General features: G+C 45.2%; 53 protein-coding genes and 2 pseudogenes (1 of these 55 cut by a window edge). 17 read left to right on the top strand and 38 right to left on the bottom strand.

Going from position 1 to position 57,671, the window contains the following annotated elements:
• Together ACJJIP_RS10085 and ACJJIP_RS10080 are read right to left on the bottom strand one after the other, a co-directional pair.
• Positions 1-497 carry the start of an efflux RND transporter periplasmic adaptor subunit gene (locus ACJJIP_RS10085; RefSeq protein ID WP_444946825.1) on the bottom strand. 1,039 nt of this gene lie to the left of the window's left edge, so the window shows 497 of its 1,536 coding nt (coding positions 1-497); its start codon is at positions 495-497; the stop codon falls past the left edge of the window.
• Positions 498-681: 184 nt separating this feature from the next.
• The gene (locus ACJJIP_RS10080; protein WP_020415432.1) at positions 682-1,083 is read right to left on the bottom strand and encodes a hypothetical protein; all 402 of its coding nucleotides are present in this window, start codon (positions 1,081-1,083) and stop codon (positions 682-684) included.
• A 401-nt stretch (positions 1,084-1,484) separates the two neighbouring features.
• On the opposite strand from ACJJIP_RS10080, the gene ACJJIP_RS10075 reads away from it, so the two are divergent.
• Complete coding sequence (locus tag ACJJIP_RS10075) at positions 1,485-2,075, top strand: hypothetical protein (RefSeq protein ID WP_353375436.1); 591 nt, start codon at positions 1,485-1,487, stop codon at positions 2,073-2,075.
• A gap of 83 nt (positions 2,076-2,158) precedes the next feature.
• Here the strand turns inward: ACJJIP_RS10075 and ACJJIP_RS10070 are convergent, their stop codons facing one another.
• The 6 genes from ACJJIP_RS10070 to ACJJIP_RS10045 form a co-directional block, all read right to left on the bottom strand.
• Complete coding sequence (locus tag ACJJIP_RS10070) at positions 2,159-3,148, bottom strand: alpha/beta hydrolase (protein WP_444946824.1); 990 nt, start codon at positions 3,146-3,148, stop codon at positions 2,159-2,161.
• Positions 3,149-3,276: 128 nt separating this feature from the next.
• Complete coding sequence (locus ACJJIP_RS10065) at positions 3,277-3,843, bottom strand: DUF1993 domain-containing protein (protein ID WP_020415435.1); 567 nt, start codon at positions 3,841-3,843, stop codon at positions 3,277-3,279.
• A gap of 89 nt (positions 3,844-3,932) precedes the next feature.
• Positions 3,933-5,099, bottom strand: coding sequence for an AMP-binding protein (locus ACJJIP_RS10060; protein WP_444946823.1), 1,167 nt, complete (start codon positions 5,097-5,099; stop codon positions 3,933-3,935).
• 23 nt (positions 5,100-5,122) lie between these two features.
• Positions 5,123-6,145 (bottom strand): methyltransferase, encoded by a 1,023-nt coding sequence (locus tag ACJJIP_RS10055; protein ID WP_444946822.1) that lies wholly within the window; start codon positions 6,143-6,145, stop codon positions 5,123-5,125.
• Between the two features lie 234 nt (positions 6,146-6,379).
• Positions 6,380-6,793 carry a GNAT family N-acetyltransferase gene (locus ACJJIP_RS10050; RefSeq protein ID WP_444946821.1) on the bottom strand — a complete coding sequence of 138 codons (414 nt, stop codon included), beginning with the start codon at positions 6,791-6,793 and terminating at the stop codon, positions 6,380-6,382.
• A gap of 252 nt (positions 6,794-7,045) precedes the next feature.
• Positions 7,046-8,260: a CaiB/BaiF CoA transferase family protein gene (locus tag ACJJIP_RS10045; RefSeq protein WP_444946820.1), complete on the bottom strand. Its 1,215-nt coding sequence runs from the start codon at positions 8,258-8,260 to the stop codon at positions 7,046-7,048.
• Positions 8,261-8,983: 723 nt separating this feature from the next.
• Here ACJJIP_RS10045 and ACJJIP_RS10040 point away from each other — a divergent pair.
• The 3 genes from ACJJIP_RS10040 (at position 8,984) to ACJJIP_RS10030 (ending at position 11,746) form a co-directional block, all read left to right on the top strand.
• A complete protein-coding gene (locus tag ACJJIP_RS10040; RefSeq protein WP_444946819.1) occupies positions 8,984-9,814 on the top strand; it encodes a TauD/TfdA dioxygenase family protein in 831 nt (276 codons plus the stop codon).
• Between the two features lie 318 nt (positions 9,815-10,132).
• Positions 10,133-10,801 carry a pyroglutamyl-peptidase I gene (pcp, locus tag ACJJIP_RS10035; RefSeq protein WP_444946818.1) on the top strand — a complete coding sequence of 223 codons (669 nt, stop codon included), beginning with the start codon at positions 10,133-10,135 and terminating at the stop codon, positions 10,799-10,801.
• 33 nt (positions 10,802-10,834) lie between these two features.
• Entirely contained in the window at positions 10,835-11,746 is a 912-nt protein-coding gene (locus ACJJIP_RS10030; RefSeq protein WP_020415444.1) for an SMP-30/gluconolactonase/LRE family protein, read from the top strand.
• 94 nt (positions 11,747-11,840) lie between these two features.
• On the opposite strand, the gene ACJJIP_RS10025 is transcribed toward ACJJIP_RS10030, so the two are convergent.
• The 3 genes from ACJJIP_RS10025 to ACJJIP_RS10015 all read right to left on the bottom strand — a co-directional run bounded on the left by ACJJIP_RS10025 (position 11,841) and on the right by ACJJIP_RS10015 (position 17,642).
• Entirely contained in the window at positions 11,841-15,326 is a 3,486-nt protein-coding gene (locus ACJJIP_RS10025; RefSeq protein ID WP_444946817.1) for a fascin domain-containing protein, read from the bottom strand.
• Between the two features lie 698 nt (positions 15,327-16,024).
• Positions 16,025-16,378, bottom strand: coding sequence for a single-stranded DNA-binding protein (gene ssb, locus ACJJIP_RS10020; RefSeq protein ID WP_444946816.1), 354 nt, complete (start codon positions 16,376-16,378; stop codon positions 16,025-16,027).
• A 679-nt stretch (positions 16,379-17,057) separates the two neighbouring features.
• Positions 17,058-17,642: a DUF6940 family protein gene (locus ACJJIP_RS10015; RefSeq protein ID WP_444946815.1), complete on the bottom strand. Its 585-nt coding sequence runs from the start codon at positions 17,640-17,642 to the stop codon at positions 17,058-17,060.
• A gap of 710 nt (positions 17,643-18,352) precedes the next feature.
• On the opposite strand from ACJJIP_RS10015, the gene ACJJIP_RS10010 reads away from it, so the two are divergent.
• Positions 18,353-18,973, top strand: coding sequence for a hypothetical protein (locus tag ACJJIP_RS10010; RefSeq protein WP_353375448.1), 621 nt, complete (start codon positions 18,353-18,355; stop codon positions 18,971-18,973).
• 1,679 nt (positions 18,974-20,652) lie between these two features.
• On the top strand, positions 20,653-22,038 hold the full coding sequence (locus ACJJIP_RS10005; RefSeq protein ID WP_444946814.1) for a S8 family peptidase: 1,386 nt from the start codon (positions 20,653-20,655) through the stop codon (positions 22,036-22,038).
• 100 nt (positions 22,039-22,138) lie between these two features.
• Here ACJJIP_RS10005 and ACJJIP_RS10000 read toward each other — a convergent pair whose 3' ends face one another.
• The 4 genes from ACJJIP_RS10000 to ACJJIP_RS09985 form a co-directional block, all read right to left on the bottom strand.
• Positions 22,139-22,612 (bottom strand): GTP-binding protein, encoded by a 474-nt coding sequence (locus ACJJIP_RS10000; RefSeq protein ID WP_444946813.1) that lies wholly within the window; start codon positions 22,610-22,612, stop codon positions 22,139-22,141.
• Positions 22,602-23,438: a GTP-binding protein gene (locus tag ACJJIP_RS09995; RefSeq protein WP_444946812.1), complete on the bottom strand. Its 837-nt coding sequence runs from the start codon at positions 23,436-23,438 to the stop codon at positions 22,602-22,604. Before ACJJIP_RS09995 ends, ACJJIP_RS10000 begins: the two co-directional genes overlap by 11 nt.
• A gap of 97 nt (positions 23,439-23,535) precedes the next feature.
• Complete coding sequence (locus tag ACJJIP_RS09990; protein WP_444946811.1) at positions 23,536-23,919, bottom strand: hypothetical protein; 384 nt, start codon at positions 23,917-23,919, stop codon at positions 23,536-23,538.
• Positions 23,920-24,354, bottom strand: a complete 435-nt coding sequence (locus tag ACJJIP_RS09985; RefSeq protein ID WP_444946810.1) for a site-specific integrase — start codon at positions 24,352-24,354, stop codon at positions 23,920-23,922.
• 52 nt (positions 24,355-24,406) lie between these two features.
• Here ACJJIP_RS09985 and ACJJIP_RS09980 point away from each other — a divergent pair, with 52 nt between their 5' ends.
• The 4 genes from ACJJIP_RS09980 (at position 24,407) to ACJJIP_RS09965 (ending at position 28,772) form a co-directional block, all read left to right on the top strand.
• Positions 24,407-24,625 (top strand): hypothetical protein, encoded by a 219-nt coding sequence (locus tag ACJJIP_RS09980; RefSeq protein ID WP_444946809.1) that lies wholly within the window; start codon positions 24,407-24,409, stop codon positions 24,623-24,625.
• A 132-nt stretch (positions 24,626-24,757) separates the two neighbouring features.
• On the top strand, positions 24,758-26,044 hold the full coding sequence (locus ACJJIP_RS09975; protein WP_444946808.1) for a tyrosine-type recombinase/integrase: 1,287 nt from the start codon (positions 24,758-24,760) through the stop codon (positions 26,042-26,044).
• A gap of 842 nt (positions 26,045-26,886) precedes the next feature.
• Entirely contained in the window at positions 26,887-27,900 is a 1,014-nt protein-coding gene (locus ACJJIP_RS09970) for a cytochrome-c peroxidase (protein WP_444946807.1), read from the top strand.
• 653 nt (positions 27,901-28,553) lie between these two features.
• The gene (locus ACJJIP_RS09965; RefSeq protein ID WP_444946806.1) at positions 28,554-28,772 is read left to right on the top strand and encodes a hypothetical protein; all 219 of its coding nucleotides are present in this window, start codon (positions 28,554-28,556) and stop codon (positions 28,770-28,772) included.
• Positions 28,773-29,063: 291 nt separating this feature from the next.
• On the opposite strand, the gene ACJJIP_RS09960 is transcribed toward ACJJIP_RS09965, so the two are convergent.
• The 5 genes from ACJJIP_RS09960 to ACJJIP_RS09940 form a co-directional block, all read right to left on the bottom strand.
• The gene (locus ACJJIP_RS09960) at positions 29,064-30,071 is read right to left on the bottom strand and encodes a hypothetical protein (protein ID WP_444946805.1); all 1,008 of its coding nucleotides are present in this window, start codon (positions 30,069-30,071) and stop codon (positions 29,064-29,066) included.
• Positions 30,072-30,252: 181 nt separating this feature from the next.
• Complete coding sequence (locus ACJJIP_RS09955) at positions 30,253-30,546, bottom strand: PAAR domain-containing contractile injection system baseplate protein (protein WP_444946804.1); 294 nt, start codon at positions 30,544-30,546, stop codon at positions 30,253-30,255.
• Positions 30,547-30,548: 2 nt separating this feature from the next.
• Positions 30,549-31,127: a DUF6931 family protein gene (locus ACJJIP_RS09950; RefSeq protein ID WP_020413591.1), complete on the bottom strand. Its 579-nt coding sequence runs from the start codon at positions 31,125-31,127 to the stop codon at positions 30,549-30,551.
• 16 nt (positions 31,128-31,143) lie between these two features.
• Positions 31,144-33,051: a type VI secretion system Vgr family protein gene (locus ACJJIP_RS09945; RefSeq protein WP_444946803.1), complete on the bottom strand. Its 1,908-nt coding sequence runs from the start codon at positions 33,049-33,051 to the stop codon at positions 31,144-31,146.
• Positions 33,052-33,214: 163 nt separating this feature from the next.
• Positions 33,215-33,703 carry an Hcp family type VI secretion system effector gene (locus ACJJIP_RS09940; protein ID WP_282953525.1) on the bottom strand — a complete coding sequence of 163 codons (489 nt, stop codon included), beginning with the start codon at positions 33,701-33,703 and terminating at the stop codon, positions 33,215-33,217.
• Positions 33,704-34,053: 350 nt separating this feature from the next.
• Between ACJJIP_RS09940 and ACJJIP_RS09935 the strand changes: the two genes are divergently transcribed.
• Positions 34,054-34,218 (top strand): hypothetical protein, encoded by a 165-nt coding sequence (locus ACJJIP_RS09935; protein ID WP_444946802.1) that lies wholly within the window; start codon positions 34,054-34,056, stop codon positions 34,216-34,218.
• A 421-nt stretch (positions 34,219-34,639) separates the two neighbouring features.
• Here the strand turns inward: ACJJIP_RS09935 and ACJJIP_RS09930 are convergent, their stop codons facing one another.
• Both ACJJIP_RS09930 and ACJJIP_RS09925 read right to left on the bottom strand, forming a co-directional pair.
• Entirely contained in the window at positions 34,640-35,584 is a 945-nt protein-coding gene (locus ACJJIP_RS09930; RefSeq protein WP_444946801.1) for an urea transporter, read from the bottom strand.
• A gap of 490 nt (positions 35,585-36,074) precedes the next feature.
• Positions 36,075-38,120, bottom strand: coding sequence for a S8 family peptidase (locus ACJJIP_RS09925; RefSeq protein ID WP_444946800.1), 2,046 nt, complete (start codon positions 38,118-38,120; stop codon positions 36,075-36,077).
• Positions 38,121-38,991: 871 nt separating this feature from the next.
• Between ACJJIP_RS09925 and ACJJIP_RS09920 the strand changes: the two genes are divergently transcribed.
• From ACJJIP_RS09920 to ACJJIP_RS09900, 5 genes are all read left to right on the top strand, one after another.
• On the top strand, positions 38,992-39,381 hold the full coding sequence (locus ACJJIP_RS09920) for a hypothetical protein (RefSeq protein WP_444946799.1): 390 nt from the start codon (positions 38,992-38,994) through the stop codon (positions 39,379-39,381).
• A gap of 393 nt (positions 39,382-39,774) precedes the next feature.
• The gene (locus ACJJIP_RS09915; protein ID WP_444946798.1) at positions 39,775-40,473 is read left to right on the top strand and encodes a response regulator transcription factor; all 699 of its coding nucleotides are present in this window, start codon (positions 39,775-39,777) and stop codon (positions 40,471-40,473) included.
• A complete protein-coding gene (locus ACJJIP_RS09910) occupies positions 40,470-41,837 on the top strand; it encodes a sensor histidine kinase (RefSeq protein ID WP_444946797.1) in 1,368 nt (455 codons plus the stop codon). Before ACJJIP_RS09915 ends, ACJJIP_RS09910 begins: the two co-directional genes overlap by 4 nt.
• Positions 41,838-41,958: 121 nt before the next feature.
• Positions 41,959-43,950: a TonB-dependent receptor gene (locus ACJJIP_RS09905; RefSeq protein WP_444946796.1), complete on the top strand. Its 1,992-nt coding sequence runs from the start codon at positions 41,959-41,961 to the stop codon at positions 43,948-43,950.
• A gap of 64 nt (positions 43,951-44,014) precedes the next feature.
• Positions 44,015-44,581 (top strand): PepSY-associated TM helix domain-containing protein, encoded by a 567-nt coding sequence (locus tag ACJJIP_RS09900; RefSeq protein ID WP_157533436.1) that lies wholly within the window; start codon positions 44,015-44,017, stop codon positions 44,579-44,581.
• Between the two features lie 182 nt (positions 44,582-44,763).
• Here ACJJIP_RS09900 and ACJJIP_RS09895 read toward each other — a convergent pair whose 3' ends face one another.
• Both ACJJIP_RS09895 and ACJJIP_RS09890 read right to left on the bottom strand, forming a co-directional pair.
• The gene (locus tag ACJJIP_RS09895) at positions 44,764-45,330 is read right to left on the bottom strand and encodes a carboxymuconolactone decarboxylase family protein (RefSeq protein ID WP_026305015.1); all 567 of its coding nucleotides are present in this window, start codon (positions 45,328-45,330) and stop codon (positions 44,764-44,766) included.
• Positions 45,331-45,591: 261 nt separating this feature from the next.
• Positions 45,592-46,131 carry a peroxiredoxin-like family protein gene (locus ACJJIP_RS09890; RefSeq protein ID WP_444946795.1) on the bottom strand — a complete coding sequence of 180 codons (540 nt, stop codon included), beginning with the start codon at positions 46,129-46,131 and terminating at the stop codon, positions 45,592-45,594.
• Between the two features lie 201 nt (positions 46,132-46,332).
• On the opposite strand from ACJJIP_RS09890, the gene ACJJIP_RS09885 reads away from it, so the two are divergent.
• A complete protein-coding gene (locus ACJJIP_RS09885; protein ID WP_020412755.1) occupies positions 46,333-47,226 on the top strand; it encodes a LysR family transcriptional regulator in 894 nt (297 codons plus the stop codon).
• Positions 47,227-47,399: 173 nt separating this feature from the next.
• Here the strand turns inward: ACJJIP_RS09885 and ACJJIP_RS09880 are convergent, their stop codons facing one another.
• The 14 genes and pseudogenes from ACJJIP_RS09880 to ACJJIP_RS09815 form a co-directional block, all read right to left on the bottom strand.
• On the bottom strand, positions 47,400-48,149 hold the full coding sequence (locus ACJJIP_RS09880) for an alpha/beta hydrolase family protein (RefSeq protein ID WP_444946794.1): 750 nt from the start codon (positions 48,147-48,149) through the stop codon (positions 47,400-47,402).
• Between the two features lie 316 nt (positions 48,150-48,465).
• Positions 48,466-49,362, bottom strand: a complete 897-nt coding sequence (locus ACJJIP_RS09875; RefSeq protein WP_020412757.1) for a peroxiredoxin family protein — start codon at positions 49,360-49,362, stop codon at positions 48,466-48,468.
• Between the two features lie 746 nt (positions 49,363-50,108).
• A complete protein-coding gene (locus ACJJIP_RS09870; RefSeq protein ID WP_444946793.1) occupies positions 50,109-50,678 on the bottom strand; it encodes a dihydrofolate reductase family protein in 570 nt (189 codons plus the stop codon).
• A gap of 224 nt (positions 50,679-50,902) precedes the next feature.
• Positions 50,903-51,592, bottom strand: coding sequence for a DUF899 domain-containing protein (locus ACJJIP_RS09865; protein WP_444946792.1), 690 nt, complete (start codon positions 51,590-51,592; stop codon positions 50,903-50,905).
• A 50-nt stretch (positions 51,593-51,642) separates the two neighbouring features.
• Positions 51,643-52,125, bottom strand: coding sequence for a VOC family protein (locus ACJJIP_RS09860; RefSeq protein ID WP_444946791.1), 483 nt, complete (start codon positions 52,123-52,125; stop codon positions 51,643-51,645).
• Positions 52,126-52,190: 65 nt separating this feature from the next.
• The gene (locus ACJJIP_RS09855) at positions 52,191-52,607 is read right to left on the bottom strand and encodes a cupin domain-containing protein (protein WP_444946790.1); all 417 of its coding nucleotides are present in this window, start codon (positions 52,605-52,607) and stop codon (positions 52,191-52,193) included.
• A gap of 151 nt (positions 52,608-52,758) precedes the next feature.
• Positions 52,759-53,385: a YdeI/OmpD-associated family protein gene (locus ACJJIP_RS09850; RefSeq protein ID WP_282953513.1), complete on the bottom strand. Its 627-nt coding sequence runs from the start codon at positions 53,383-53,385 to the stop codon at positions 52,759-52,761.
• A gap of 36 nt (positions 53,386-53,421) precedes the next feature.
• On the bottom strand, positions 53,422-53,889 hold the full coding sequence (locus ACJJIP_RS09845) for a VOC family protein (protein WP_444946789.1): 468 nt from the start codon (positions 53,887-53,889) through the stop codon (positions 53,422-53,424).
• Positions 53,890-53,908: 19 nt separating this feature from the next.
• Entirely contained in the window at positions 53,909-54,301 is a 393-nt protein-coding gene (locus ACJJIP_RS09840) for a YciI family protein (protein WP_444946788.1), read from the bottom strand.
• A 47-nt stretch (positions 54,302-54,348) separates the two neighbouring features.
• Entirely contained in the window at positions 54,349-54,999 is a 651-nt protein-coding gene (locus ACJJIP_RS09835) for a dihydrofolate reductase family protein (RefSeq protein WP_444946787.1), read from the bottom strand.
• 108 nt (positions 55,000-55,107) lie between these two features.
• Complete coding sequence (locus tag ACJJIP_RS09830) at positions 55,108-55,581, bottom strand: SRPBCC family protein (RefSeq protein WP_020412766.1); 474 nt, start codon at positions 55,579-55,581, stop codon at positions 55,108-55,110.
• A gap of 313 nt (positions 55,582-55,894) precedes the next feature.
• Positions 55,895-56,239 (bottom strand): ArsR/SmtB family transcription factor, encoded by a 345-nt coding sequence (locus ACJJIP_RS09825; RefSeq protein ID WP_020412768.1) that lies wholly within the window; start codon positions 56,237-56,239, stop codon positions 55,895-55,897.
• A gap of 260 nt (positions 56,240-56,499) precedes the next feature.
• Positions 56,500-56,880, bottom strand: a pseudogene (arr, locus tag ACJJIP_RS09820) (NAD(+)--rifampin ADP-ribosyltransferase); the annotation flags it as partial.
• A gap of 15 nt (positions 56,881-56,895) precedes the next feature.
• Positions 56,896-57,192 (bottom strand): annotated as a pseudogene (locus ACJJIP_RS09815) (NAD(+)--rifampin ADP-ribosyltransferase); the annotation flags it as partial.
• Positions 57,193-57,671: the final 479 nt, after the last annotated feature.

The raw sequence follows: 57,671 nt of genomic DNA, 5'->3' as shown, positions 1-57,671 counted from the left end.
TGCATGGCACATGTGTAGTAAGCAGTATCGGAGGCTTCCGGTGCTGACTTTAAGCGCAAGCCTTTGCGATTGGTGCTCATGTCAAAGGCCAGGTCTACATGGCGATCGTGGCCAGTTGCCACATCAACCACCATGGGCCAAGAGCCTACCATGGCTAGCTCTATCTCCCCTGAGAATACTCCGGCGCTGGTTTCATAGACTTCGGCTTGAGCACGCATTGCCGGCATGGCTCCCATGGCAGGCATCTCAGCCACTGCGCGGACTTCAGCGCCTGTAACTGGCCGGTTTTCCATATCTCTCACTTCAATACGAATCTGGTTCTTGCCAGCGCGAGGCTGAAGTGGGTCCACGGATACCGCAATCCGGAAAGGGCCAGCAGGAATAAACTCCACACTGTCGGATACAACCAATCCGGCTGTTTTCTTCCAATAGAAAGCGGTACCGACCGCCAGAAATACAGCGAAAGCAACTAAGCCCAGCATTTTTGAGCGGCTCATAACACACCTCCAGAAAAGGAAGTGATGAGTATTTGGGCGCCAAAGGCACCGACCATTTCTTTGCTACTGGGGGTAGCAATGGCTTGTTGGGAAATCAAAGGGTTCACTCCTGGAACAATCTTTCTGAAGCCCGTCAGCAACAATGAGGCTGCGGGATATTTCGCACATCAGAGAGAGGGAGTGATCAGATACGCAAGCGCAGAGTTTCAAGCCAGGTACGATTACCTGGAGAGGCATGAGAAGAAAGGGGTTCGAAGTCAGGTGATTCCGCTGGCGGAGCCAAAATCTGGGGCCACCGATAGGATGGCGGAGGTGCTAACTGGGGTAACTCAAGGTGCAGGAAGGCGGCAGTGAGAGCGACTTCATGGTCATCTAATGAGGTCTTGAGGGAGACCTGGGCATCATACTCGCAGCAATCTTCATCTGATTGAGAGCCTTTGGCCAAGTGGTCACAACAGCATTCTGCTGCCGGCTCCGGGCTATCCATCATTTCGCAAGCGAGCACGGTCTGCACCTGGAACATCAGCAGGAGCAGGGCCGCCATTGCAACTAGCTTGGCGCGGAATGTGGATGGGTAGCTCTTCATTACCTATAAATCATACAACAAGGACAGTCTGTTCGACAAAGGCGAAATAATCGAGCCCATTTTGTAACTCTAGGGCCTATGACACTAAGTAAAGGAAACGGTAGTGCGCATCCCGTTAGGGTAAATGGTTCTGCCGAGGGCTCAAGGAGCTGTAATGACTCTCGTCAATTTTGTAGAGGTCCCTCTTAGACTGCTTTCGATTGGGCTGTAAAAAGCCCAAGGAGCCGATATCGACTGGTTAAAGCCAATCTCAAAACGATATGAAGGAAAAAGGATTTGCAGTGGCGAAAAATTAGGTACTCTTCAAACGCCGGTCAGGGCTTCTAGCTTCCCGCATTGAGACACTTGGGTTTTTCATTCTTGATTATACTTACCTATGATTGATAACTCGCTTATTGATCATGTGGCAAGGCCTTGATTTTGTGGTAGTAACAATGGCTGGAAGATGGATCTTAACTTGTCTTGTCGCATTTCTCTTTTCACTGCCCGCCCTATCTGAAGACTTTGTGACCGAACCACAAAACTACAGTCCAATCGCGAAAATGACTGATCTTTGGTTGAGGGGTGAAATATCCAGAAGGCAGATCAGGGAATTGGCCCTACGAGGGCGATATGTAAACAACTCCGAAGCCAACAATGCCTATGTATCCTTTTATCTTGATAATATGCAGATAGTGGCTCGCGGAACTTCTGTGTCTGGGCGCTCTGCGCAAATCAATATTCAAGTTAATGAATCCAAATTTGACCTGGATTATGATCTTGTATCAATGCACTTACTCATAAACGGACATGGTAGTGGCCTATCCAACGAACAAAAGTTCCTCTTGATCGTTATGAGTTACCGGCTGGCGGCGGAAGGGTGGAGCAAATCTTTGGGAGTAGATCAGATGGAAAAAAGCCTTATCTACCGCACACTGAATTATCTTTCCAAAATGCCGACAGACTACAAAATGTGGGGTATGGCTAAGGAGATCCAATATCCATTGCATTAAAGTACAATTCTTATGCTCCCAATAAAAATTTCAATGGGGCAATTGTTGATTCAATGACTTTAGAAAGTATGTTGGCCCTAAAGTTAATATGCGCTATTTGTATTGAGCCACTTGATAACTGCATTATGCTCGTTCTGTCCTATTGTAGTCATACTCAAGTGATTCCTATTGTGAACTTGGATTAACTCGAGATTTTTTTTATTTAGGCCCTTATAGTTGCTGTAAGGAGAAATACGATCTGAATCTGAGGATATTAGAAGCACAGGGACCTTTGAGGACTTTATAAGAGGTAATATGTTTGTTTGATTCAGGTCAATATTCGATTTTTTCAGAGCTAAGGTAGCACTTTTACGAATGTCTTTCTCTGGGATAATTCTGCTAAGCAATGGGTGACTAACCCTCGCGTAATTATATAAGGCTTGATCAAATTGGAGCATGGGCGCTAATAAAATAGCCCCACTGATATCTACTCTCATATTAGAGATGTATGCAGCTGTTAATGCACCCATTGAACTCCCGACAATATATATATCTTCATCCTTGATTACTCCTTCTTCGATCAGTTTATCGATAAGGGAGTTAATATACTTACTATCATCAACCCCATATTTTTTGTTACCACTTGAGTCACCATGGCCGAGAAGATCTGGGACAACAACCTGGAATCCAAGAAAGCGAAAATATAGTGCTGAATTCAGCATGAACTCTTTGGAAGCACGAAACCCATGTAATAAAAATACAGTGCCAGAAAATGTCTTTTCTAAAGAATCCCTATTTAAATTAAGGTTTACAATACTTTCATTGCCATCTGCCTCAAACTTGACAGCGTATTGAAGTTTTTGTTTGTTTAAAGGTGGTCCATAATAATAGCTGATGCAAACATCTTTTTTTGCTGGGCAATACCTCTCCTTATTGAAACCTAAGTCTTCAATTTTCTCTGTGGTGATTATTTCAGTAAAAGGAAAGCTCTCTGAGCTTTCTATAAGGCTGGCAATTCTCTGAGAGCAGGCAATAAGGGCCGGGCATAATATGATGGCGGCGAATAGTATATTTAAATTAATTCTAAATTTCATTGCTATACTATTTTATATTTCCTATTGGCGATTTGGATGTTTAATTTTGGTCTGTAAGTTAAGCAATTCTTTTGTGAAAAAGTGTGAGGTATACAGGAGTTTCTGATAAATGCTTGAATAGTTGTATATTAATCGTGTTCAGGATGGTAGATCCTAAGATAAGTAAATGCATGCTGGACATAGTCCGCTTTTCCAAGATCAATCTTCTGCGCCCTTAAAATGGCATATGCTGTATTAAGATGAAAATAGAATTGGGGAAGGGCCCAATCTCTTGCATATTGCTCGCCTGTCATATCGAAAGTCATTCCATTTGGAAGCTCTAATTCGATCATTTGATCAGTACACATATCAAGCGCACCGGGTTCAAGACTGCGCAGAACTGTTAGTGCTTCGTTGATTCGTGTGCAAGCTTCTGAAATAGAACCTGGTTGAGCCCCTGCATTCTGACCTTCGCGTGCTAAGTGGTCTAAATGGTCGGGAAAAAGCTCTCTTCTCAAGCGAAATTGGGCCTCTTGAGCTTGCAGGCACGCAAAGCGTATTTGGGATGAAAGAGGGTACATATCCGGTGTGAGTCTGGCAGACAGCAACTCTTGAGCCTCTTTTTCAGGGAGCTGCTTACAGGCCTTATCTAACCAGCTCGATAAAGCCTGTAACATTTGTATATATGTGGGAATAAGGAGGCTTGATAGTGACATGGTCATTTTCCTTTTACATTAAGGGTAGCTCCTTATCAATTAAACACAGCACTCACCCCCCCTACATTGAGCACTAAAACCAGAGAGGTCTATTTATTGCTATCACTTATATGAACGATGGGAGGCACTTTGTTAGTCCTATTGACTCTCCTCAGCCTTTCAACTTGCTTTACGATAAAGGCTCCAGGGTATTGCTGTGCAACCGATGCCAGGTTGTGAATCCTTTTCAACACTCGATTACGAATCACTTCGGGATCGGCGCTGCCGGTAAATATCAATGTAAGCTCGCTTGCAGATTTACGTGTTTCCCTATTTTGGGTGAGAACCAGCTGGGCCTCCTCCACGTCATTCTCCCTTGTAGCGATATCAAGTATTTGCCCAACACTTAATAGTGCACTACATAGGCTCACATCATCATCTGCACGCCCCTCAACCAGTAACGCTCTTGGGCGGCCACACCGACAAGTGGTTTGCTGTATTAAATCTCCTAAGCGATAGCGTATTAATGGCACCGTCCAGTCGTTACCTATCCGGGTGAGTAATGCACCATGCTCGCTCGGCTCAATGAGCTGTCCTTCAAGCAAATGATACTTTTCCAAGTCACATTTTGGCGTGTTTATTGCAATACTATTGGTTTCCACGGAGCCGTAATCACACCAGAAGCCAGCGTTTGGAAACACGCTTTGTACAGTATCGTATTTGGCTTTCGTCCAGGGTTCAGCCATCCAAATGATCGTATGGATAGGGAGATTACCGCCTGAGTTTTTTAGCCCCTGGGCGAAGTCGGCGAGGCCTGTAGGTGCGCCAGCTAGTGTATTTACGCCAACATCTTGTAATACTTCTAACCAGGCTGTGAGTTCCGATGGGATAAATGGGCCCGTGGGTGCGCTTACTGACTGGCTTTTCTCGGCAAGGGTCTGGATAAAATAGTGGGCTCCCCACAAGCGGCCGGGATTGAAGAGGTTTAGTACTACGCTGTCTGGCCCAAGAGGTCTCCATTCCCTTAGGAGTCTCGCAGTAGCTTGGTGATAGGGAGTGTAAGTAAGTTTGGGCTTTCCGGTCGTACCTCCACTAGACATCAAGATTGCGCCGGCTGTAATTGCATTCGCTTTTGATACCTGGAGAATTTCTTCGGGGCCGCTGATGTGAAGGTCTTCAATTTTTGAGGCGGAATCAGGCACAGTCAAAGCGCCAAGCCGGGAAAGTTTTTGAGCCTGTGATAAGACTTCTTGCCAGTCTAAATGCCCAATGGACATTAGAATCTCTCCCATTGTTTAAGTTACGGCTTTATAGCTGAGACTACGGCAAAATACCCAAGTGCTTTATGACATTGAGGGTTCTCAAATCCTGCTTGCTTAAGTAACTGGAATAGTTCCTCTAAAGAGAAGAGTTGCGCTCCATGATTCATGAAAAGATGAAAACTAAATAAAACTGGAGTAAGTTTGGTTATATTAAAGAGCATGTCATGAATAAGGACACTACCGCCTTTTGGCAAGGCCGCGTAAGCCTTACTCAATAATTCTATGCAGGTGTCAGGTTTCCAATCGTGCAGCACGTTGCTAAAACAGACCCCATCGCAACCAGTTGGCCAATCTTGCTTGAAGAAATCTCCCTCTACTATGCTTATCTGCTTCTTCTTAGCAAACTTATCTACATATTCTTTGGCTGTCATACAGACAGGAGCAAGATCAAAAAGAAGAGCATTGCGTTCCGGATATGCATCACAAAATGCCAATGCGATAGTGCCTGACCCAGCACCAGCATCGAGCAAGGTTTGAATATTGCTAAAGGCACCATTCTGAACCGCTGAAACAGCTGAGGCAAAACCTTGTGCGTGCATCAGATGGGTGAAAGCCGCCGCTGAATCACCATCCATTTCATCATGTCGCCACATATCTGTTACGGAGCGACCCCTGCATTCAAGCTCGTATTCATGTTTCAGGCTGGTGAGTATCTTTTTATTAAGATGGTTTACATTATAAATATTAAACGGGTCCAGGAGAACTTCCCCCCAATAGTACTGGCTATTCCTATCCAGATACTGCTTGGCGAGTTCCGTATTTTTTAATTGATTGCATGTAACATTGATATACCCTAAGTGTTGAAGCAGCAAGATAAACAGGTAGATTCCTTTACGGCTTAATTGCAGTTTGTTGCTCAGCTTTTCGCAGGTATCAAAGCCACCGTCAATAAGCCCAGTTATATCAAGCTGAGCTGAGACCATCAGGCAGGCAAAGGTGTAATTACCCATTAAGAGGTCCCACATTGGGGCATCTGATGTTGTAGGCGCTTTTATTTGCATCAGGCTATCCTTTTTGTCAGTAGGTGCCCAAATTCACAAGATAAATTAGCCTAAACAGCTGAAACTTTCAGTGAAGTTATCTCAATTAGATGTCTCCAGCTGAAGATAGGGATCATTTGATTAATTTTCCGTCAATGACAGTCAATAGGGCGACCGCTCCTTGATACTTATCCTTGTGTTCAAGTTTGAGTGAATCTGGGATAGCACTATGCCAGCCCTCTTTATTTGCTCAGACTACAGCTCCTTGACCATAAAGTACTTACATCCTTCTTTAGGGTATCCCTCTTGAACCCACTTAACTTCATAGCCCTGATTTTTATAGAATGGCATGGCTTGGAAGTTCAAAGTATCTAGTAAGCATTTTTTACAACCACGTTGTTTACCGGATATCTCAATTTTGCTCAATAGTTGGCTACCAATATTTTGCCCCCTTAGCTCTTCAGATACCGACAAAGTGTCTAGTAATAGCCAATCACCGAATGACCTTGCGGCTGCTCCGGCTATCACTTCACCAGAGGCATTTCTAATCTGAACAGCAAGGGGAAGCCTTTCTTTAACTTCCCAGTTTCTCCAGTTGAATTCATCAAGTTTTTTATCCAGAAAGTCGATTAATTCTTGTGCTGGGTTTTCAAGTACTTCTATATCCATTGTGATTGCCTTTCGGGCCAGAGTATAAGTTGAAAAAATTTTAGTTAATCTTTTCCGTATTTAATAAAGTTTGCTCTAAAAAATCAATCTTGATTTTGACTGCACCTGAAAGGAATACTGCCTGAAATAGCCAACCATTTAAAATAATTTTTACATGAACTGTGCTTAAGGTAATCAAGGATATGCGGAACAGGTCTCCTAATTGCAAAAGTGGTCAAGTTGATATAGATTCGATGTTGTTGTGAATTTACTTTATTGGCAAAAGATAACTCCAGCTTTTTGGAGATTGTTGATTTCTTTCTCTGTTATTCCAGCTTCAATTAAAATGTCTCGTGTATTCTCACCATAAAGAGGTGCTGTCTGGAATTCCACCGAGGGCGTACCCGGTATAGAAAAAGGCGCACAGAGGAACTCAATACTTTTGCGATCTGTACTACGGGAGTAGGGAACAGAGAGAATTTTATCGTTGTTGCGGACGTAGGGGTTGTCCAGGGCTTGTGCAATATCATAAACGGGTGCGCAGGGAACCTTACCTTCCATCTGGGCAGCCCAGTTAGCATTTGTTTTCTTCTGGAAATGATTGTCAAGCGATGCCGTTAGCTCCTCCCGGTGCTTCATTCTACTCTCGTTGGTTAGAAAACGTGCATCGTGCTTAAGAGAATCATCCCCCAGTTCTTGGCACAGAATCTCCCAGAACTTCTGTGTTAAACAAGCTACATAGAACCAGCCATCGGCGGTTTTTACCAATTGGCACGGTGCTTGTGATGCGTGTGCGGAGCGAGGCTGCTTTCCTGGAACTATCCCCTCATTGAGAAACCATAGGCCTTGATAGCACAAGCAGTTCAGTGCAACATCGAACAAGTTAGTATCAAAGTCGCCACCTTTTCCTGTAATTTCGGTACGCAGCAGTCCTGAGACTGTACACAGGGCGGCATACACGCTGCCTAATAAATCAACAACAGATACACCAACTTTGGTAGGTATTGATCCCGGCTCGCCGGTTACAGACATCCAGCCTGTTTCAGCCTGCATAAGGAAGTCATAGCCAGGCCAACTTTTCCTTTCATTGTCCCGGCCATACCCTGAAAGATGTGTACAAACGATTCTCGGGTTGACGACTTTTAACTTCCTATAAATAACTCCTAATTCTTCCGGCAGGGAACCGCGGAAGTTATCGATTACTGCATCTGATTTCTCAACAAGATTGAGAAAGACCTTTTTCCCCTCTGCCGACCTGATATCCAGGGCCAGGCTCTTCTTATTGTGCAAAGTAGACTCGCCAGATTCATTATCTTCCTGACTCTCATCAAGGAATAATGTGCCCATTCTTCTTAAGGGGTTCCCGCTTTGTTTGGGATCCTCAATATTAATTACTTCGGCGCCCAGCATGGCTAACAGAGTGCCATGGAAGGAACCTGCTCCCCAGGTTTCGAAGGAGAGAATGCGCTTATTTTTTAGCGGCAACATGATGGAAATTTGAACTCTCAGGCAGTAAATGGCGCACTTTTGCGGGTTTTCGCAAAAGTAACTTGTATCGTTAGATTACTTATAGACCACAGTGTTTATAGATAGGCACGGACGACCCTATAATTGCAACCTTGTGTCCAACCATCATTATCAATCTGTGGGTAAAACCCCAAGCAATAACAATAGGATACTCGATAGAATTTGTTTGAATAAAATAGTTTACCTGCTGGAATTGGGCAGCTTTTTCCAATCCTATGCCAGTATCTATATGCATCCTGGAGAAATGAATCTTTAAGTCTTTGCTCACTTCATCTCAGTAACTTTAAACTTTGTTAATTTATGTAAATATCTTTATTCTTTGGCTTTTATTTTAGTAGTTATTATTTAATTTTTAATATAGGAAGCTCGCACTGCTCGAAATAGCAATGCTAAATCATAGGTTAACTCTGTAAGTTTGAATGTTTATACCCAAAATGACCACGTATTTAGATGAAAATGACATTGAGTTCTTGGTAGTCATAGGTCAAATATGTACATAGGATGGCGTTAATATCAACCTTAAAGAGTTAGCAAATATAAGAAACTATTTGAAGCAGGCTAATGATTGAATCTGTAGATGAATTGATATTATTTTAAGGAACGCCTGAAGTTCATTATATCGGGTTGATCATCTTGCTGAATAATTTATTATGCGGGGGACATCTAAAAAAAGCGATTCCTATCATGAACATCTCCCAGTATTCAAAAGGCTGTGGTGCACTCGTGGAAGGCGTACAGCTGGCCAATTTATCCGATGCCGAGCTTGGTGATCTACGCCGGGCCTTCGCCGACCATGGTGTGTTGTTTTTTCGTAACCAGTCCCTTTCCCCCGATGATCATCTAACCTTCGCCCACCGCTGGGGTGAAATTGTTATTAATAAGTTTTTCACACACACACAGGAATACCCTGGCATTGCTGAAGTACGTAAGGAAAAAGATCAGGAGACTAATATTGGCGGCGGTTGGCACACAGACCACTCTTATGATCAAAAACCCGCCTTAGGTTCCATCCTTGTAGCCAGGGAGCTACCCAAAACCGGCGGCGATACTCACTTCGCTAATCTGCAAAAAGCTTATGAAAGTTTGTCCGACGGTCTTAAGAAGACGCTGGAAACACTAAGAGCCGTGCATTCTAATGTGCATGTTTATGGTGAAGACGGTTACTACCAGTCGACAGACCTTGCTTCGCAACTTGGCGGCGTTGATGATGTGGGCGAGGCAATACATCCGGTAGTGATACAACACCCTGATACTGGGCGCAAGATTCTCTACGTCAATCCAGGGTTCACCCTTTGCTTTCAGGGGTGGACCCCGGAGGAGAGCAGGCCACTCCTTAACTACCTGTTCGCCCATGTGCTTACCAATGGATTTACCTGTCGGTTTAATTGGGAGCCTGGGTCGGTTGCATTCTGGGATAACCGCTCTACCTGGCATTCCGCGGAAAATGATTATCCAGGCCAGTTCCGCCTGATGCACCGTATCACACTTGCTGGTGGCGCATTACAGGGGGTGTGATATGAGGGTGGGTGTTAAATACACCCACCCTCAGCGAGGGCGCGTGTCGCCAGGCATTGGACGACATGCCCAGGTATAAGCCTACAGATAGGGCTTTAGTTAATGGAGCCCCAGTTCACGTCTATCTGAAAACGCTTCTGCTGTCTTTCTACAGATCTATGGTTCAAAACAGCATCTTAATTGGCATATTGTGCCAATCAAACACATCAGCAAGGCCGTTCTTTTAAGCCTGCGGCCTTAATAGTTTCTATTCTTGAGAAATAGAATCAGACAACACATTTCTGAAGGCCAATTTCAAACTACTCAAAGAGTATTGTCATGAAAAAGGTTTTAGTGACCGGCTTTGAACCATTCGGGCATACGCCAATAAATCCTGCAGAGTCGGTAATGCGTGTTTTGGATGGTACCCGTATTGGGAATTCAGATGTATTTGGAATCTTGGTTCCTAGTAGCTTCTTTGAGTGTATTGACGTAGTAACTAGCGCTATAGATGAGCTCCGTCCACAAATAGTGATCATGATGGGTGAATATGGTGGGCGATCGATGGTTACTGTAGAGCGAATTGCTCAAAATTTTAACGATTCTACTCGATATAACCTGAAGGACAATCGTGGCGTAGAGATGCAGGGCGCACCTACGGTTGCCAATGGACCGGTAGCCTATCGTAGTAATCTTCCTCTTAGAGCTATGGTTAGGGCAATGCGTGAAGCTGGAGTGCCTACAGATATTTCGGATAATGCCGCCACTTTTTGCTGTAATCACTTGATGTATGGCGTTTTGCACTTTATTGCCAGCAATCAGCTGGATATACGCGCAGGGTGGATTCACCTTCCGCAATTACCTCAAGTAGCAGCTTTGCCCGAAAACCTTGGTACACCCAGCATGTCCAGAGAGACCTCAGCACTTGGTGTCCATACTGGAATAGAGGCCGCATTGCTACATACTGAGGATATTGATGTTCCTATTCCATCCAAATTTCAAGTCTAAGATTTACTGAAACTATTAAGAAGGGTTCTGACAATGGAGATTGAATGCCTTTGGGAGTGTAACGATGGATTGGGAGAAACACCCATCTGGCATGCAGAAGATACTTCTATCTACTGGGCGGATCATGTCGGCCCTTCGGTTGATTTGGCTGGGCCTCGGCGGCCATCGATTCGGCGGCTAAACATCTCTACTGGTGAAAGAAAGACCTGGGAAATGCCGGAGCAGGTAGGGTCCTTTGGTTTCCGTAAGGGAAGAGGGTTAGTTGGTGCTGCCAATACTGGGTTTTGCACCATTGACCTCGAAACAGGAGAGTTTGAGACAGTTGTTGATCCGGAACCGAATCTACCCCAAAACCGGTTAAATGATGGAAAAATTGACCGAAGAGGGCGTTTTTGGTGCGGTAGTATGGATACGCAATTGAAAGGTAAAGTCTCTCATTTATATTGTCTTGAGCCTGATTTTAGCGTGCGCAAGGTTGCTAAGGACTTTTCCTTTGTATGTTCCAATGGGATTGCCTTCGATCCGGAGGACACTCGTATGTACTTCGGCGATACCATTGGTGGTATGGTCTATGTATTTGACTTGGATATGGATGAGGGCCATATCAGTAATCGAAGGCCATTCTTTTCAGTTGAAGATCGCAAGCCCGCGATTGTAGATGGCGCAACAGTCGATGCTGAAGGGTACTATTGGTTTGCTTTGAATCTTGGCGGTAAGATTTTAAGGATTGACCCTAAGGGCCGCCTTGACCGTGAGATTGACCTACCGATCCGGAGTCCCACCTGTGTCACATTCGGTGGCGACAATTATGAAACGCTCTACGTTACTTCACAGCAATCATTTGTAACTCCTGAGGAGCTGGCCCGCCACCCGCAGCCAGGTAGTATTTTTGCTATTCATGGCCTTGGTGTTCAGGGGCTCCCGGAGCCAAAATTTGGAGCTTGAAAAGCCCACCGAATAATTTTCTAGATGCATAATCCCCCAAGATTAGGGCACCCAAACCCAGTAAGAATGGGTGTGGGTGCCCGCTTGGTGCTTGTTAGTTACCGTTTAGGTCGTAAACAACAAATTTCTCCCAGGAACCTAATGCTTTGCGATTCGCATTAGCCCGGCCATCTGATTCCGCAACGATATAGTTACCATGTTCCGGGTTGTATAAGGAAATTACGTCACCATTTTGTAAACAGCCCGAATTGTCTGAGTGATTGATCAACTTAAATGTTTCCCAGCTGTACCGAGCGGTTCTATCGACATCTAAAGCACCACTTTGTTGGGCACTGTAATAATAACCATCGGTGCTTTGCAGCCACACTTCATCCCCGTCAATCAGGCAACCCTGTTGCAGGCTATTTCCTGTAAGGACAATAGTCTCATGGCTGCCAATTACTGAGGCATTGGCGTTGGCTGTTTTTCCATTACCTCCATTACCTGCCGCGCCAAGATACTTCCCATGGGCTCCTTTAAGTGCCACTTTTAAGGATTTAACTGGGGGCTTTCCGACAGCCATATAACCTACAACTGCCTTTATAGTTTCCTCTTTATTACTGTTTGCCTCCTGTACCATCAGGCTCATTTCAAATGTGCCAGTTTTCTTATTTCTGACACGTGTGCTTAGTGTTTCATCCCTGTCACTACCTTGTACTTGGCTGATCAGTAAGTAATCCTGTAAGTCGACCCCGACAGTTTCAAAGTCCGGGGAGCCACTCAAATTATCTTCCAGTGCAACAGCGCCAATATGAAGCTTCAATCCATTGGCAATTGAGTAACTACCAGCCTCCATCACCACATAATGCACCACTTCCGATGTATGGATACCATCGTTCCAGGCAAACTCCGCAACACGCACATCGAAGCTGGTTGAAGTGATATTGCGGATCTCAGTTGTTATCGGGTCAGTGCCGGCAATACCAATGACTGAAGCAAACACCACAGGGTTTTCATAACTGAAGTCCAACTCTATAGTGGTCCATTCGTGATTTATTCCGTGAGCCTTATCAGCCTCACCACCAACAAAGCGCCGGTTAGTAAAACGCACTACATCGACCTTTTCACCTTCATGGATCAATTCCATATCTTGTGACTGGTCTTCGACGTTAATCAGATAGCATTCACCGTTATCGGCCTCTGCCATACGTAATATTGTTGGATCAAAACCGTTAAAGCTTACGTTTTGATGTAAAAGCACATCGTTTGAACTCTCGCAGTTACCATGACCCGTATTAGTTTCTGTGTCTGTTACATTATTGACCTGGAATCCACTCACCGAAGCCATTTCGATAGTAGATGTGTTATTAGCACTGGCCAGTTCCCACATTTCTCTATCAGTCAAATCATCTACGTTTGCTTCCCAGCCAAAACTTAAGGTCTTTCCATCGACCTCTAAAGTTGTCTCCCATACATGGCGGGTCTCTGCCCAGCTCCAGTACCATTTGCTTTTGATCTTGGCTTGCGAAACAGTGAAAATGAAACTACTAAAGCTTTCGTGAGTCTGGGTATTACCAACAACTGTTGCCCAGACTTGTTCATCAGCACTACAGCTGTAAATTTCTACAACCTCCTCATTACGAATAAAGGTTTTGGTATCCAGGCAGTGACGATAAACAGCCACATAACCATCACCCTCACGTGCAAACAGCCAGTTCTGGAAACTGGTTGTTTCATCGAATTGCTCCGTTGGCCAATGCAAATTTACTGGTGCAGTTAGAAAGTCATCTACAGGTAAAAAGTCCGTTGCTCTGTTAACACCATCCATAAAGCGCAGCTCCATCGCAGGTTTATACAAAACCAGGGCTACATTCTCATTTTGCTTTATATAGGGTAAGTGCGTGTTCATTTGCTCCTGGCCACCAGCCTTCCAGCCTCCGTATTCCGCACCTGACCGAGTATAAACCGGTATGGTACCGGTTGTTGCTATCCAGGGCAGCTGCTGCCAACCTGCATTCCCCGCATGGAAATCCTGGTATGAGGATAATTGCACATTGCCATGGCGATACAGATCCATGGTTTTTTCTGAAATAACTGAGCTTGTGGTGAAAGGTGCACTGGTTTCAGTAAGAAGAACACCTGACATATCGACTACGTCATCTGCCAGGTTAGACTCCACAATCAAATCTTCCAAAAAGAAGTTCAGACCGGCAAGTGGATTCAGGTAATATTCCAGCATCTCATCAATGAGTTCTGGATGAGCATAGGCGCCGGCAGATTGAGAGAAAATCAACTTATCTTGGAGGTCCAACCCAGCCCATACGGTATCAACTTCAGAGATAGGATGGCCTGAAGAATAGCTTATGTTAATCTCACCATTCAGTTTTTCAAGGCGATTATAGGCAACACTGCTTACATCAAGTGTAGTCATGGCAAAAATATCCATATGGGTACTACCCGTAAAATCTTGTGGACCTTTGCCAGTAATCAAAGCGGTATATCGTGCGAACTTATTATTCAAGAAATTAAGATCTTGGTGAACACCCTCATAGGTCCTTGAATCGACGGCTATAGCAGCACCAAGGTCGTTGGTGACCATAGCGATATCATTAAGAAAAATAAGGGCAACCTGTCCAGCCAGGGTTTTAATCTCTGTATCCTGGGCATAGTCGTATAAATTTAGCAATGCTGTCAGGGAAAATGGGCTATAGACATTTGAAGTGGACTCATATACTCCAAACTGCTTTTTAACCTCCAAATAACGTACGAGACGCTCCCTTAGTTTTTCGGGCCCACCACCTATATCCCAACCTTCCATTTCAGATAGTAACCAGCTGGAAGATAGCCACATAAGTACGTGGTTTTCAGAAGTGTAAACTCGCTTTCCTTCAGTATCTTCATCTTGCCAATAAGGTAGTTTGATAATTTCACTCAGGATAATGTCATCGTACTCATCACTTTCCGCCAGTACTCTAATATATTCTATCAGACGCATATCAGGGTTTTTGTAAGCATGCTTTCCTGGTGTAAAAAGATCCGTCAGCCCCCGAGCCAGAGCCTCTTTATCCAGTGGTAAATCAAAATAAGCCCTGAGTACAAAATGATCGTTATTAGGTTCGGCTTTGGCTGAATCAAGAACGCGTTTGATATAAGCCATCTGCCGATCACGGAAGGCATTTAAATATGCAGGATGTGAGGAAGTATCATAGTCTGTAAGGCTCCACTGCCGCGCGCCGTCCTCGGAATTTTGACCTCCCGTGGTGAACCAGTCCGATATATCGAGATCCAGGCCGAAGTAATTTAATGCCGTGACTGTACCATCAGCAACGCCGTAGAAGAAATTAAGTGAACCTTCAACCACGGTCGTTAGTCCATCGTATATCCATTCACCGGTATCTACAAAGAAACCAATTACTGCCGTTACACCATCCTCTACAGTTGTAACTATATCCTCAATAACCTCTTCAACTCTCACTTCAACAGTGTCCCAAGTTTCAACAACCCAGGTTGTAAATTTGTCCCACAATCCTGCATGGGCGTATGCTGGTAAGATTAGAACAAACATAAGTGCGATACATACACCTATTTTTTTGAGCTTCATGATCAAGTCCTATATTATTTTTTTTGACCAAATAGAAATAACTCTTTGGAGGAAGAACATATTTTGTTAAAAATTAATCATATAATTTAGGGGGTCCCATAAGTTTCATGTGATGCCGCATATTAAATTATTGTTGACTAAAAGAAATAATGGATGCTGGCTGTTCGAACTTCAAAATTCGTTCAGCAATGTAAGACCTTGTTGTTGATCGGGTCAAACAGAGATGGCGTATAGTGAGAAACTGATCTCACGAAGCTCTTAAAAGTTGTTTCTACAGTCTCATGAAATATAGTGTTAACTATTTCGTAATATTTGTGGACTTCTGTGTTGAGAAAATGACTTTGAGGGGTTCGTGCAAATGGTGTATCTAAATAAACCTAATTAGTAGAGGCATGACTGTCGCAACTAAGATGTGGGGTGCCAAGGGGCTAGTACCTAAATTGGTCTTACTCAAGTACAGTAGATGTACTCAGTAGTATAAGCATTCGAAGTAACCACTGCCCATAAGTTTTTCTCATATTCCGGTTTTGGCGCTTTAATGAAGGGGCGAAATTTATAGTGACTTATAATAAAACCTGGATGTGTAGTAGAGTAGGGTGGTCATTTTATTGAAACTCCTTTTCATACTGATGCCGGAATTACTCAAGGGAATGATATCTGCATGCTCTATCAAGAAGGTTATAAGGGGTTAAATTTAACTAACAGTTCTCAATTTTCCAATCATCAATAATTTGCACATCCTTAATTACAATTTCCGCAGTAGTACGATCGTTGCCTTGCTGATCTTTTCTCATTCGATGCTGCAGCTTTCCTTCTACATCAATCAGCGAGCCTTTGCGCCCATAATTAAGCAGATATTCAGCCTTGTTTCCATACGCAATACAGCGATGTGTTTCTGTCTTTTCTTGTGCTTTTCCGGATTGGCGGTCAGACCAAGTTTCACTGGTAGTGACATTGAATGCTATTGCAGTTTTTCTTGAGGCAATACTCTCAAAGTCAATTGTTACCCTGCCCATTAAGAATACTCTATTTTTTGAGCGGCGATGTGCCATAATTTAAGTCCGTGCCAGAATTTTAATTAATAGCTTGAGGTGCAAGTAGTAGGAGGTGTATAGCTATTCTGGTGTCGGGTTGTCACTTTTATTAGGCTTTTGTTGCCTGCTGGATTTGCGGTCTTCATTGGAGTTCTTTTCAACGGGGAAGTTTTTATTTTTTGAGGGGATATTATTTTTCTCTATATTTTTTTGGGGTATATTTTTGTGGTATGACTTTATTATTATCATTTCTGCTCCTGGTAAGAGAGTATGTTGAGTTTTGTGAATAAATAGTGGCTTGTTTATTTTCCGGCCTTGTCTGCTGTTGCTTCCTGTTTTTGTTCAAATTAATGTTGTTTTCTCAAGGGGATAGCGCAAAAGATAGTTATTTTACATTTACGATTGATGCTGATTGCTGGATCACAGCTTCTTGCATATCTGACGTTATTTTCTTTACGTTGGCAGATTAGAGAATTGAGCAAACTGAGTATTTGCTCTATGCAAAGAATGTATGTAACAGAGACGCAGAAGTTTACTGCAGCGATGAAACCGGCATTCGCAGTAATTGCTAACTAAGTGTCGCTATACGCCAAAAGGGAAAGCGCGAATTATGAAGTTAAATGCTAAGTATACTCAATCTAATACTGTTCAACCTGTGGCGTTTCAAGGATATGCGTCAGGTTAAGGCTAAACTACTCTATTTATTGGGTGGCTTTCTGAACTCTGTATAATGATAATATTTTGGCCTACTATCGAAACGAATGTGTAACCATGCAACACCTCCGCCCGCTGTGCTTAACCAAACAGGATTATTCGAAGCTAGCTTTAGACCTAAGCCACCAACTGTACTCCAAAGTTCATGCTGCTGCCTACTGGGTGCTGTATTGGTAAAGGAGGCTAAGTGACAATAATTTACAGCGGTTTCTTGATTTGAAGGCACTACAATAGTGGCATCTTTGCCAAGATTTTGAAACCAAACAACGGACTTTGAAGTATCACGAATATATGCCTCGAAAGGCCTTGAGTTGGGCATTTGATCTAAAGATGGCGCATCTAAAACGACAAACTCAAATATTCCTTGCAGTGATTTCTTGGTAAATCCTGGTGTCTCCCACCTATACGCCTGATATGGAATCACCTGAAGCGAAGAGATTAAAAAGTTTCTAAATTTAGCATTATCCCGAAGGGACTTCAGCACCTCATAAAATGTAACAGCCTCTCGATTATTATTAATAGTAAAGTGATACCCATTACTTACCTTAGATTTACTTAGATTCCACATATTACTTACCACTGACCCTACTCACAAAAAGTAAACAAAAATTTACTTGCATTTTACATTGTTCCAGTAATTACCTTTCTTAATCATGAAAAGCCGAATGACCTAACTTGACAGCAGGTGTGGTCTCTTAGCGACACTATACACTGCGATCCAAATGTAAAATCAAATCAGGTTTCACACTTCTTTTGTGTATGGCCATACTGAACTATTTATCCGCAAGGTCAATAAGATGGTTTAAAACTAATATATTTACAATTACTTTTTCTTTTGCACGAATTTAGCTTTATATCTGTTTTTGTTTTTTATGGTAACTGTCGTATAAGTTTGAGACAAATTTTCTCAACAGCGTGGCAGCAGTGTGAATTCTGCTTGAGGGCTATCTCACACGTGTTAGTAAGAGCTAAATGTCCTAGAGCGTCATCAACAGAATAGATAGAGTAAATTATAGGCAATGAGGAGGTTTTTAGTATCAAAGGTTTTTGATATGTGACTTCCATCAAAGCAAAAAGTTACAATCGCATTGACTTTTTTTTTCATGGCGGTACGATCGCCTCATTGCAATGGATTTGAATAAAAATGGATTGCAATTGAATAATAACGGTACTTACAAAATGGAGTACCACAAGGATTGTCTTACAAGGTTGTGTGTGATAGCAGTTTTGGGCTGCTATTAGTTGACTACTGCTTTGTATCTTAGGAGTTTTCGCCTTATGGCAAGAGGCTATTTGAGAAGTTACCCGTTCGCAGTTAGGTTAAGCCCGTCTGCACTCAGTAATTTAGCGATTGTACAGTTGAATTACGCATATACGGGTGTGATGGAAATCACAACTGGAATCATTGATTTATGTGGCGCAGCCGGGACTAACCCGCACTACAACACGAGAACACCTATAAAGCATGATATTTTTCCTCAATTTGTCGGCACTCATAATGTCGCTCCAATTGTACATGGAGGAAGAGGTAGCGGTAATACGAGCCATCAACAGTTAGCTCGTGTCATTATGGCTCAAAACAATCGCTTAGCATCGTCGGAAGATGATTTTTGTGGTTTCACTATTAGGTTCAACGGCAAGCCAAATGCGGATTTTTCTGGAACATCTCGATCCTTGAATATGGGCATCGGATTTTCCAATGGAGAGCTCGAACTCTGCTTGAGAAATGCCATTATGCAAAAAGTTGCTTCTGTAATCCGTTTATACGGATGGACCAATTTGACTTACGCTCCACCTCGAGCTGACCCTAATGCGGCCAATGCTGCACGAGGCCGCGGGATTCATGCCGCTGGACTGCTTGCCAGTATTCAGCAACTCAACCGCACGCCAGCTATTTAACTTGCTCCATTTTGGAAAAAGAGTACGGTTTATATACTGATCACTTAGTTAGTGATAATGCAGATGTAGAAATTTTCTGACAAAACCCTGTTATTGGTAGAGGGTGGTTGGAACGCCGAACAAGGAATGTTTGGCGATATACCGTCTGTAGATAGCAGGAGCTTGTATTAGTGGCTAATAGCTGGAAAGGTGTGAATTCGATACTATCGCCTAAAGCTAAACTAATTACTACTGATTGGCTTGACGCCTTCTGCCGAATAAATCACATTACTTGACCTTGAACTGACAGAACACCTTCTGAAAACTACCAAATGTCAGATCAACTTTGGGTTACGACAACTTAGACTGTCATTTAAAATGGAAGCTTGCCGGTAGAGTAGGGCGGCGGTATTACTACCGCACTTCCTTTACTCGTTTAGTTCGTCCACTCTCGTGCCGCTCACGCATATCTGAATCAATTTATTTAGACAACCCGAAATTAACCTGAGAGTAAATGTCAATATAGCTCTATGTCAGGGGTATAGTTTTCGGAAGAGGGTTAGCGCTTAGCTCAAAAAATAGGCCGTATCCCCGAATTATAGGTAATGGATTCTCCAAACAGATAGGGTTCGGATAGAAGTTATCTGTGAAGGTGATGAAGTTATAGGGGACCTGAGGGGGAGCCTGTAAGCTGAATTTTCCTGCGTATAGGTAAAGATTCTCTGGGTACGAGTCATAGACTGTGTGTTGAGTCAAACCTGTGTGAGGAGGGAGCACTCGACGATCTGAACACAAACGATGTATTCGAATGTTGTCTTGTCGTTCATTTCGTGCCACATCGGCGATTATTTTCCGAGGTGACCTTGGAATTCAGTCTAGGCGTTACCCTTGTCACTAGAGTCAGCGCAGGGCATGCAAGTAGCCGGATAGTAAACTTCAGCCCCCAAATCACAAAATTGCCAATTCCGGTGAGATTTTTGAATCCAAGATGAGAGGGGTAGCTGACTGGATCAAATCGGCTGCTGGAGCAATCCAGACGCAGGTACCTGGTATATCAGTATCCGCGGTTACTCTGACTACTCTGGCGTTTCTCTGAGTGCTAGTACTGAGTAAGTGGGCTAACTCCTACTCGACAGGTTCCTGTGGGGTGGGTAGATAGCCGTTCTACTCAAATAATGTCAGTCAGCTTAACTGACTGGCATTTTCATTTAACACGTTGATCTCCGCAGAATCCTTTTCTAGTGATATCGCCAGCATTATCACCAATTCTGTGATGATCATTTCCACTGCTCAATTAAAGCTCGTTTTGTCAGAGTGAATAACCTTCAAGTTCCAGCCTTTTCTTTAAAGTTGATAAATTTTCGAAAAAGATTTTGCAGCTTTTCTGTGCACAGTGATTGGAAAGCCCTTAGTTAGCTCTATATCGGTGCAAAGACAGATAAATAAGCTTGTTTAGGTGGAGGCGCCACAAGAATAGAAAGAAGCCGGCAATCACCTAAGAAGGATACATCGGTTGCCACTACTATCCCTGTGGGCAAAATTGAAACATAGGTACTAATTTTGTCTCGATATCCAGCCATGACTTGCTCAGGCATATATCTTGCATAAACCCTAACGTGCCCTGTCACAACAGGGACATTGGTACTAATGGTTAGGATGTCACACCCCGTCGGCTAAATCATCATGGAGAGATAACAATAATGAAGTCACTGTTGAAAAAATCCACTCTAGCAGGTGTGTTTTCACTTCTATGTACAGGCTCCTTCGCCACCCAAATGGATAACATAAGTAGTTCCCCAACAACTGACCGGATCATTGTGAAATACAAGCAGGATTCCACGATCGGACGGTCAGCGAGCATGACTCAGGAAACCGTGGAGAAGGCCTCTCGTCGTGCAGGCCACAACTTGCGCCACTTGCGGCGCATGGCGACGGGTGCACAAGTCATGCAACTGGGAAGCCGAAAAAGCCAAGCCGAGATCAACCTGATAATCAACCGCCTAAAACAAGACCCCAATATTGAGTACGCTGAGCCCGACTTGATGATGCACCCTATGGCGGTCCCTAATGACCCCAGCTATTACGACCAGTGGCACTACTTTGAAGCTGATGGCGGACTGAATTTGCCCGCAGCCTGGGATATAACTCAGGGGGAGGGCGTGGTAGTAGCAGTTATTGATACCGGTTACCTCGCTCACTCAGACCTCATGGACAACTTGCTGCCTGGTTACGACATGATTTCGGATTCCGATATCGCTGTAGATGGGGATGGTCGTGATAGTGATGCCAGTGATCCCGGGGATTGGTATACCGATAGTTACTGCGGAAATCCACTGTATCCCGAGTTTGATAGCAGCTGGCATGGCACTCATGTGGCCGGCACCATTGCTGCCGTCACCAACAACAATATGGGTATCGCTGGGATAGCTCATAAAGCAAAAGTGCTCCCCGTTCGAGTACTCGGCCGCTGCGGCGGTTACACTTCTGATATTGCCGACGGCATTGTCTGGAGCGCTGGCGGCTCGGTTAGTGGTGCACCAGCCAATGAAACTCCGGCTCAAGTACTGAACTTGAGCCTGGGGGGCTTTGGCCTCTGTGGAAGCACAACTCAAAGTGCCATTAATACGGCCCGTAGCCTGGGCGCTACCGTTGTTGTTGCGGCGGGTAACTCTGGGCGGAATGCCTTCTGGTTTTCGCCAGCTAACTGTTCAGGAGTCATTACTGTATCCGCGACCAACCGCTCCGGAGGGCTTGCTTATTACTCCAACTACGGCAATGTGGTCGATGTCGCTGCCCCCGGAGGTGAAACTAATTCGGTGGAATCCGATGGCGTTCTCTCTACATTAAACAGCGGAGCGCGAACTCCCGGTAGTGATAGCTTCGCATACTATGCCGGTACCAGCATGGCCGCTCCACATGTTGCCGGTACAGCTGCACTTATATATTCAGTCAAGCCCGATGTTACACCAGATGAGGTTGAATCTATCCTAACCAGTACAGCTCGAAGCTTTACGGGCTCTTGTCGGCGCTGTGGATCAGGCATTGTTGATGCGGCGGCAGCCGTTGAGGCCGCTATAGAGAATTGAATTGTAGAAAGGAGTTAGTTTGATTAAAGATCGGCACCTCGTCGGTCTTTTACACTTTTCCACCAAAGGATCTAGCCGGGTACAGAGGGGAGGTTAATATTCATCCTTGCTCCCATGCGGGAAATGGATCATTCAATGTCGCCCAGTATTCTTTGCCTCGTAGTACTTCGTCCTCGCTTAGCAGGCAATTATCAAGCGCTTTTGTCATGCTGGTTTGATTCAGACTCTGGCCAATAAATACTAGTTCTTGCCGCATATCACCAAAGGGTTCTACCCAATGTTTTTCAATGGAGCTGCGATAATTCTCGTCAGTGGGCCAGTTTTCTTTGGGTACAGCTTTCCAGAACATCCCGGCGAAACCATAGTGGGCAATGCCTCCCGCTTGACTCCATTCGCCTGCAAACTCAGGGCGGGACGCCAGCCAAAAATACCCTTTGGAGCGAATTAACTTGCCGTGCCTTTCAGTATTGTGCAGAAATTGATGAAATTTTTCTGGATGGAAGGGTCTACGTGCTTCGTAGCTGAAACTGCTAATGCCATACTCTTCAGTTTCAGGAACGTGCTCACCTCGCATCTCTTTGAGCCAGCCAATGGAAGGGTCTACGTGCTTCGTAGCTGAAACTGCTAATGCCATACTCTTCAGTTTCAGGAACGTGCTCACCTCGCATCTCTTTGAGCCAGCCAGGTGCTTGCTGCGCGCGCTCGAAGTTAAATAAGCCGGTACTTAGAACCTCGTCAATATCGACTTGCCCTTGAGAGATCGGAACTATTTTTGCCTGCGTATTTAGAGTTCGCAGAATGGCCTCTAGGCGCTCAACATCAGAAGGGCCAGCTAAATCTGTTTTACTGATCAGAATGACATCTGCGAACTCGACTTGGTCGATCAGTAAATCAGTTACACTGCGTTCGTCGTCCTCGCCTAATGATTCACCAGCATCCTGTAAAAATACTGCCTCGTCATAGTCCTTTAAAAAATTGACTGCATCGACCACCGTCACCATTGTGTCCAAACTGGCAACATCAGAGAGAGAAACACCATTTTCGTCGGCAAAAGTGAAGGTTTCTGCAACGGGTAAGGGTTCAGAAATCCCTGTTGATTCAATAACGAGATAATCAAACCGTCCTTCCTGCGCAAGCTTAGTGACTTCCTCCAGAAGGTCTTCCCGCAGCGTGCAGCAAATACAGCCATTACTCATTTCAACAAGCTTCGCCTCACTACGGTTAAGAGAAACTTCGCTCTGTACTTTCGTCGAATCAATATTGATTTCACTCATATCATTGACGATTACAGCAACTTTTTTGCCTTCGCGATTGTTCAGTATGTGGCTAAGTACGGTAGTTTTACCGGCACCTAGAAAACCTGAAAGGACGGTGACTGGGAGTTTGTTTGTATGTGCCATTAGCCTCTCCGCACTCTGAGTATTCATCCATGTGTACTAGGTTAATCAGATGGTGAGCAATGATATATCGTATCTTTTGCAGGTCAAGCTATTTCATTTATATGAGGGCAGGGCGGCAGTAATACCGCTCCTCCTTTACCCGCTTACTGCGTCCACTTTCATGCCGCTCCCGCATGTCGGAATCAATGTAGCGATCGGTCGTAGCCATACTTGCATGGCTCGCATCATCGCGCACATGCTCGCGGGGGCGGTACTTCATATCTTCAGAAATACCGGTATGGCGGAGCCAGTGCACAGTGGCAGCCTTAAGATCTTCAGCATCTTCCCCTAAGCCTTCTTCAACCATCCGTTGGTGGGCAGCATCAAAGCAGTTTTGAACAATCAGGCGAACCTGTCGGGTACTGGTAACCGGTCCCTTGCCACGGGACTTGTGCACCAGAGGTGTCTGCTCATTAATGCTGGGCAGAGCAGGGAGCTGCAATTAATTTCTGTAGCGCTTCAAGGCCTTCAACATTTGGTCGCAAACAGTGATCGCCCGGCCTTTGTTACCTTTACCCGTAACATGAAACCACCAGTTTTCGTCGTGATCTTTCTTGAAATCACCCATAACTGGTGCCGATCTTTCATCTGCAACCAACTCAGAGATGCGAAAATACATAGCGAATAGGGCGTTCATAATAAATAAAGTTCGCTCGTGATCAGTTGGTGATGTCTCGGCCATGATCTCAGCAGTCTCCAGGACATAATCCCACTGCAAGTTGCTGATTCGACGTACAACCTGGCTTTGTTGCTCACGTCGAACAAACTTACTTTTCTGGCGAATCAGTGCCACAGGATTGGCTGGAACCAAGCCTTCCTGAAACAGGAAGTCGAAGAAAGAAGTCAGTGCAGTAAAGGTACACTTGATGGCCGCCAATCTGAGTTAACAACGCGTTCGCCATTTCTAGTTTTAAAACGGGCAACATTGTTTGTACCGTGGACTGCCAAGTAAAGTACTATTTCTTTACAGCTACAACGGTAGCCAGGCAACGTTTAACAGTTATCGCCGCGAACTTGAACGACTACTGCAATGGGCTTGGCGTATCGAAGAAGTTTCAATCTTGTCGCACAAGCGTGAGCATATCGAGGATTTTGTTCAATTCTGTATTGAACCGCCGATTGCCTGGACGGTATGGACGTCCAACTAGACTCAAGAAGACGAGACCCAGGGTGGCTAAAATTTCCAATAGTGTCTACTATTGGAAATAACGTATGATACAATTCTTTACAGCTTTTAAATTATTAAATTCGATTTTTCATTCTTAGTAACCAGGTTCTTTATGTCACAGCGCTTTGATGCGATGCCACTTTTTGATTCCTACCGTCCTTTTTATGCTCTTGATCGAGGAGAATTATTCTCGGAAGATGCTCCTGCAGTGAAAAACTTCGTACAGTCAATGGCTAGCTCTGTGCCAGAGGCCATTATTGATTACCGACACGTAAAAGACTTTCTTTGGAGTAAATGTCGACGCTCAGAAGCGACTTACAACGCGTTTAGGAGCGAATCTGAGCGTTTTTTGTTATGGGCTTGGTGCATACACTGCAAGTCAATTGCCATGATGAAAAAGCGAGACATTGAGGCTTACATCGATTTTGTCGTCAATCCACCAAGAAGTTGGATTGGAACACAGGTATGTAGAAGATTCTTGGTCAATAATGGTTTAAAAGAGGCTAACAAGGGTTGGAGACCATTCGTAGCGAAGCTCAGTAAGGCTGAACGGAAAGAATCTCTTAGGAGTCCTTCCGTTTCAGATATCAAACCAGATACTGGTGATTATGCTCTTGCTCAGAAGTCTTTGAGAGAAGTCTTCTCAAACCTGAGCGTGCTGTATAACCACTTAGTTGAAGAAGACTATGCATTCGGAAATGTAATTGCAGCCGTCAAAAAGGCATCCCCCCATCTAATTATCGATGTATCAAACGATTCAGTGAAACGTTTGTCTGCACTGCAGTGGGAGTATGTTTTGGAAAGTACTCGGGCAAAAGCTGATGAAGATCCGACCTGGGAGCGGCACCTTTTTATTGTTGCCAGTATGAAGAGTCTTTATTTACGTGTTGGTGAGTTGTCATGCCGGCCAAAATGGAACCCCAAGATGGGGGATTTTTACAGGGAGGAAGATGACTGGTGGTTTATTGTATTTGGAAAAGGAAACAAAAAGAGAAAGGTTAGCGTACCGGTTGATTTTTTAGACTATTTACGAAGATATCGTATTAGTCGTGGGCTGGATGGGCTGCCAGCAGTTGGCGAGTCATCCCCCCTACTCCACCCAATTCGTAAACATAACCCAGGGCTACGAGCACGAACAATCGCAATATTAACTCAGGAAGCGTTTGATCTAGCCAGTGAAAAAATGGTTCAGGACGGCTTTGAAGATGATGCAAAAGTCCTATTGGCTACTTCTACGCATTGGCTTCGTCACACAGGCGCCTCAATGGATGTTGAAAGTAGAGCTCTTAAAGACCTGTCGGCAGATCTGGGACATGGAAAGTTAAGTACTACTGATAAAGAATACGTCCATGCAGATGATAAAGAGCGGGCAGCATCAGGGAGAACGAGGCGAGTTTGAAAATTGTCAACAGTACTGCTGGATCATGCTGCTTGTGGCTTGCGGTGGAGAGTTGTTGGTTGAATGAACTGGCACGGGAAAAGATCATGCAGCGAAATGGATTCTCAGGGTTGCTGAGGTTGTCGAATGGTTGGTGGCAGACGTAGAGCCTTTAGATTGTTGTTGGAATGCGGCAATTATACGTGGAATACACTCAAATATAAATATTCCGATATTCAAAAATATCGGAATTAACACAGCCCATTGATCCCCCTCACGTTTTCAATTTTGGGCAGTTCGACTTAAGCACTTAATTTTCGCCAAATAAAGTACTTAATTTACAACTAAAACACTTAATCGTGTATCCATACGTCTCTATTTAGGATACGTAGACCAATATAAAAGTTAAACAGATATAACAATAAGATTAAAGGCTTCCTAAAACCTAAAAGCTCTAACTAAAAAGTTAACCACATTCAGATAGTTAAGGAGTCATTTATGTTCGAGAAAATATTACACCACCAACCGGCTAGCAGAAATACGAATCATTTCTCTTTGGAGATACCGATAAATATCCCTCAACCCTACACTTCCTCGCCATCTCAGAAATTGCCCTGCAATTTTAAAGGTAAATAGCAAGACTTCAATCTCGCCAAATCCAGTGCACTCAATGTATAGGTCAAGTTGTGAATAATATTTGAAAAAATATTTTGTGAACAATTTTGGATATTCTAAAAATCAATAAATTTTTTGTTAAATCATGGTATCAGCTGAATGAGCTACCCTATATAGTGGCACCGCCTAACCTTGATTAAAAGTAGGTTAGTTTTCATTGTTTTTTGAGATGTGGGAGAGATACCAAAGTGATTAAGAAAATTTTTTCGAAAAGAGATCTAAAGCTTCCAATCATTGGCGGCTTGATAGCGGCAGCAAGCTTGCTACCAACAACAGCAACGGCCGAAGTTGATATAAATCAATTACGTCAACAATCAAAAATTATGTTCGGCACTCTCTCAGAAACTATGCCAGGCAGTGAGAATGACACCCCAGCTATGGTTGAGCTTGGAAAAACACTGTTCATGGACAAACGGCTTTCAGTCAATGATAGCCAATCCTGTAACAGCTGCCATCAAGTAGGGAACTACAACGGCTCGGGCGTTGACAATGAAACGACATCACCGGGAGCTTTACCTGGTACCAAGGGTGATCGAAACTCTCCAACGGTCTGGAATTCAGGATTCCAGATGGCTCAATTTTGGGATGGTCGCGCAGAGGATCTGAAGGAACAGGCTAAAGGTCCAATTTTAAACCCTGTAGAGATGGGAATGCCTTCAGAAGAGGCTGTTGAGACAAAGATTTCAAAAATTGCCGAATATCAAGAAATTTTCAAACACGCCTTTGGTAAAGAAAATGCTATCTCTTACGACAATATTGCTCAGGCCATAGCTGCATTTGAGCGCACCCTGATTACGAATGATCGGTTTGATGATTTTATGAGTGGCGATGATCAGGCTATGACAAAAAGTGAGTTAAAGGGCTTGCAAACCTTTATCAACACTGGTTGTTCAGCATGCCACAATGGTGCAACCTTGGGTGGAAACATGTACCAGAAGATGGGGCTAGTCAACCAATATCCACACCAAGAAGATTTAGGTCGTTATAAAGTTACAGGCCTTGAAAAAGATAAAATGATGTTTAAAGTTCCAATGCTACGCGATGTAAGCAGAAGCGCTCCTTACTTCCACGACGGGCGTGTAGAAACCATTGAGCAGGCAATTTACGATATGGCTTGGTACCAATTGGGACAGAAATTAAGCACACAACAAGTAGATGATATTGCAACTTTCCTAAACGCTTTAGAACATCAAGCTCATTAAGCTATTTCCCACCCTTCGGGGTGGGCCCCTTTCGCTCTATTTAATTTTGGCTAGGCTCGCGGATTTCAAATCACTAGCTCATTGATAACTTATAATCATTCAGCCTTGCCTTTGTGTATCAGCCACATTCAGAGATAGCAGCTAGCAGACTAAACAGTTTCCTGATTGCTAACCAGTTGATAATGTATAGTGCTCTAACAATATCTATACCAAGTCGGAAAACTGAAATCCATAGGGAGATGTACAGTTTTCAGCTACCGATTTGCGGCAGCTCCATTGAATTACTGTTCACTACCTGAGCATTCAGTCATCAGATGTCCTTATCCAGGATTACGGGCACGAACAATTACGATACTTACTCAAGAGGCATTTGATTTAGCTAGTGAAAAGATAATGCGAGATGGTTTTGAGGATGATGCGAAAGTTCTCCTGGCCACATCGACTCATTGGCTTCGTCATACTGGAGCCTCAATGGATGCAGAAAATAGAGATCTTAAAGACCTATCGGTAGATCTATGACATGGGAAACTGTGTACTACTGATAAAGAATATGTTCACGCCGATGAGAAAAAGCGTGCAGTTTCAGGGAGAGCGAGGCGAGTTTGAAAATAAATTATACATCAATAGATTGCAATTAATAGAAAAATAGTATTTTGAACAATGATGTATTGGTCGTCGACGCGCGCTATCACTTGATCTTCCCCCAGACAACTGCAACAAGTCGAGCCCTAATGATGATCGCGGCCAACAGCGGATTGCTCGAGGCCGTTGTGACGGTACTCAGTGATGCAGCGCTTCCATTCTGGGTTGAGCTTCTCGCGGCCAGATGGGAGGAGATTTTGTATCTCATCGATAAAGACATCATTGCCTGACGTCTCCCAAATGCTTTGCTTCTGTAGGCCCGCCCTCTTCTCAATATCGAGCTCCTCATTGTGATATACGCAGATTGAGAATCTGTTCTAGCATAATGCGGGGGATACTGGTTAGTTCTGCAAACTTATTGTGATTGATACCTTCGATATTGGTAACTACCCGTCGTCTTTTTTAGGGTACGCTTGGAATTCTGGGCACAGTTCACTTGAATACGGGCTAGGATATCTTATTGTAGTAAAGGAAATTCTTCAATGATTTAAAATTAAGTGAACTGTCCCCCGGATTTTTCTTTATTGGTTAAGCAAGCTCGGATGTATTTTTCGATTACCCAAAATATTTCCTACAACTTTCCCAACTTCTTGCTCAGTGGGAAGTTGTGCTACGTCATACGCGAACCATGCCAGTGAGTCTGCATTATTCACCGCATTCATCACACCAATTTCTTGCATTTTTCTAGCCGCATTATCTTGTCCACGTAACATTTTTAATGCCTCTTGCTCAACGATTTTGAATACTTCATCACTAGACTTGTCCTTATGAATATTAAGATATAAAGGACCAAGTTTACCGATTTCTTCATCTAATTTATCCACAATGCTTCCATCATCCTTGAAGTACTCATGATCCACTGTATCCGCGAATTTATGTGTCCCCTCGTGTATCAGAGTGACGGTGCAGTATATATCACCTTTTGGCCAAATTTTTTTGAAATTCAAATGGACGGGGTGATAGTGAGGCTTCATATAGCCCCCTCCATTGAGTTTTCCCCCCAACATCGAGATTAAGCTGTTGCCCCCTTGCCATTGCGCTTTCTTCATCTTATATGTTTTTGAAATATAATTGGGCACGCTTTCAAAAATGTCCACCCACACAAAACCCGCCATATTATCCGTGGGGTCCCCCCAACCTATTTTCTTCATGACAGAAGTCTGAAGTTTTGCCACGATGGGCATCTGTTCCCTGTCTGCAAGCTCCACCCCCCTTTTCAAACCCGCCTGAGTTCTATTTAACCGAGAAATTATCGCGTTTAAACAAGGGATGTATTTTTCTGATGAACTATCTGCGGGAAGGCCGAAGTAGTAAGAAAGTAAATTATGAAATGTACCTGGAACCTTATCAGGGGTAACAAGAGCTGTGGCGCATACTTTCATCGCCCGATTCAGAATTGCCTGTGCTTCATCCAGCCAATATCCACATGATTTTTTTACTTTCGTTTGAAAGAGGGCCGATGCATCATCCTCGACCAACACGGAAAAGCTAACCCCATGCTTAATGCTGCGACTAATTAGTTTTGCCATGACGATTCTCCTATGATCCCTTATTTTTAGGTAATAACTGCAATTGATTCACACAGCGAGTAGATCATCTCGCTGCCCTATAAATAATATATTCGGCTTTATTTCGCCCCTGCTTGCTCTTGGTCGACGGTTTAATCGGTTCATAATAAATACACCTTGATAAGCAATGATGACGTGAAACTTAACCGCCAATCAAAACTGTCGGACATCCGATTACAATCTTGCCGCCATGGCCAGTTGTATCTCCCATGCGGGCAGCAGGCTTCTTTTGCAGCAGTACGGTAGTGCTGCCCATAGCCACAGTATCTGGTGGTCCTACACAGGTACAGGCACTGCCAACCGTAGCTGAGGGCATTTCGCCGATAATGACCGTTGGAGCACCTGGGCTGAGGATCGGCCCGCCGACGTGAGGTACAGTACCTGTCACCATCGGACAGACATGCATATCCGTAATCCGTGAAGCAGGCTTGCCCATATTTAGTCCTCTATCCTGCCATTACCGCCACGTGCCAGATCCAACCCTTGATTCATGTATCTTGCGAATCTTTTGCCGGGATCCACTGGATCAGATAAAACTGCAGCGAGAGTGACACTACCAGCGACGGCGTGTGCATAAAGATGTTCTGGCGGCTCAACCACAGGCTCACCTTCCGCCGCCAGACTTCCATGGCACCAACTCGCTGCTGTAGCTGCCCAGCTCGCTGGGGTTTTGTGCTTGGTTTTATCGCCCAGGGTTTTGCACTTTAACCGAGTCTCTTCGCTGGGTTTTTTGGCCCAGCTTTCCGCAGCGACTAATGCATTTACATTGTCTTCATCAGTTTCTGGGCTTTGAATATCCCGAGCTGCGAGACAGGCCCACCAAACAGCTTCCCGTTTGGGGAGCCCATGTGCCAATAGTTTGATCGCATCGGGGTAAAGACCCGCGTCAACCAGTTGGTTAATGCTGACCTCGGGCGCAGTATCGGGCACCAGGTGCTCTTCCGCTTCTTCACTCACCTCAAAATTTTTTAGCAGCTCCGCCGCGGTAAGTGCTTGTACTTTGATCAGGTCAGTCATTCTTAGTTAATCCCCATCAGTTGATCATAGTCACGCCGCCTTTCAGGGTAAGCATGCCGCCGCCTTTAACTTCAGCTGTAGCATCTCCCTTGCAGGAAAGCATTGTACCTTTGATGGTGATTCCCGCTGGGGTTAGCTTAATACTACTGCCCCCAACCTTTAATTCAATTGAAGCTTTTGAGGATATCTTGATAGCCCCCATAGCATCTGTGGTTTGCGATCCTTTGCTAATCTTGAGTGTGTGATTTCCAGAACCAATCGTGACAGTCTGGTTTCCTTTATCCACATTCAATTTTTGGTCACCTTTGGCAATGGTGACCACTTCGCTACCATCAGTTACGGTAATGCTACGATCCTGTTTAACTTCCAGAGTTTGCTTGTTTTCTATTTTGCCAGTTTGGTCATTATGGATAACAAAGTTGTGATCCTTACCGGCTTCCATATAGATTTCTTCGTTGCCACCTTTGTCATCAAAGCGCAACTCGTTAAAGGTGCTGCCCTCATACTCGGTTTTCCAGCCACTTTGGGTGGCGGTGTAATTGGGGCCTGGATTATCGCCGTTATATACTGCACCGGTAATCAATGGTCTATCCGGGTCGCCATTAATGTAGGTAACAACCACTTCCTGGTTTACCCTGGGTACAAAGTTTGCCCCCCAGTTTTTTCCGGCAAAAGACTGCATCACTCTGACCCAGCAACTATTTTGTTGTGAGTTCCAGGGGAACTTCACTTTCAGTTGGGTGTAGGGGTCCTGAGAGCTGTCGGATGCGGTTGCTTTTACTTCCAATACACGTGCCACTTGTGGTGAGTGTATTTTCTTTGCAGAAACATTCGGCTGTGGGCGTGGCATTACCGCAGATGGAATACAGCTGAAGGTATTGTGGAAGTGGGTTTCGTTACTGTTACCGTCTGCAGCTGAAACATGCACAGACGTAATAAGATACTTCCCCTTTTCTGACGACAACGTGTGATCAAAATTAAAACGTCCGCCGGCAGTAAAGGAGGGGCAGTCACTACATCCATGGCTGACATCAAATAGCGCTTCCTGTGCTTCCATAGCACGTTCTGCCAGTGCTTTATGGTAACTATCAGTAAATTTGTGTTTGTGTTCACCATCAGCCTGGAAGTGGTTCAGGCCATATAAGCCGCGCATGTAGTTAGAAGCATCATTCAGCTTACTGGTGGTTTTAACTTGCTGCTTATTGTCTTTGGTAGCAGTAAATTCACTGTAATCTTTGAGCTCAAAACCGCCGCCATGGTAGTTGAAGTTTCTTCTCCAGCTACTCACTGTGTTTTTTGTGGGATGGCTACCGCCTCCGTCATACTCAATTTTTTCACTTTCACAGTCGTAAAAATCTTGAGGATCATCGCAGAGTACAAGCTCATGCTGCCCTTCAGAGTGCTTGAAGTAGTAGGAAATACCCTCTTCAGCCATTAAGCGATTGATAAATTCAAAGTCGCTTTCATCAAACTGTACACAGTATTCACGGGTGATGTATTCGGCATTTAGCTTTAAGGTCAGTTTGATAACCTTGCTGTATTCACCAAGCACTTCTTCAAGAATTTGCTTGGCGGACTTCTTTTCGAAAACTCTGTTGGAGCCTCCGAGGCTCGTGAACCACAGGCCAGGTTGAAGAATTGCGCTATAACTACGCACGCCTTCGGCGTTTACATCGTGAAGGGAGAACTGGGTAACATAGCCGTTAATATGGCGTGGTGTCTCAGAGTGGTGAATCGAAACAGTTACTGGTTTGCCGACAAGATCTTTTTGCTCAATAGCGTGATCATCAGAAAGAAGTTGTACTTCATAGCGGAATAGCTTGGAGACATGCTCCTCGCCTTGTAAGGTCGTTGCGATCAAAGCATCCGAGCCGACTGGGCTGTCGACCGTAATCATTCTTTTATCTTGATTGAGTGTAGCCATGGGCAGCCCCAACTATCCCTACGGTGCCAAATAAGAAATGAGATTTTAGAAATCTGCAGTTCTTTAGGTCAGTGCTCGTATAAGCACTCAGCTAAAGAACTGGAGGGCGGTAGCCCGCAGGTACTCTGCAGGCCACCGTTCAACCCGAAAAGAGTCGAACCAATTACAGCGGAGTCGCTGTGGTGAGGTCGTATCCAACCTTCATGTTCTTCGGGTTCTTGTTGGTCTTATCAGCGTGGTCGAGTTCTGCTTCGATTTTGGCGAAGCTCAGAGAGATGGACTCCTGAGGAGCGCCACCGGCAGAAGCACCAATGCTGTAAGAGGAGATGATTACGTCAGTCAGCTTGTAAACCGCGTATTTTTCTACAGAGTTGGCGCCGGTCTGTACAACATGAATCTCTACGGGCACACCTTCGTCACCAGTGACAGAAGACTTGAACAAGCCGCCGGAAGCTGCGTCGATGCGCTTGGTGAGAGTAACTTCGCTCAGGCTTGGGCGAGAGGCTTCACGGTTGGAGGTAGCACCGGCTTCCATGGTGATACCGCGGCCAACACCAAAGTTGAAGCTGTCAACTTCGATCCAGTCTTCGTAACCTTTGGCGGTGACGTTGCCTTTAGTAGCTTTGTTATTGAAGTTCAGGTAGATAGACATGGGGATTCCCTCTTGTTTGGCTTTTGATGTTGGTGGTTAACCCTTTACCACGGCGATGAGTCAGTAGCTCAGTTAACGTCGCAGTGGTAACTGGGGTGATTTAAACAGAGAGAAAAGCAAAGAAAAACCATAATTTTTCGTTATTTAATCGACTCTGGCACCAATTATCCGAAGCCCTTTTACTGTTGTTGGGTATATGCCCGCTGAGCGTATTCGACTCTGACACCAATTAAATATACAGAGAATTACAGTTTAATTTTCCGTCTCACAAAAATTTAGAAGGATTTTGAAAATTTTAAGAATATCTAGCTCTCTCATATTAATTGAAATTATTTCAATAAAGAGTGGAATTGAACGATAAGATACGTATTGTTCGGCCGAGTGGCTCTCCGCCCGGCCCAGAGCAAGCTGAAAGTGGGTTAACGGAAGATGGTGATGTCACTGTCGTTGTGCGTCAGGATGCTGCCAGTTCCAATGACCGTCCACCAATTCCTGGAATTAATCATCACTGGTAGAATTATTAATATAGAAGAAGCTTGCCGCATTGGATTAACCAACGAAGTGGTACCAAAGGGAACCGCTTTTAATCGTGCAGTTGCGCTGACACAGTTTATCTCTCCCCTTCCCTAGCCAGTTATTCATTCCGATAAAGGGGCTGCCATTCGCACCTATGGACAAGATCTTAAAGACGGTCAGAGTATTGAAGCTGAATGCTTAAGCAACACATGGCACATGCAGCAGTTGCAGGTACCCTAAATTCTTCCGATCGTCGAACCATTATTCGGATGAGTGAAGAATTCCTTTGGAGTTACTTTCGATTTTACCGAGCTGATCAGTGGACCTATCGTCTATTCGGAGTAAGTGATTGTTGAAGAGGTTGGTGCCCTATCATGCCAATAGTTTTCGTGGTGATAGCGCTTGTTCTGATTTGCTGAATTAACGACCTATTGCGAGCTCCCTCTTTAATAACAATATAATCCAGCTGGAAATAACAAATGGAGCGCTTAAAATAATAATATCAGCACCCATAAGGGCCATCGCAATTGGAACGGTTAATACACTACCTGCAAGAGGGGCTAGCCACTGCTTACTTCCATTTGATAGTGCAATAGCACTCAGAGATGCGTTGTAGCCAAAGATTCCAGCTAGGATTAGCGTTGGTGGTAAAGCTAGGAACATGGCCAGGAATGTGGCAAGCAGTCCACCAATTATGCTCCAAAGCGCATGAGACTTATTCGAAATGAAAAGTCCAACTAAAAAGCAAATACCGGTAATGGCATTGTTTTGAAATATAATCTGGCCTATACCTTCAAATATCCCCCATGTTGAAATTTTTTCATTCATGGGTGTTACGGCTGGCGCTAGGTCCTGTGTTGGGGCAAATATCCATATAGCCCATATCACCAGAATGTATGGTGCAGTATAAGGCGGAAGGAAAATGTGAAGCATCATAAAGCGTATGATCAATACTGTTAGAGCGCTTCCACCAATAATTAATAAAATAGTAATTGGGGATGGAGCATATAATAAGAATATGACTATACCGATCAAGGCTCCATTGTACCCAAATAATCCCTCTTCAATTTGTTTCACAGGGTAATGCAAAATTCCTGCACAAACGGTCGCTGTGATAACACCAAGTGCTGCTCCAAGAGCCATGGTAACCGAATTAACTGCTACTCCGGATAAGAATAGAACACCACTTAATGCGTTTTTTTGAAGGATGACTTGGCTTACGCCTCTGAATAGACTAACTAGATAGTATCTGATTTTTGTAGGTGTCGACTTTGTCATTGAGATTTTACTAGGGACTTTTGATGAGATTTTTACTCTTCGGGCAATCGTCAGCAAGTGCTGCCACTTGATTTCGGTAATCTTCATTTAGGATTGCTATGTACAAACTATTGCTCCTATTTTTCTACTTGATTATGAGATGCTCTATTAAATTATATGGTGTTCTCGAGGAAGCTTTGAAGTTAGAGTGAGGGAGGTTGTTCTCATTAAATTTCTGTCATGATGATGTGAGTAAAATGCGACGCTAGATACAGCATGTAAAGGCTACCCTCTGTGTCCAGCTGTAGTGACTACGGCACGCTAGGTGATTAGGTTGGAGCAATATGTCGCGATACGCTCGGAAACGATAACCTCAGTATGGCCCGGCCTTCGTCCTGCCAAAAAGACGAGAGTGTAATTTCCAAGTGCTGTAAAGAAATAGTCGATGCGCTATACCCTAACAAAATACCAGTCAGCTTAGCTGACTGGTATTGGGCTATATTGGTCGCCTTTTATGTTATTTGATCACAGTTACCTGGGCCGGACTGGTATGGACCCACCCTACAGAAAACTAACTGTAGGGCGGGTGTCAGCCTAATTACTGAGCACTAGCGCTAAGAGTAACGCCGGAGTAGTCTGAGTAGGCGCGAATGCTGATATACCAGGTGCCTGCATCTGGATTGCTGATATTGCAGCTTTCATCATTGCCCCATTCGTAGGGACGGCAGTCATATGCCGTGCGGGAAGGCTCTTGGCCGTAGCGCACGTAGAGGTCAGCATCGCCAGAGCCACCTTCCATAACGGCGCTCAACGTTGAGGCTCCGCTATTAACATCAATGGTGAAGTGCTGCCAGCTGTTGCTGGAACCAGTAAGGCCAGTCTGTTCCCAGTTATCGCTACCGCCACCGCCGTTACCTCCGGTGTAGCTACCTTCGAGGCTCACGCCGGAGAAAGAGCTATAGCCACGCACCATGACGTGATAAGTTCCGCCCTGTACGTTAGCGATGTCACAGGTTTCGTTGTTACCTGATGTGTAGGGGCGGCAGTCATAAGTGCTGGTAGTCGGTGCGCTGCCAAAGCGAACATAGAGGTCAGCATCGCCGCTTCCACCAGATATTTTAAAGGAGAGGTCCGTGGCATTTTCGGGGACATCCAGGGTGAAGTAAATTTCCTCACCACTGCTACCCTCGATACCGGTCTCAGTGACACCGTTTTCGAGTTCTCCGCCATCGTTACCACCACCGCCACCATCACCACCGTTGGCCATGGCTACGGCCGCAGCTGCATCGACTATACCGGTACCACAGCTGTTGCACGAAGCAGGGAAACTCCTCGCGGTGCTCGTGAGAATTGATTCGACTTCGTCTGGTGTAAGACTGGAGTCTACGGAATAAAGCAATGCCGCAGCGCCTGCAACGTGGGGCGCAGCCATGCTGGTGCCCTGGATGTAATAGTAACTGTCACTGCCGGGGTCAGTGGTGCCGTTGTTATAGGTGGAAAGAATGCCATCGGAATCGTTGGCGAAGCTCTGTGCTCCTCCTGGCGCTGCAACGTCTACCACATTGCCGTAGTTAGAGTAGTAAGCACGGCCGCCACTGCGATTAGTCGCAGCGACTGAGATCACCCCATTACAGTTCGCAGGGGTAAATTGGCTTGCATTAGTATTGCTATTACCGGCGGCTACAACAACGGTAGCGCCGAGGCTGCGAGCGGTATTGATGGCATTCTGCGTGGTAGTGCCGCAGCTGCCGCCGCCGCCAAGACTCAGATTAAGCACCTGGGCAGGATTGGCGTTGTTCGGCAGGCCACTGACAGAACCGCCGGCGCCCCAGATCATGCCATCGGCAATATCTGAGGTATAGCCCCCGCAACGGCCGAGTACGCGTATTGGGACTATCTTGGCCTCGTAGGCGACACCGGCAATGCCTATATTATTGTTGGTAACCCCAGCGATAGTGCCAGCGACATGGGTGCCGTGCCAGCTGCTGTTGCTTGAAGAGCTATCGCCGCAAGTTCCAGAACTATACCAATCACCTGGATCGGTAGCATCACTATCGCGGCCATCGCCATCCACTGAGACGAAGGTATCGGAAATCATATCGTAGCCCGGCAGAATATTGTCTGCCAGGTCGGCGTGGGGACGATAACCAGTATCGAGCACTGCAACCACTGCCCCATTGCCCTGGGTGACATCCCAGGCTGATGGAAGATTCAAACCGCCGGTGGTTTCATAGTAGTGCCACTGATTGAGATAGCTTGGGTCATTGGGTACAGCCATCGCTCGCATGATCAGATCCGGTTCTGCGTATTCAACATCCGGGTCCTGGTTCAATCGCTCGATAATTGCGTTTACTTCAGCTCTATTTTTCCGACCTTCCAGGCGCATTATCTGGGCGCCAGTAGCCATACGACGTAGGTGCTGCATTTTATGGCCGGCACGACGGGAGGCTTTTTCTACCGTTTCCTTTGCCATGATCGTAGCCCGTCCGACCTTAGCGCTTTCCTTGTACTTCACAATGATGCGATCAGTCAGCAGTGTGTTGTCCGCCTCTTCCGCATGGGCAGCGAAAGGCGCTGTACAAAGTAACGAAATTGCACTTGCCAGAGCTGTCTTTTGCAAAAGAATTTTCAATGATGATTTCATTATTGTGGTTTCTCCGAAGTTATTTTTATCCAAGTATCAAAAAATATTTTGATATTTGGATACTTCTGAACCGCCCTGTCTTAGCTAAATAAATTCGCTAAAAGGTAAACCCAAAAACTGCTCAATTTAGGATTATTTAGTTAGCCAGGGCGAAGTTGGCACCACTGTTTCATTTTTGGTGCGAATCTATAACGACTTAGCAAATATTGTCCTCATCGAAGACTCTGAAAGTGACGTGACCTACAGCGACAAATTTAAACTTTTCATAAAAAATTTAAGTGATGTGTAATTTTCCGCAAAAAAATCGTGATGTGGTTCACGGAGGATGCCAAGGAAAGAGGTTAATAAAACTCTTATGAAAAAAATTATGATTCACTTTCGTTGAAATAATATAATGTTATATCATATCAAAATAATTTTTCTTAACTAGAATTGCCAATAGTTGGGAAGCCGCCTTAGTAGGGTAAAAAGTTGCCTTTCACATCTGAGATAGCAAAGAGTTCCTGTTGATATTTCCTCAACATTTCAACTTAAAGAAACTTCGACTTAGCAGCCTTGGCCTTCAATACGCGATACGCGTCTTGCGGGTTTGTCGGGGCGTGGGTCCGGATTATGCGTCTGTACTTTCTAGATCATTGAGCGTTGCCGGGAGCTGTGAATGGAGTCTCGCCATGTTGGGTCTTGTATCAAGTCCAACTCGATAACGCCTTTTTGAACGAAGCAACTCCACGGCATGGACCAATCTTAGAGGATTGTTAAAATAATGATTAGCGACACCCATCAAGGGTAGTAAATTCCGTGTTTATCGATACCCCACTTAGTTTTCAGCATTTATATTGTTAAGTTGTAGTTTGTACCAATGAAAATTTTTTTGAGAAAAACCTACGTTATTTTAACTTCTCTTTTTGCGGCAGGAATGCTCGCAATGAACATTCTTGCTAAGGACAGATATTCCGAGATCCACGGTCCTGTAATTTTGTATGCCTTTACTTCTCAACTTGTACTTTGGTTGCTGGTAATGCCAGCTCTATTTCTGAATAAGAAATGGGCATACTTTGCGTCCATTTCTATATTGCTATTCCAGCAACTGACGGTTGTTGTACAGGGAACTTGGAAACTAGATACTTTCGGATTTTTTGGAATCTCTTTGATATTGTTTCACTGGTTTAGTGATGGGGAACTCTTCACTAAAGGAACCTCCAGACAAGCCGTTAAAACCGATCCGTCGAATAGATATGCTCCACCTCAATCGGAGTTGTAAGCGCCCATGGGTAGGTTTTGGCCTACCCCAGTTCCTCAGAATCCAGATATTGAAAAGAGCTTATGGCTCTCAATTAGGTCTAGAAAATCACTGGAGGTTTTGACATTTGAGGACCTTGTTTTACGAGAAACGCCTGACCGAGTACCTATCTACACAAAACATCAACTCATATATATCAGTGAAAGCAAACAAAAGCTTAAAAATCACAGCCACTTTACAAAAGTGGCTAAAAATTACACTACTCCTATTCCAAAGTCAGCCACGAGAGGACTGAAAAGCTTTAAGGGGTATCTCTAACCAAAAGGATGAGATCATTGAGCGGGTAATTGTATTTAGACATTGCCCATTGTGGTAATTTGGCGTTCAAAGAGTTTATTTTCAGCCGATGTCACAATGAGCCAAAAACCGCCTGCACAATTCAATATCCTGATCGTTGAAGACGATCGTGAGCTCAATAATCAACTCAGTGAAATGATCCAGAGCGCGGGATATCAGGTAAATGCCTGCTATGACGGCAATAGCGCACTGTTTCAAGCTGCGAAGCAACAACATCAGTTGATTTTGCTCGATTTGATGCTTCCAGAAATGGACGGTATTTCCTTGCTTAAAATATTGCGCAAGACAAACCAAGTGCCGGTCATAATTCTAACGGCTATGGGGGCCGAGGAGGAGAGAATCACTGGCCTGCGCCATGGGGCGGATGACTATGTGGCTAAACCATTTAATAAGACTGAACTGCTATTAAGGATTGAGGCCTTATTGCGCCGGAGCCAGCCTGTGCAGGCAGAAACTCTCAACCATATGGAAATCGATAACCTCCATCTCAACCTAAATACTCAGAAAGCTTTTGCCGGGGAATTGGCGATTGAATTCACTGCTATTCAGTTCAAGCTGCTGTGGGAGCTGGCGGTGCATCGGGGAGAGGTTCTGAGTAAAGCATACCTTTCTCAACAGGTTCTCAACCGCACTTTAGGTGCTTATGATCGCAGCTTGGATATGCATTTAAGTCGGATCAGACGTAAGTTGGCCGGTGCAGGTTGGCGTGGAGACCGGCTGCAGACAGTACACGGCAAGGGGTATTGTCTAAAATGAGCCGCAAACTCCTTTGGAAGCTTTGCCTCCTAATTACCGCAGGTATAGTCGCCCTCTTTTACACGATCAACTCCCTGACCATCCGTACTGAGGAGCAGATGAGCCTGCTTGAGCCATCTCATCGGGAGGAGTTGAAGCAGTGGGGTCAGGAGGCCGAAGCACTTTTTCTCTCTGGCGATAATTCGAAGTTAGATCGGTGGCTAAAAGCATTGCAGAAACAGGAGAATACCTGGGCCACCGTTACGCAGTATGAAGTGACACATATCGCTGGTGAGAGGGGTAACGAGCATCGCTATATCGGATACAACCTGGGCCGCGATGTTGAATGGAAGGTTCACCTGTATTTTGAAGATAATCCGGTGATGGAAATCCCTTTTGTAACTAAGCAAACCAGCCTGTTGATACTCCTTCCCGATAGAATGCGCCCCGGCGGCTACTGGCAAACTACCCGGCTGGTGCTTCAAATACTCCTCCCCATGGGGATTTTGGCCTTAGTCTCTCTATTGCTCTACCGCCACATTATGAACCCCCTGCGCAAACTGGAGCAGGCAACTCGGGAGTTCAGCCGCGGTAACTTCGATGTACGTGTACATCGCCAACTGGGCAATCGCGACGATGAGATTTCCCAACTGGCAAAAACCTTTGATCAGATGGCTGCTCGTATTGGTGAGCAAATTGTCAATCAACGTCAGTTGATTGCTGATCTTTCCCATGAACTGAGAACCCCCCTCACTCGCTTGGATATTGCTATCGAAAGTGCCAGCACTTCACATTCAGATAACAAAAATATCCAGCGCATTCAACGGGAGTCCTCCCATATACGGCGCTTGGTGGAAGATACGCTTACCCTTGCCTGGCTGGACAACGAGCAGCCTTCCGCAGGCATTGAAAATCTAGATCTGGTAGATCTTATCGATGTGATTGTGGAGGATGCCCGGTTTGAATTCCCCGATCGCACTATCTGTACCTACTTGCCAGACTCTGCGGAAATAAAACATTCCAATCACCAAGCGGTTGGCCAGGCCCTGGAAAATATACTGCGCAACGCAATGCGCTATACACCGGAGGGGCAGACCGTCCACGTCCTTCTTGAGAGAAACCGGGATGGAAACTTTGTTATTGATGTTGAAGATTCTGGGCCCGGAGTCCCAGAAGCATTATTGGACAGCATTTTTAAACCGTTTTTCCGGGTGGATCAGTCGCGTACATCGAAATCCAAGAATTTTGGCCTTGGTCTAGCCCTGGCGCGGCGCCAACTAAACAGTGTGGGCGCTACAGTGGTGGCCTCCAACCGCCCTGCCGGGGGCTTGTGTATGAGGATCATTCTTCCGGCTCAACCACCGATGTGCTTGGAGCCCGCATAGGCCAGGACTTTAGAAAAGCCTGAAGCAATCAAATGTAACAAATGCAACACCGCTGTACTTCATAAGTGCCAATAGGAATAATTCGCATTTGCAAATAAGTGACTCTGTGAAGGACAGCGAAATGGCCCGCAACATTTCTCACAACAAATACGCGTTAGTCCCCTTTATGATATCCAGCGCTCTGGCTTCTGGTATCAGCCAAGCCCAGCAGACGCAGCAAGAAGGTCCGACTGAAGAACCTTTAGAAACCGTGGTAGTTGTCGGCGTCGCCACAGATACCGAAATCACACCTGAAGAACTCGATAAGCAGCAGGCAAATGATCTTAGCGATATTTTTCGCCAGATACCGTCCGTATCTGTAGGTGGATCGCTGGGTATCGCTCAAAAAATTTACATCCGCGGTATGGAAGACACCCTTCTCAATGTAACCGTTGATGGTGCCCCACAAACCAGCACCCTTTTCCACCATATAGGCCGGGTATCGATAGAACCAGAGTTGTTGGAAAAAGTTGAGGTGCAAGCTGGAGCGGGCGAGGCTACCAGCGGGGCCGGTGCAATTGGAGGAGCAATCCGCTTTGAGACCAAAGATGCCGATGATCTGCTTGATGAAGGTGAACAGCTTGGCGCAATGGTGAAAGGCGGTTTATTCAGTAATGATGGCCAAAAGGCCAGTGCCTCAGTTTATGGCAAGCTCTCTGACAGCTGGGGACTACTGGGTTCATTTGTGACGGTTGATCGCGATGATATGGAGGATGGCGACGGTGACACTATCTATGGCACAGCCTCCGACCAGGATCTCGCATTTATAAAATTGAGTGGCAATTTATCTGAAGATCAAAAACTGAGTGTCAGCTTTGAACAGCGGGAAGAGTCCGGGGAATTCAGCAAGCCCCCCAACTGGCCCGCCCTCCAGAGAGCCATTCTCTACCCAATGGAAACTGAACGACAGACATTTGTCGTTAACCACCAGTTTTCACTCAATGAACTGATCAATCTGGAAACAACGGTTTACCACACAAAATCAGAGGCATGGCGGGAGCTATACGATTACAGGGCTTCCGTGGAATCCCTTGGCTTTGATTTGCGCAATACCAGTAGTATCGGCCAGCACACCATCAACTACGGTATAGAGGCCCGAGAGGATGAAGTGGAAGGCCTGGAGGGGGGGCTCTATTCCTGGCTTGAAGAAGGCCAGGTTCGCGGTGCCTATATTCAGGATCATTGGCAGGCTACAGATGCTCTGTTACTGAGTTTTGGACTGCGCTACGACAAGTATGAGTTGGAGCAGGTAACCCATGATGATGAAGCCGATAGCCAGGGCTTCAGCCCCAATATTGGTATGAGCTACTCGTTTACTGATGCGCTCACCCTCACCGTGGGCCATGCAACAGCGATGCGTGGCAAGGAGGTTGGAGATGGATTTACACTTTGGTCGGCAGAACTCGCTCCTGACCTGGATCCTGAGACCGTCGACAATACCGAGCTTGGGTTAGAATATAGCCAGGATGGCCTTGGGCTAAAAGCTGCTATCTACCGCAGTGCTATCGATGACGTTATTTTTGATCAGGTAGGGCGTCCAGTTTACTACGAAAATATTGGTGAACTTGAGACTGAAGGATTTGAACTCAGTGCCTCTTATGTGTGGGATCAGCTAAGCATCAGCGCCGCATTTAATCACAATGATTCGGAGCTGAATGGAGAGACTGTAGAGGGATATGAACACAACGGTTTGGCGAATGCTCGTGGTGATACATGGAACCTGACTGCCAGCTACGCGATTACAACTAAGTTGGAGCTGGGCTGGAATTTCACCCTGGTACAGGACTTGAATGATATTGAAGTCTTACATCGCTCAGTAGAAGTTGACGACGAAGTCGACACCACCCAAAAGGTCGATAAGCCAGGTTACCAAGTACACGATCTTTACTTGCATTGGGAACCTGGGGCAGATGATCGCCTAAATGTGAATTTAGCGGTGCAAAACCTGTTTAATGAGCATTACCGGGATCACTCCAGCGTAGCGGATTATAGCGATATCCCTGGATTTGGTAACGTAGCTGGCATTTATGAGGCAGGTCGAGATATTCGACTATCGGTAGACTACAGATTCTAATTTCCTCTAATTATTTTATTTACTATCAGGGCGCAATGCACTTGTATTGCGTCCTTTATTGCTTATGAAATCCAGAAACCGTTTATTGTGGATCAAGCTCCACACCTACTTTTCCTGCTTTTTTTTACCGATTGCAATATTATACATTGCCACTGGTGTACTTTATCTTTTCGATATAAAAGGCGGTGCTGAAGAAGAATATGAATATACTCTCTCATTGCCTGAAGGATTACCCAAAAGCGAGACAGAAACCCTGGGTGTTGTTTCCCCACTTATCGAGCCCAAACAAATCGCCCTGCCCTCGGATTTTTATCTTGAAGATGAATACATCGGTTGGTATGGCTACAAACGGGAAGTTTATCTAGAGCCGAACAAAGACCAAAATGGGGCTACCCTCCACATCAAGGAGCATGACCTCTGGCATCAGTTTTTACTGATTCACAAGGGGCATGCCGGACCTGTGTTTTGGTTGTCGGCAATTATGTTGGGGGCAAGCCTGGTGTTTAGTTTGATCAGCGGATTGGTAGTTGCTTTTGCTGTACCAAAATTCAGGAAAGCTGCCGTACAGTTTACCTCGCTTGGCCTCATCTCCCTGATTATTGCTTTTTTTATGGGAGGGAGCGGGATATAACTATATCTGGCATATCAAGATTTTAAAAAAATGGCGTATCGGAGTGGTTTACCATCACAAGCAATCGACCTGATACGCCAAGGGCGTCCCATTTTATAGATGCTTTACTTTTGTTGGTTCGCCCTCTTCATTAAGTCTGATTCTGGTAAGGATTGTGAAGATGATGCGTCTTAAGTTGTATCTTAGCTAGCTGAATCCATATTCTTACTCCAGGCCATAGGCAAAAACGCATCATCAAGACTGACTTTAAGATTGTGAGTGGAATAATTTGAGAGCACTTTAAGGCTGGTGCCAACAATCACTTCTAAAACAGCCTCCTTGGTATAACCAGCTGCGAGAAACCTCTCAACCTCTTCTTCTGTTGCCCATCCACGTTTCTCATTGATAAGGATGCAGAAAGTCCGTAACGCCTCGAGCTTAGGATCACCAATTGGCGTGCCGTTGCGTAGTGCCTTGACTACCTCCTTATCAACACCAGCCATTTTGGAAACTGCCGTATGTGCAGCCATACAGTAGGTGCACCCATTCAGGCGACTATTTGTCATCAAGATTATCTCCCGCTCTGTTTCACTCAAACGAGATTTATCAAATAGCTCCATAAGCGTTAGATAGCTCTCTACCATTACGGGTGATTCAGCCATGGTGGCCATTAGGTTGGGCACAAACCCCATTTTTTTCTTAGCGGCTTCTAGGGTTTTTTTAGAGGCATCTGGAGCTGTTTCAATTGTGTATCTTGTAAAATTGACCATGAGCTTTACCTTTATATTGCTCGATATAAAATTGCATTGAATATCCACAAAGTTTTGAACCATCAAAGCAATTATCTCAAATTGCTCTGTACCTCTTTGGCACTTGTTTTGTGTTAAAGAGGTACAGATGTTGTCCCACTATGCAGCCGTAGACTGACTCAACTTATCAAGCACTGGAAATAGGTTATTCGGCTCAGGACGACGTGTATAGTCAGGATTGACTTCCGCATAGGTGATAACTCCATCAGTACCTATGACATATCATGCGGGCATAGGTAAATTCCATTCTCCATCACGGTGGATGATTGGGAGTTCGACTTTGAACATCCTGTGGAACTCAATTACATAGGGTTGCAATGTCCAGCGGATACCAAACTTGGCAGCGAGTTCTCCTCCCTGGTCAGTAAGAATTGGGAAGCTCAATTTGTTATCTCGCTGGGATTTACGACTTTCAGCGGGGCCTTGCATGGAAATAGCTACCAGGGTTGCACCACGAGCTCTGATTTCGTCGGCAACCTCTTCCAGTGCCCGCAGCTCAATATTGCAGTAAGGGCACCATACCCCGCGATAAAAAGTTAGAATGACGGGGCCTTTAGCGAGGAGTTCATCCAAGACAACTTCTTTGCCTTCAGAGTCTTGCAATGCAAAATGTGGGACTTTCTCTCCTACTTTGATTGACTGCTCAACCTGACCACTATCAGCCAATTCCTTGGAGGACCGAGCAAAGGCTTCGAGCGCACCTGCTGGGGCCTGCTTCTTAAACACCTCTTTAAAAGCATCTAGTTTCTCTTGAAGAGACATAATCTATTCCTCTAATCGTTTAAATTTTCAGCCTGGGGCGATGGGTAAACTCCGATGTAACCAAAAGGTTACGAACATGACTCTTGAATTAGCCTTCAAGTAAGTATCTACGCCAAGCCACTATCGAGAAGATTAGTTACTTTGAAATGTGCTATAAACATGCTATTTTGAAACTCATTGTATCCACGAAGGACACAATCAATGTTTCAGCAAGCTCATTTGAACGAGATAGTCGTATTTATCGCTGTAGCCGAGCATGGGAGCTTTACAAAAGCTGCAGCATCATTGAACTCAACCAAATCAGGCACGGGTAAGGCCGTTAAGAAGCTTGAGGAGGAATTGGGCCTTAAGTTATTCAACAGAACAACACGCAGTATCAGGTTGACAGAAGAAGGCAAGATATTTCTTGATGCCGCTAAACATGCGATTGAAACAATCAATGACGCTAGGTTACTGCTGAATGCTAGAAAGGATGAACCCGCTGGGCGCTTACGTATCAATTTACCGATAGGAATTGGTCGAAATATTGTAAGTGCTTTAAAAAACTTCACGCAGTTACATCCCAAGGTTACTGTCGAGGTTTCTCTTTCAGACAGCCTAGAAGATGCTATCAGAGGTGAATGGGACGTCGTTGTGAGAATCGGTAAACTAGAAGATAGTTCTTTTATCGCAAAAACATTGTGCGAATCCAAACGTATCCTGTGTGCTTCGCCAAAATATCTATCACAAAAAGGTAAACCTAAGACTTTAGAAGAGCTGAGAGAACATGACGCCCTTGTATTTCGAGCACCTACTGGAAAAGTGAGAGCCTGGTCATTTCGAGAAAATGATGGTTCAATTATTGAGTTTTCCCCTTCCCCACTGGCAATATTTAGAGATGGACGAACTTTAATAGACGCAGTTGTTTCTGGTATGGGTATAGCCCAGGTATACGATAAAGCACTCGACTCTTCTATTCAGAGTGGAGAAGTTGTTGAGTTATTTCCGGAGAAAGTGGTGCCTGGCCCACCTGTTAGCGCACTGATTCCTAGCGGGAGAGCTATGCCTGCAAAAACAAGGGTTTTCATCGATTTTTTGAAAAATGAGCTTAATTAAGCTTCCGGATACTAAATGTAATAATCCAAATACCACCTGGTGCTGGCTCTGTTGTTTGATCCAAAGGTTCCAGGAAGTCTGTAAAGCTCAGCACTACAACTTAATCCTTAGCAGACGAGTCCCCATTTTTATTGGATTCTCAGCTCCAACATTATTCTCTATTATATGTCATATTAACTAACATATCTTTGAGCCCAGGCTCCAATAACATTGCCGACATATTCAGCATCTGATTTCTTCATAAGCAAGTGATCGGCTTTATCTAAGGAAATAAAACTTTTTGGATGGTGCGCAGCGCCAAATATTTTTGCAGCATGATCAATAGAGACAGTACTATCTAGTGGTGAATGCATAACTAGTAAAGCTTTCCTTAATTCCTTAAGGTTTACCAAGATGTCTGCTTCATTGATGTCATCGATAAACTGCTTTTTTAGTGTAAACTCTCGGCCAGCAAGCACCACTCTTGCCTGTCCTGTTTTATTGATGTTATCGAGCTCATCTTTAAACATATGCTGGATATGTTTAACATCACTTGGAGCGGCTATAGTAACAACAGCTTTGGCTGTCTTTAACATACCAGCAGCTTTTAATACGGCAGCACCACCAAAACTATGGCCAATTAGCAATTTTGGTGCTTCAAAGCGATTTTCAATTTCATTGCAAGCACTAAGCAAGTCCTCAACATTAGATGAAAAATTGGTATTGGAAAAATCTCCATCACTGTTGCCTAACCCAGTAAAATCAAATCTTAATACTGATATTCCTTTGCTAGTTAATGATTTGCTAATAGCGCTCGCAGCAATGATATCTTTTGAGCATGTGAAACAATGAGCAAAAATTGCATAGGCCTTTGGACTCCCGGCGGAATTCTCTAATTTACCCTTTAATTCTACGCCGTCACGATTTGGAAAATTAAACTCCATAATACTATCCAATATATGTTGATTATAAGGCATTCTAACCTTAACAAAGAAAAACCCCTCTCTATTATAGAAAGGGGTAAATGAGTAGGTGATAGTCTTCTATGTACCAATTGATACAAGATATGCCTGTTGCTTAGCTCGATAGAATATTCCTGCTTCATATAATCGATATCCGCTGATTTGAAGGCACTCTCACTATCTTTACCTGATCCAGTTAATATTTCCGAATCTCCAACAATGTGGCTAGCTAGAAACTGATCCTTCGCTCTCCATGGGCCAATAGAAAACCTCTATAAAAACATCAATAGAAGCTTTGTTATGCAGTACTTTTAAGAGTTGGGGTAGCTTTTAAAGTCTGCGGCTTTGAGCTTTCAAAAACATGCAGGAATGTTGTAGGGTTTGGGCGTCTCCGATAATTATCTGTCTCATCGCCAAATAGCACCTTACCCTCTTCATCTAAAGCTATCACTGTCGCCATAACCGTATCTTTAGGATACCCAGGCATTCCCACAGGGGAACCATCAATGTCTTCAATACCTAAAATTTTTGCTCCCTTCAGATCTTCATCTTGAAGAATTTCAAAGTGATTAGGCAAGTCAAGTTTCCGGGCAAGATTTTGTGAATTATCGAAGCCCTGATTTGAAATAAACTTCACACTCACATCATATTGCTTCAACTTTTCAGCATACTTCTTTACCTCTTTTAACTGGTTCATACAAAATGGGCACCAGTTTGCTCGAAAGAAAACCAATAGCGTTTTGGTCCCACCAAAAGATGATGAAGAGACATCAGTTCCATCCAATCGATTAAAATGCATTTCAGGCAGTTTCTGACCTTTTGATATAGCTTTGCTCTTTCCACGATTGTAGTAGGAAAATGACCATATATACCAATGAAGAGACACAAAGCCCAGAGCAGTAATTGCAACAGAAACATATTGAAGCAAAGACAGTGGAGCCTGATTGAAATAAAGTGTATAGGCAACTAATGCAATACCTGCAAAGTTAATCACCTGAATAACCGGTAATCTTTCTGACGTTCTTGAAATACTGAACACATTTGTTATTACCATCAAGAAAAATGGTAAAGGCAAAGTTGCTAAAAGTGCTCCTATCCAAATCGGGTTGCCCCCAGACACATAGATCATGATGCCAGCCGCTATGCCACTTAGCATATTGGATAGAATCATTGGTAAGATAAGTTTTGTTTTCATTTCAAGCTCCTAAAGCATTTGGTTAATGTTCAAAACTAGTGATCTACCATAGTGCACAGTGTTAATTTGATAATCCTCTTAATTAGAGGAACAGAGTTTCCCAAATGGACACAATCGAGCTTACTCGATAGATCCATGGCCATAAATATCAGGACTTACATCAATATGTATCTAGGATTATATGAGGTTCCTGGGATATGTCTGCTTTCAATAACTGACCTGATAAGAGGCGACCTCAGTTGTTTGCCCTGTGGGAGTAAACTCCTTATGCGCGCTTTTGCCACCTGAGGGGACACATTTCTTGCATTGCATATCTGCTATGGGATGGCCAATAAGTCAAACGATGAGATATTTGAAGCTACAGTAGTGAAAAAGAAATTATCAATGTTGCTTTGACAACGATGATCCGCATGTAAATCATGGGTTGACCCCCAATCTTATCCCTATTGAGGGAAAGACACCCCATTGTCCGCTCCAGCTACTTCAACTATTGCATGGACCTACAAAGCCGCATTTGACTTTGCCAAAGTAATTAATGGTCGTATCGCTTTCTATCCGAATCAAGTGGTAACCGAAAAGGTTGATGTCTTATCATAATATTATAAATATTGGTGATTACACCGGCATAAGATAGATGGCTATTAGAACTGTACCAATCAATCCATATGACAGCTGGAATACAGGAATTCTACGGATTTTCTTGAAGGCTTAATGCGCCCTAAAGAAAGTAGAAACTTTGCCATTTGTTATACTTCCCTACCTTTCTGCTGGCACTTGTAGCGAAGGATCACCCCGCCCGATTTAAGGGTGTCCGCCCGCATGAGCTCGAAATTCTTCTGGATGGCGTCAGCTTTGAAGAGAGGTGAGCCTGCTCCAAGTACGATGGGTGCAAGGCATATCCGGTATTCGTCTACCAAGCCTCTTGCGAGCAGAGTAGCCACAAGGTCTGCGCTTCCGAAAATAAAGATATCTCTCTTCCCGGTCTCCTTCTTCAGCGCGCGAACATGTTCGACGGCCTCACCTTTTAAAAGGCGAGTGTTTGACCAATCGGCGGTCTCAAGTGTGCGCGTGATGACAGCTTTCTCAAGTGAGTTCATCATGTCCGCAACCGCCCCGGTTTCATTCCGCCAATGACTGGCCATCCCCTCGTAGGTGCGACGTCCAAACAACAAGGTGCCGATTTCATCGCCCTGCTGAAGAGAGAAAGCTTCTAACTCGTCGCCCCACACGGTTCCGTGATGGTCCAGCGCCCAGGGCGTAGTGCCTTCAAAGTACCCGTCCAACGTCATCACATTCCAAACAACTAAACGCCTCATATCCTGTTTCTCCTAAACAAGCGCAAGCATAATCTTGAGCGACAATCGTAAAATGCAACCTTGAGATCGCGTGCAATCAACTGCAGCATAAAGTGCATAACCAATGTTCAGCACGCCCGCGAGCAGAGCGCCATTGAATACCGCTTTTACAAGCAACCCCTTTTTTTAAATGAGGAGGTGAATCCTTCCCTTTGTAGCTGGATGATGTGTGGCAGGCACCCGTATTAACCATATTCGTTGTGTCTCCGCCACCAATGATACGGCTGTGTCTGCTGAGTGCCGTCGGGAGCCTCTTCCCAGTTTTCCTGACGGCCGAGCGGTGTGATATCCAAAAGAGTCCACACTGTGCCAAGTGTTTCGACACCTCGGCCGTTAGTGAAATAGGTTCGATAGAGGTCCTCTCCATCGCGATAGAAAACGTTGATACCAAATCCGGTAGCCACATCGAAATCAGCGTTGAAGCTGTCCTTGGTTTCATACCAGGGGATTGCCCAACCCATACGTTTCCGGAATGCCTCTATCTCAACGATCGGCGCTTTTGACACAAAGACGAGAGAGGTGTCTCGGGCATGCAGATGGGCAAGATGAGGGATCTGATCTGCGACCATGCAGCAGCCTTCGCACGGGCTGGGATCAGCGGGTTTCAACATATGGTGGTAAACGATTAGTTGTGAATGGTCATCGAATAAGTCAGCCAGAGTCGCAGTGCCTCCTGGACCCACAAAGGTATAATTTTGTTCGATTTTCATCCAACCTGAATACCGTCGCTTTTCTGCCAGCCGGTCGTGCGCTCGGGTCAGCTCCTTTTCTGCTTTGCGGAGTTCAGCCAGTTTATCCTTCCAGGCCTCTGGTGACAGGATCTGCCGGACGACTCCGGAGATCTCCTTAGTTTTCCTGCTCTGAATTAAAGTCATAATCAGCTCCAGATCTTGAGTTAAGTTGAAAAGAGTACTTCCCCATGAACTCATACCTCCTCGGCCGCCGCCTCGATCGTGGCGATATCGATCTTACTCATGGACATCATCGCCTTAAAAGCACGCTTCGCTTTGTCACGATCAGAGTTCGTAGTCAGATCCAGAAGTTGTCTCGGTGTAATTTGCCACGAGTGGCCCCAGTGATCCTTGCACCAACCGCAAGCGCTTTCCTGCCCACCATTACTGATGATCGCCTCCCAGTAGCGGTCGGTTTCTTCCTGATTCCCGGTGATAACCATGAAACTAACCGATTCATTTGGAGTGAAACTCGGGCCGCCGTTCACGCCAATAAACTTGCGCCCGAGTACGGTGAATTCGACAGTCAGTTCACTGCCTTCCTGACCGCCGGGATAGTCGGTCACCGCTCGATTAACTCGGTCTACATGACTATCTGGAAAAGTTGCAGCGTAGAATTCTGCCGCCTTCTTTGCTTCGCCATAGTCAAACCACAGGCAGTTTACGAGTTCGGTCATATGTATTCTCCTATGCTTTGGACAGTTTGATTGTTTGCACTAATAAAAATCTTTGGTATTTACAGTCATATCGCATCCTCCGTCGGATGCTCTGCAAACCACTCGACGATTTTGGGCATCTTCATCTCAAATGGTCCGCCAATGTAAACGTTGAGAACGCCGGTGCGTTGATTGCTACGGTTTTCAAAGTCGTGCTGGACGCCGGGGGGGATCAAAATGACAGTGCCTTTTTTTGCATCGCGCCACTGCTGGCCTACCAGGAAAGACATGGTGCCTTCCAACACATAAAACAGTTCGATCTCAGCCTCATGTGAGTGCGCGCCGAAGCCTTTGGTGTTCGGCTCAATCCACCATTCCGACACTGAGCATTGATTTGCGGTCTCTTCACCGTCAGCTTTGAAAATTGCTGCAATGCGCCCCATATCGTAACTGCGTCCGCGTTCAGGTTCGATAAAGATCCCTGCTCCTGTTGTATTAGTCATGAATGACGGCCTCCGTTCCTCCCGAAGAGGATGTTCTGTTACCTCACTCAGCATGAAAAATATTGTCTAGGACCGCTTAGCCAAATCAGCGCTATACCAAAGACCGCTCTGCACGATAGTGAGTCGTGGTTTGTTCACCCATGCTTCACTTTTATCGTTCCATAGCGCCTTTGCCAGCAATTATTTTTTCGCGGAACTTCGCTATTCTCGAAATGCGTGTAGCGGATTTCTTGGCTGAACTAAGGTTAAAGGTATAGCTTCGCTGACGCCCCGGCGTTAATGCATGAAACGCTTCTGCAAGCTCAGGATCTCCATCCATGGCTTCTACCAGCTCATCAGGGAGTTCGATATCGCGTTCTGCTCTTTGGGGCTTAATACCTGCTCTAGCGTATCCTTTCGCTTCCTCGATATAAGCCCGTATGATTGGTGCAAGCTTTTCCACCTGATCATTGGCCTTCAGGAGGATCATGTGCGGATACTGCGTATTCGCGCCTCGCTTTTGAAGAACACCCTCATGATCCTTCATCAGTGCAGCATTCATAAAGCTAATGAGGAATCCCTCTCGAAATGCCCCCAGGATGACAATATTTCGACCGGCAAATATATAGCAAGGCTGCCCCCACTTAACGGATTCTTCCAGATCCATGCTCAGGCAAATCCGTTGCAATTCAGTAAGGCCAGGTTTCCATTTCTGGGTTGAGCAATCGGGCGTTGCGAAACGCTCACAACGTCCACAACCTTTTGAAAAATAATCTGCGATATCTGAAATCATGGCCATAAAAGGCTGCCTCTCATCAGCAACGTAACCCCATCATTAAAATACCGTTTTCTCGGGGTTAGATTTTGATGCCCCCTCCCCCACAGTTTCTGCCTTTGAGCCCTCGTAATTCAGCATCCATGGCGTTCCATATTTATCCGTGAGTAAAGCAAAACGTTCAGCCCAAAATGTTTCGACGGGGGCCATATCTATGGCTTTTGCTTCCTTTGAGAATACGTTATAGATACGATCAAATTCCCTGAGCGATTTAGGCGGAATAAAAATACGGAAACCTTGCGGTTTCTCGTACATTTCGCGGGAGTTATCAGAAGCCATCAGGGTGGCACTGCCCAGTGTCATGGCCATATTCATAACCATATCGTCGCCACCGGGCATTCTACTTTCGGGGTTGGGCGCATCTGCATTTAGGAGGGTGCCCCAGATCTTGCCACCGAGTGTCTCGGCGTAATGCGTCATCGCCTCAAGGCAGTTTCCATTGAATGTCAGGTAAATGATGGGTTCCATAACTATCGAGCTCCTTTCGCTATTGTCTCAACGTCAGCTTCTGCGTTTTGATTCCATCTAAACTTGAAGTCTCATAAAGGGGGCGGACTTCAATTTCATATGCACCTTCCATAGGGTTTGGACACCGAGCTGCCCATACCATCGCTTCTTCAATATCACGTACTTCCCAAAGCCATAAACCTGATACGAGTTGCTCGAATTCCGGGAATGGACCATCAACTACTGATATTGCACTCCCATCAGATACAAGACGCTTCCCTTCTCCCGTGGGCTTGAGGCCTACCGCCATGCGTCGGATATCGGCGTCGAGAAGCTCTTCATTAAAGCGGTCCATCGCGTTACGAATAGCTTGCGGCGGCAACTTGCCTGCCTCAGTTGCCGCCGTGGCTTTGATCAGCACCATAACCAGCATTCAAGATCTCCTATCATTTACACCAGCTTGCGATTGGGCTGCCAGCGCTAATCTTGTTGAAGGGAGAAGTCTCCAGTGGTGATACTTCCATCCCGCATATAGGTCACACAAATAGTCCCACTGTCTGTCATCGTAGATTGTTGTACATGGAACCCAATAGGGATTACACCGGCACCAAAGAGGCGCTTTCCTTTGCCCAGAATCAAAGGAAAAATCAGCAGTTTAAACTGATCAACCAGGTCTGCTTTGAGTAGAGTCTGGATAAAGTCAGCACTGCCCGGTACCAGTAAGTCAGGACCATTGTTGGCCTTGATTTCACGAAGTCGTGCGACCGGGTCATTACCCAGCCATTCGCTGCCTTCCCAGGTAAATTCGGGTTTCGTACGGGAGGCGACATACCGTGTTGTGCCATCGATTTTTTTGGCCATCTGGATTTCGCCATCATCAACGCCTTCTGGTGGAGGATCAGCAGCTACTTTTGGCCAATAGGCAGCAAAAATATCGTAAGTCCGATGGCCAAGCAGCAGCTCGAATGGGGATGCGAACACATCCCCCATAAATTTACCTACACCTTCATCGAAATAGGACGCCACCCATCCACCATGCTCAAAGCCCCCTGAAGTGTCCTCCTCTGGACCACCGGGAGCCTGCATCACGCCATCCAGACTAACAAACATGTTTACAATGATTTTTCGCACACAGTTCTTCCTTGGTGATTTTGTTGATCAAAATGGCGTCGCGAGTTGTGCTTAGGCTATTGCTTTCAATCACCATTGAGACTTGAAGAGATAGGTTATTGATCTTCTTTATTCGACTTCCACCCTTGTTGCTTCCAGGTAAGCGGCGAGATTAGAAAGAGCGCACTGCCATCCATTGCGTGTTCCGTCGATCATTCCCAAACCGACCAGAGAGGCGATCTGTATCGTCACCTGGAGTTCAGTCGCGCGCTTATTTTCGCTAATCGCCACGGTGATCAAAGAGGCACTCAATAAAGAGTCGTCTGTATATACACGCTCGGTAAAAAGTAGGCGATGCGGCCTACGGATGTCGTAGTAGTGTGTTTCGACCCGGAATTGCAGATCATTCTTTTGGCCGCACCGATGTACGTCAAGGCCTCCGGCGCGAAAGTCGTTTTGAAGAAACTCGATTGCCTCATCCTTAGAGGGTGCCCCCCATAATGAGCGGGTTTTTGGGTTTTCCCATGCTGAAAAAACCTGTTCTGCCGGTGCTTTGATTGTTTTGCTGATGGATATGGTGTCATGCGATAACTGTTGGCTCATGTTAGCCCCTTTGCTTAATAGCGGTTCCCAGGCTACCGACTAATAGTTAGCTGATTGGATAACTATAAAAAGCAATAATAGTTAGGTCAATGGATAACTTACTAGTGGCGCAAAAGAGTAAGAGAATTGACCTCTATCTGCTCAAAGTGAGGCGCAACGACATAACAACTATGATCGGCAATGTCATAATGGGGTGCGATATGTGAACCGATCACGCCCTTTATTTCTTTAACAGAAGATCAAGTAGCCGGCTATTGGGATGGAGGGATGACCTACAGGCTTTGTAATATGGCACCCTGTATCTTTATCGTACTCAGTCATCCTGTCCTTCAGCGCCAAGTGCTTCGACAAAGCTCGCCATTCGTGCCATTCGGCCTTCCCACTGGGCCGTCTGTTTATTAATCCAAGTTTCTGCAGCTGTCAGTTGCTTCGGCTTGATCTCGCAGGTTCGCACGCGGCCAATTTTCTTGGATCGGATCAAACCCGCATCCTCCAGCACACCAATGTGCTTCATAAATGAAGGTAGTGCCATTTCAAACGGTTTAGCGAGCTCAGTGATCGATGCCGGTCCGCTGGTCAGGTGCTGAATGACAGCGCGGCGCGTTGGATCTGCTAAGGCTTGGAAGACTGTATTCAGATTTTCGTGATTGTTACCCATTCGACTAAGTATATAGGTGTAAAATCGTTAGGCAATGGCCGCAGTTTGGTAATGCCCGTTAAAATCACCCTAATAAAAGTGCTTCATCCCATCCCTATACCAGCCGTTATTTGGATGCACCGTTGTGGAAATAGAATTACTGCAGGAAAAAGCTGACATACCGATAGCAACCCGGATCACCTTATCGATCAAGGCAATGATAACTTTTCAGGTTCATCAGTGAAAAGCTTATGGCCAGTATGTTCAAGCCTGCCATCCAGTCAGTCATCAAGAGGACCTATGCCTTGTTTGGCCAGTTCTGCTATGCCGGCTTTCATGGCTTCTAGCGCTTCCTTAGGATGGCCCTGCCATTCCTTCACCTCGCCGATAACGCGTAAAGGTTTATGAGACCGGAATGACTTTGTAGGGTTACCGGGAAACCTTTTATTGGTCACATTGGGGTCGTCTTCGATTGGACCCGTCGCCTCGACGATGTAAATCCGTTCTGGCCCGTCACCCAGCGCTAGTTCCGCTCCCCAAACCGCAGCATCAAGTGTTCGCGCGAGGTAAATATGGCCGAGCGCCTTTTTGCCGAAATTCGGATTACCTCCCGGCATGAGCATATCTCCCATTTTGAGGTCCGCGCGCGTTCCGTGATAGTAAGTCCATTCACGGACTTCCGATTTAACTCGTACCCGCCCTTTCGATCGATGTGACATATAAGGGTGGCGTGGTGCACTCTCAACTAAAAGCTCGGTCGCATCCTCTATATCACCTTCCGTCTCCACGACATACACTTTCGGTGGTCCATTGCCTTCGGCGAGCTCAGCGGCCCATATGGCTGCATCCAAATTGGGTGACATGTAGGCATGCGAGGTCTCAACATTGTCACCTGCTATGCCAAATGGGCCGCCGGGCGTGACAACATCTCCTGGGCTGAGATTTTTTCGGGAGCCGTGGTAAAACTCCTTCATGCCAGAATGAACCGTATGGCTCTCTGATTCGCTGCTTGGCTGTTTATCATTCATGCTTAAGGAACCTCCATGTATTTTGAACTGGTCATGATTGGCCTAAGATCATGAGCCACCAAATTTCGATTACGCCCTGGGCAACCGCTTAAGACATTTGGGAGACTGTAATAATCCTCTCTTCGAGATAAGAGGTTGGTCCTGTTTATGAACGCCTAACCTGACCGGTTTTCCGTCAATCTAGTCATATTTTGGAAATCGTCTTTACCGGCGCTTTCGAGAGCAGCAATATCGGCATTTTTATTTCCATCATGGTTTGTTGGCCACTTCCCGTGCTTTCCTGTCGGGCAACGTGAGCTCTTAAATCAGTACTCCCGGGGCAAAATGATTGCCAGGGGCTGAAACACTGATGAGTGCGCTATCTGAGGTACAACTGAGTTGCCATATTGATTATAGTTAGCCTACAGGGTAACTATAGTGGATAA

The sequence above is a fragment of the Microbulbifer variabilis genome (assembly GCF_052467165.1).
The sequence above is the reverse complement of the archived record's forward strand: the minus strand, read 5'-3'. Positions and strand labels throughout refer to the sequence as shown.

Excerpts from the sequence above, each read along its gene's own strand:
- ACJJIP_RS10080 (WP_020415432.1), bottom strand. The coding sequence starts at position 1,083 with ATGAAGAGCTACCCATCCACATTCCGCGCCAAGCTAGTTGCAATGGCG.
- ACJJIP_RS10075 (WP_353375436.1), top strand. The coding sequence starts at position 1,485 with ATGTGGCAAGGCCTTGATTTTGTGGTAGTAACAATGGCTGGAAGATGG.
- ACJJIP_RS10070 (WP_444946824.1), bottom strand. The coding sequence starts at position 3,148 with ATGAAATTTAGAATTAATTTAAATATACTATTCGCCGCCATCATATTA.
- ACJJIP_RS10065 (WP_020415435.1), bottom strand. The coding sequence starts at position 3,843 with ATGTCACTATCAAGCCTCCTTATTCCCACATATATACAAATGTTACAG.
- ACJJIP_RS10060 (WP_444946823.1), bottom strand. The coding sequence starts at position 5,099 with ATGTCCATTGGGCATTTAGACTGGCAAGAAGTCTTATCACAGGCTCAA.
- ACJJIP_RS10055 (WP_444946822.1), bottom strand. The coding sequence starts at position 6,145 with ATGCAAATAAAAGCGCCTACAACATCAGATGCCCCAATGTGGGACCTC.
- ACJJIP_RS10050 (WP_444946821.1), bottom strand. The coding sequence starts at position 6,793 with ATGGATATAGAAGTACTTGAAAACCCAGCACAAGAATTAATCGACTTT.
- ACJJIP_RS10045 (WP_444946820.1), bottom strand. The coding sequence starts at position 8,260 with ATGTTGCCGCTAAAAAATAAGCGCATTCTCTCCTTCGAAACCTGGGGA.
- ACJJIP_RS10040 (WP_444946819.1), top strand. The coding sequence starts at position 8,984 with ATGAACATCTCCCAGTATTCAAAAGGCTGTGGTGCACTCGTGGAAGGC.
- pcp (WP_444946818.1), top strand. The coding sequence starts at position 10,133 with ATGAAAAAGGTTTTAGTGACCGGCTTTGAACCATTCGGGCATACGCCA.
- ACJJIP_RS10030 (WP_020415444.1), top strand. The coding sequence starts at position 10,835 with ATGGAGATTGAATGCCTTTGGGAGTGTAACGATGGATTGGGAGAAACA.
- ACJJIP_RS10025 (WP_444946817.1), bottom strand. The coding sequence starts at position 15,326 with ATGAAGCTCAAAAAAATAGGTGTATGTATCGCACTTATGTTTGTTCTA.
- ssb (WP_444946816.1), bottom strand. The coding sequence starts at position 16,378 with ATGGCACATCGCCGCTCAAAAAATAGAGTATTCTTAATGGGCAGGGTA.
- ACJJIP_RS10015 (WP_444946815.1), bottom strand. The coding sequence starts at position 17,642 with ATGTGGAATCTAAGTAAATCTAAGGTAAGTAATGGGTATCACTTTACT.
- ACJJIP_RS10010 (WP_353375448.1), top strand. The coding sequence starts at position 18,353 with ATGGCAAGAGGCTATTTGAGAAGTTACCCGTTCGCAGTTAGGTTAAGC.
- ACJJIP_RS10005 (WP_444946814.1), top strand. The coding sequence starts at position 20,653 with ATGAAGTCACTGTTGAAAAAATCCACTCTAGCAGGTGTGTTTTCACTT.
- ACJJIP_RS10000 (WP_444946813.1), bottom strand. The coding sequence starts at position 22,612 with ATGCGAGGTGAGCACGTTCCTGAAACTGAAGAGTATGGCATTAGCAGT.
- ACJJIP_RS09995 (WP_444946812.1), bottom strand. The coding sequence starts at position 23,438 with ATGGCACATACAAACAAACTCCCAGTCACCGTCCTTTCAGGTTTTCTA.
- ACJJIP_RS09975 (WP_444946808.1), top strand. The coding sequence starts at position 24,758 with ATGTCACAGCGCTTTGATGCGATGCCACTTTTTGATTCCTACCGTCCT.
- ACJJIP_RS09960 (WP_444946805.1), bottom strand. The coding sequence starts at position 30,071 with ATGGCAAAACTAATTAGTCGCAGCATTAAGCATGGGGTTAGCTTTTCC.
- ACJJIP_RS09955 (WP_444946804.1), bottom strand. The coding sequence starts at position 30,546 with ATGGGCAAGCCTGCTTCACGGATTACGGATATGCATGTCTGTCCGATG.
- ACJJIP_RS09950 (WP_020413591.1), bottom strand. The coding sequence starts at position 31,127 with ATGACTGACCTGATCAAAGTACAAGCACTTACCGCGGCGGAGCTGCTA.
- ACJJIP_RS09945 (WP_444946803.1), bottom strand. The coding sequence starts at position 33,051 with ATGGCTACACTCAATCAAGATAAAAGAATGATTACGGTCGACAGCCCA.
- ACJJIP_RS09940 (WP_282953525.1), bottom strand. The coding sequence starts at position 33,703 with ATGTCTATCTACCTGAACTTCAATAACAAAGCTACTAAAGGCAACGTC.
- ACJJIP_RS09930 (WP_444946801.1), bottom strand. The coding sequence starts at position 35,584 with ATGAAGATTACCGAAATCAAGTGGCAGCACTTGCTGACGATTGCCCGA.
- ACJJIP_RS09925 (WP_444946800.1), bottom strand. The coding sequence starts at position 38,120 with ATGAAATCATCATTGAAAATTCTTTTGCAAAAGACAGCTCTGGCAAGT.
- ACJJIP_RS09915 (WP_444946798.1), top strand. The coding sequence starts at position 39,775 with ATGAGCCAAAAACCGCCTGCACAATTCAATATCCTGATCGTTGAAGAC.
- ACJJIP_RS09910 (WP_444946797.1), top strand. The coding sequence starts at position 40,470 with ATGAGCCGCAAACTCCTTTGGAAGCTTTGCCTCCTAATTACCGCAGGT.
- ACJJIP_RS09905 (WP_444946796.1), top strand. The coding sequence starts at position 41,959 with ATGGCCCGCAACATTTCTCACAACAAATACGCGTTAGTCCCCTTTATG.
- ACJJIP_RS09900 (WP_157533436.1), top strand. The coding sequence starts at position 44,015 with ATGAAATCCAGAAACCGTTTATTGTGGATCAAGCTCCACACCTACTTT.
- ACJJIP_RS09895 (WP_026305015.1), bottom strand. The coding sequence starts at position 45,330 with ATGGTCAATTTTACAAGATACACAATTGAAACAGCTCCAGATGCCTCT.
- ACJJIP_RS09890 (WP_444946795.1), bottom strand. The coding sequence starts at position 46,131 with ATGTCTCTTCAAGAGAAACTAGATGCTTTTAAAGAGGTGTTTAAGAAG.
- ACJJIP_RS09885 (WP_020412755.1), top strand. The coding sequence starts at position 46,333 with ATGTTTCAGCAAGCTCATTTGAACGAGATAGTCGTATTTATCGCTGTA.
- ACJJIP_RS09880 (WP_444946794.1), bottom strand. The coding sequence starts at position 48,149 with ATGGAGTTTAATTTTCCAAATCGTGACGGCGTAGAATTAAAGGGTAAA.
- ACJJIP_RS09875 (WP_020412757.1), bottom strand. The coding sequence starts at position 49,362 with ATGAAAACAAAACTTATCTTACCAATGATTCTATCCAATATGCTAAGT.
- ACJJIP_RS09870 (WP_444946793.1), bottom strand. The coding sequence starts at position 50,678 with ATGAGGCGTTTAGTTGTTTGGAATGTGATGACGTTGGACGGGTACTTT.
- ACJJIP_RS09865 (WP_444946792.1), bottom strand. The coding sequence starts at position 51,592 with ATGACTTTAATTCAGAGCAGGAAAACTAAGGAGATCTCCGGAGTCGTC.
- ACJJIP_RS09860 (WP_444946791.1), bottom strand. The coding sequence starts at position 52,125 with ATGACCGAACTCGTAAACTGCCTGTGGTTTGACTATGGCGAAGCAAAG.
- ACJJIP_RS09855 (WP_444946790.1), bottom strand. The coding sequence starts at position 52,607 with ATGACTAATACAACAGGAGCAGGGATCTTTATCGAACCTGAACGCGGA.
- ACJJIP_RS09850 (WP_282953513.1), bottom strand. The coding sequence starts at position 53,385 with ATGGCCATGATTTCAGATATCGCAGATTATTTTTCAAAAGGTTGTGGA.
- ACJJIP_RS09845 (WP_444946789.1), bottom strand. The coding sequence starts at position 53,889 with ATGGAACCCATCATTTACCTGACATTCAATGGAAACTGCCTTGAGGCG.
- ACJJIP_RS09840 (WP_444946788.1), bottom strand. The coding sequence starts at position 54,301 with ATGCTGGTTATGGTGCTGATCAAAGCCACGGCGGCAACTGAGGCAGGC.
- ACJJIP_RS09830 (WP_020412766.1), bottom strand. The coding sequence starts at position 55,581 with ATGAGCCAACAGTTATCGCATGACACCATATCCATCAGCAAAACAATC.
- ACJJIP_RS09825 (WP_020412768.1), bottom strand. The coding sequence starts at position 56,239 with ATGGGTAACAATCACGAAAATCTGAATACAGTCTTCCAAGCCTTAGCA.